The following is a 53,703-nucleotide window of genomic DNA, read 5'->3' on the forward strand; positions in this document are numbered from 1 at the left end:
CGGGCCGAGACATCGATGCGGCAGGCGCCCACGCGAACGCCTGACGGCTTTCGTCAACATTCCAAGCACAGGAGTCCCCACCTCATGCAAGCACAACCCACCGCCGCCACGCGGTTCTTTTCGGGCACGTACGTCGAAGCCCGCGCCAAGTTCCTGGAGGCGGCCGCGCAGCGCGGTGCGGCCGTCGAGTCGTTCGTGCTTGAGGCGCACCGCGGTGCGCTCGGCGAAGAACTGGCCACCGACGTCGCGCTGATCGGCGCCGTCGACGCGAAGAAGGTACTGCTCGTGAGCTCGGGCACGCACGGCCCCGAGGGCTTCTGCGGCTCGGGCACGCAGATCGCCACGCTCAACGATGCCGACCTGCTTTCGCGGCTCGAGCAGGCCGGCGTCTCGCTGCTGCTGGTGCATGCGATCAACCCGCATGGGTTCTCGCACCTGCACCGCACGAACGAGGACAACATCGACCTGAACCGCAACCACATCGACTTCAACGCGCCGCGGCCCGTCAACGCGGAGTACGCAGAGGTCGAGCCGCTGGTGCTGCCCGCAACCTGGCCGCCGACGCCCGCCGACGAAGCGGCCGTGGCCGCCTACGTCGAGAAGCACGGCATGCGCGCCTTCCGCGCCGCCGTGACCAGGGGCCAGTACACATCGCCCGACGGCCTGTTCTACGGCGGCACCGCGCCGTCGTGGAGCAACGGAACGATCCGCAAGATCCTGCGCAAGTACGCCGCCTCGGCCACGCACCTCGGCTGGATCGACGTGCACACGGGCCTGGGCCCCTACGGCCACGGCGAGAAGATCTACCCGGGCCGCAACACACCCGAAGACCTCGCGCGGGCCCACGACTGGTGGGGTGCCGATGTGTTCGCGCCCTTTGCCGGCGACTCGGCCTCGGCCGACGTGTCGGGTCCGGTGATCTCGACCGCCTACGACGAATGCCCCAACGCGAAGATCGCGCCGATGGGCCTCGAATTCGGCACGCTGCCCGACGGCGAAGTGCTGACCCGCCTGCGCGCCGACACCTGGCTGCGCCGCCACCCCGAGGCGCCGGAGGCGCAGAAACGCGAGATCCGTGCGCAGCTGCGCGACGCGTTCTACTGCGACAACGACGAGTGGAAGGGCATGATCCTCGGGCAGACGCGCGTCGTGCTGCTGCAGACGCTGCAGGGGCTGAAAACGAGCTAACCCCCAGTCTTCGCGCACTTCGTGTCGCTTCGCCAACCCCCTTTCAGGGGGCGACACCAGCGGCCCGGCAAAGCCGGCTCCGCGGTGTCCCGCGAATAATCCGAGGCCAATCAGCCGAAGTCGGGGGCCCGCTTCTCGCGCAGCGAGGCGATGCCCTCACGAACGTCGGCGCCCGCGAAGCCCATGAATTCGAGCGCCAGCGAGGCGTCGAAGGTCGGGCCGGCCTGGCGCAGCCAGTTGTTCAGCGCGTACTTGGTGAGGCGGATGGCGCTCTGGCTGCCCGCCGCGAGCCGGTCGGCCACCTCGTAGGCGCGCGGCAGCAGGTCGGCTTCGTCCACCGCAAGCGACACGAGTCCGATGCGCTCGGCCTCCTCGCCGCTCACCGGTTCGCACAGCAGCAGGTGGTACTTGGCCTTGGCCATGCCGCACAGCAGCGGCCAGACGATGGCCGCGTGGTCGCCCGCCGCCACGCCCAGGCGGGTGTGGCCGTCGACGATCTTCGCGTGCTTCGCGGCGATGGAGATATCGGCCAGCAGTCCCGCCACCAGCCCCGCGCCCACGGCCGGGCCGTGCATGGCGCTCACGATGGGCTTGTCGCAGTTGATGATGTTGTAGACGAGGTCGCGCGCCTCGCGCCACACGCGCTGGCGCACCACGTCGTCGGTGGTCATGTCCTGCACCATGGCAAGGTCGCCGCCGCCCGAGAAGCCCTGGCCCTCGCCCCGCAGCACGGCGCAGCGGACCGTGTCGTCGGCCGACACGTCGCGCCAGACCTCGGCGAGTTCGCGATGGCCGTCATGCCCCGCCGTGGGCAGCTTGCCATTGACCGCCAGCATCCGGATGTCGAGCACCGCGCCGTTAGCGCCGCGGCGCTCGATGGCGAGGGTCTTGTAGCGGGCGGCGTAGTCCATGGCGGATGTCTCTTTCAGCTATTTCTTCGCGGCCAGTTCACGGCAGCGCTGCACGTTCGCGTCGAAGCGCGAGGCCAGCCCGGGTTCGCACTCGTCGGAAGGCGCGAGCCGGCACATGCCGACCACAGCGTAGTCCATCACGGCCGCCGTGCACATGGGGTATGCGGCGAGTTCGGGGTTGGCCTTGCTCTTGAAGCCCCAGCGTTCGGAGAACTGCACCGTGCGGACCATCGCGCCATGGAAGAAGCTGCGGTCCTTCGCGGCGATGGCGGCTTCCATGCGGGGCAGTTCCTCGTTCAGGTAGCCGACCGAGTCGAGCGGGAAGCCCGAGGGATCCTGCTGCGCGATGGCGAAGGATGCGGCGAGCACGAAGGGCAAGGCCGCAAGGGCGCGCAGAACGGGAGAAAGCGCGCGGCGATGGGAGGTGCGGTGGAGGTGCATGGCCCCGAATTCTGCAACGTTTTGAAGCATCTTTGAATTCGCCGCGATGCGCCGGCACCACGCCGGCCTGCGGTGCTAGCGGCCTTTCTTCTGCTTGTCGAACTTGCGCCAGTACTGGAACTCGTCCTCGTGCACCTCGAGGTCGATCTCCGAAATGCGCGACTGCAGCCGTTCCTGCACCTCGGCCACCGCCTTGTTGTAGACGAGCGGGCCGATCTCCTCCAGGAAGAAGCCGAGCAACGCACCGGCCCCGATGTTGCCGATCGGCTCTTCCATGTTCTCGCGGAAATAGCGCTCGATGGAGGTGATGGCCTGCTGGCGCGCTTCCTTCGGTATCTCGATGCTCATGGGGGTTCGTTCCTCGGGGCGTTCGGGCCGTCGATTGTGCCGTTCGCTACCATGCGCGCTCACAACAACACCGGAGACAGACACCGTGAAGTTCCGCCTTTTCCCCCTCACAGCGCTAGCGGCCCTCGCGGTCCTCGCCGGCTGCACGAACCTCACCCCCACCGTGCCCCAGCGCCAGCTGATGCTGGTCGCCAACGACGAGAAGCAGTCGTGGAACGACGCCGGTGCCGTGATCCTCGGCCCGATGGGGCGCGACACCGTGCAGGTGCTGGACATCGGCACCAATCCGCTCGTGCCCAAGGTGCTCGGCACGCTGCAGCTGGACAACACCATCGCCGGCCCGCCGACCAACCTCGCGATCACCCCCGGCGAGACGCTGGCGCTGGTCGCCAATTCGCTCAACGTGATCGAGGAGAACGGCGCGCGCAGGCAGGTGCCCGACAACCGGCTCTTCGTGATCGACCTGACCACCACGCCGCCCAAGCTGCTCGACACCCTGCAGGTCGGCAAGCAGCCTTCCGGCCTGTCGATCAACCGCACCGGCGACCTGGCGCTGGTGGCCAACCGCGCCGACAACTCGGTGAGCGTGCTGCGCATCTCGGGCAAGAAGGTGACGCTTGTCGACACCGTGGCCATGGGCGACTCGGTGGCGCACGTGCGCTTCACGCCCGACGGCAAGCGCGCGCTGGCGGCCAAGTTCCCGAGCCACAAGATCGCACTGCTCGACGTGAACGGCGAGAAGGTCAGCTACAACAAGGTCGACCTCGCGGCCGGCCTGTGGCCCTACAACGTCGACGTGACGCCCGACGGCAGGCTCGCGCTCACGGCCGACAACGGCAACTCGGGCGCTTCCGACGGCCAGGTCGACACGGTGAGCGTGATCGACATGGAAGCCGCGCCGCCGCGCGTGATCGACAAGGTGGTGGTCGGCGACGGCCCCGAGGGCCTGGCCGTGAGCCCGACCGGCAGGCACGCGGTGGCGGTGATTCTGCGCGGCAGCAATGCAGCGAAGAGCGCCTACTTCTACAACCGCAACGGCTCGGTGGTGCTGCTGAAGATCGACGGCAAGAAGGTCACGCGCGCCAACGAGGTGGAAGTGCGCGGCCTGCCGGAGGGCGCGGTGTGGAGCGCCGACGGGAAGTACCTGTATGTGGGGAATTTCATCGACCAGGATGTCACGATCCTGCGGCTCGATGGCGATTCGCTGGTGCCGACGGGCAAGTCGTTCCAGCTGCAGGGCCATCCGGCTGCGATGCGCGGGAAAATGACGCACTGACCGATCCGCACTCCCCCGAAAGAACGAAGAAGCCATGGCGCAACCCAAACGACAACTCCGCACGCTCGAACGCGGCATCCTCTGCCTCGTGATCGGCGTCGCAGTCCTGCTGGGGCCGCGCTTCCTGCAGGGCACGCGCTGGTTCGAGATGGTCGCGGGGGCCTATCTGGTCGGCTGGTTTGCAGTGGTGCTGGGCGTGGCGCTGATCGTGGTCGAGCTGGTGAAGCGCGGCAAGACGCGCCAGTAAACCAGCAATAAAGACAGGGCAACGGCCGACCGGCCGTTCCTTCACGCCCGCGGCTTCGACAGCGCGGTGTGGCCCTGCTCCATCAGGAAATCGATGAAGGCCCGCACGCGCGAAGGCAGCAGCCGGCCGTGTGGGTACATCAGGCTGACCGGGCGCGAGCGTCCGCCGAAGGGCTGCAGCACCTCCACCAGTTCCCCGCTGGCCAGCTCCTTCTCGACCACGAAGCGATAGGCCTGGAACAGCCCCGCGCCCGCCCTGGCCAGCGTGACACCCCCAAGCACGTCCTCGGCGCAGCTGTAGTGGCCGGCCGAGACGACTTCCTTGTCGCGTCCGTCTTCCCTGAACAGCCACGCGATCTGCCGGCCGCTGCTGGGCAGGTCGAACTGGATGCACTCGTGCTGCGCCAGGTCGGCCAGCGTGGACGGCCGGCCCGCGCGCCGGAGGTACTGGGGATGCGCGACCACGACCAGTTCGGCATCTTCGAGGTGCCGGGCCACCATTGTGGAATCGGGCTGGGCGCGGAAGCGGATCGCGACGTCGAAGTTCTCCTCGTGGAAGTCGATATTGCGGTTGCTGATATGCGCTTCCACGCGGATCAGCGGATACCGCGAGCGGAATGCCGGCAGCAACGGCAGCAGGCGGTGGTGCGCATAGGGAGTCGGCGCGCTGATCCGGATGGTGCCGCCGGGCTGCACCTGTTCTCCGCTGACCTTGCGCTCGGCTTCCACCAGTTGCTGCAGCGCCGAGCGGCACTGCTCGAAGTATTCCCGGCCGGCCTCGGTGAGGCGGCTGCTGCGCGTGGAGCGCACGAACAGGCGCACGCCCAGGCGTTTTTCCAGGCGCGAGATCGAGCGGCTGACCGCCGCGGGGGTGACGCCCGCGACGTTGGCGGCCGCGGTGAAGTTGCCCGACTCCGCCGCCAGGCAGAACAGCTCGATGCTGCCGAGCAGCACATCGTCGAATTGCCGGTGCATATTCATTACGCCATGTATCGATGGAAGCGCATCGGAGCCTATTTTTTGCACTCCATGCTGTCAATATGGCTCCGCGCAGGCTGCGCCATGAGTCGATCCGGAAAGGGCGCCATGGCCGTCGGCGCGAGCAGTGGCCCGGGGCAGCCGCGCCCCTGCGATCGCTCAGAACTCGATCCGGTGCGCAGGCCCGCCGTCGATCAGGCTTTCTTGCCGCGCAGCTTGCCCACCAGTTCCACCACGGCCAGCACGATGGCGCCGGCCACCAGGCCCACGCCGGCATTCACGCCCATCGAGCCCAGCGTGCCGAACACACCGCCCGTGGTCTTGGCCCAGTCTTCCACCGCGTGGCCCAGCGCGGGCACGCCATGCACCAGGATGCCGCCGCCCACGAGGAACATCGCGGCCGTGCCGGCCACCGACAGCGCCTTCATGAGCCACGGCGCCGCGGCCAGGATGCCGCGGCCCAGGGCCTGCGCGCCCGCGCTGGCGCGCTGGCTCAGGTAGAGGCCCGCGTCGTCGAGCTTCACGATGCCGGCCACGAGGCCGTAGACGCCGATGGTCATGATCAGCGCGATGCCCACCAGCACGCTCAGCTGCGTCGTGAAAGGCTGGCCCTGCACGGTGCCCAGCGTGATGGCGATGATTTCGGCCGAGAGGATGAAGTCGGTGCGCACCGCACCCTTGATCTTGTCTTTCTCGATCGCGACCATGTCGACCGATGCGTCGGCAGCGGCCTTTTCGTGGCGCTGGGTGTCGGCGTCGTGCTCCTTCTTGTGCAGGAACTTGTGGGCGAGCTTCTCGGCCCCTTCGAAGCACAGGAAGGCGCCGCCGATCATCAGCAGCGGCGTCACCAGCCACGGCAGCCAGGTGCCTATGGCCAGCGCCGCGGGCACGAGGATGGCCTTGTTGATGAAGGAGCCCTTGCACACGGCCCACACCACCGGAAGCTCGCGATCGGCCTTGACGCCGGTGACCTGCTGCGCGTTGAGCGCGAGGTCGTCGCCCAGCACGCCGGCTGTTTTCTTGGCGGCTACCTTGGTAAGGACCGAGACGTCGTCGAGGACGGTCGCGATGTCGTCGAGCAGCAGGAGCAGGCTGGAGGCCATTGGCAGGGTTCAGGCTGAAAAAGAAGCGGCGAGCTTATCCGCAGCCGCAACCCGCCCCGCCAATACCCGTACGCAGGCACCCCGGACGGGCGCCTGGGTACGAACAAGGCAGTGGATCAGAGAGCGCCGAGCGCGATGACGAGCACCGCCGCCAGCGAGGCGCCGAACAGCGCCAGGCCCACGCGGCGGCGGCGATGCGTGAGCATCCACAGCGCCACGCCCGAGATCGACAGGAAGATCAGGGCGCCGGCCAGCGTATCGACCAGCAGGATCCAGGGCAGCGGCATGGCACCGCCCTTGTGCATGTTGGTGAGCGTGGCCACGATGCCGTTGTGCGTGGTGGTGACGCCCACCGAGCGGTTGCCCTGCCAGTACTCGGCCTGCACGATCTCGTTGGGGCCGCCGAAGTTGAACACCCAGTGCGCGGGCTGCGTGAGTGCCGGTGCGCTCTTGTCGCCCTTGTCGGCCCACGCGACGGGCTTGGAGGGCTCGATACGGCTGGAGTTGGGCGGGCCGCTCATGCGCAGCGCGTCCTGCAGCCACCGGCTCATGGCCTCGGGCGTTTCCGGCACCGGATCGGGCAGCGCCAGCTGGGCGCGGGTGCGCTCCTGGGCCTGCGGCAGCTTCATCACGTTGCGGTGGTTGAGCCAGATGCCGCTGAAGCCGAACAGCAGCCCCAGCACGGCCCCCCACAGCCCGAACCAGCCGTGGGTACGGCGGATCCACTGCACCGCGACCGTGCGGCGTTGATGCGAACGCACGCGCGCGGCGTGGCCGAGAGTGTTGCTGCCGGCGGCGTCCATGTCAGGCCACGTCGCGCTTCAGGCGGATCTCTTCGACGCGCACGGTGCCGAAGGCGGTGGTCTTGGCGGTCTTCATCTCGCGCTTGAAGCCCGCGAGCTCGTGGAAACGCATGGCGCGCTCGTTGCGGATCGGCACCCAGATGGTGACCGTCGTGCAGCCCTCTTCCTCCAGGCCTTCGCGCGCGGCGTCCCAGAGGGCCACGCCTGCGCCCTTGCTCCAGTGCTCGGGCTTGACGTAGATGGCCCAGATCTCGCCGGTGGTGGGCGGCGTCTTGGGGTCGCGCGAGCGGTCGAAGCCGACGAAGCCGACGATCTCGCTGCCCGACACGGCCACCCACACCTGCGGCTCGCTGTATTCGATGGCCTCGCGCCACTTGGCTTCGCGCGAGGCAGGGGCCAGGGAGCGCAGCTCTTCTTCGGGAAGGATGCCTTCGTAGGCGGCCTTGACGGCCAGGGCGTGGATTTCGGCGACGGCCTTGGCGTCGCGCAGGGTCGCGGGGCGAACTTCGTAATCTGACATGAATGCGGGAAATCGGATGGAACCGCGTATTGTCGCCGCACCGCTAAACTGCGTGCCGCATACGTCGCAACAACAGGAGAAACAGACATGGCCAAGGGTCAGCAACGCAGCACCAAGGAAGCGAAGAAACCGAAGAAGGACACCTCGCCGCCCAAGCCTGTGGGCACTGGCGGCATCGAGCCGGTCCGCACGATCACGACGGCGGTCATTCCCCGCGGCAAGCTCAAGAACAAGTGACGAACGAAGCTCCAGCGCCTGCGCCCGAGGCCCCGAAGAAGGCCCAGCCGCGCAACCCGCTGCACGGGATCACGCTGGAGGCCATCGTCACCGCGCTGGTCGATTACTACGGGTGGGAGCACCTGAGCGAACTGGTGCCGATCCGTTGCTTCACGCTCGACCCGAGCGTGAGTTCGAGCCTCAAGTTCCTGCGCAAGACGCCGTGGGCGCGCGAGAAGGTCGAGAGCCTTTACCTCTTCATGCTGCGCGAGCAACGCCGCGAGCAGCAGCAGCAAGGCCAGCCGCCGCAGCCATGAAGGTCCGACTCGAGCCCTCGGGCCTCGAATTCGAGACCGATGCCGGCACCACCCTCCTGAAAGCCGCCGAGGCAGCCGGCATCGAGCTGCCGAGTTCGTGCCGCAACGGCACCTGCCGCACCTGCATCTGCCAGCGGCTTGCGGGCGAAACCCGCCACATCATCGAATGGCCCGGCCTGAGCGCCGAGGAAAAGACCGAGGGCTGGATCCTGCCCTGCGTGGCGCAGGCGCTGGGCGACATCACGCTCGAAGTGCCGGGCGCCCGCGCCCTCTTCCCGGACTAGGACGCAGCGGGCGGCCTGACCGAGGGCGCAGCCACCACCAGCCGGTCGCGATGCGCCAGCGACGGGAACAGCCTGAACCAGGCCAGCGCGACCACCATCGTGCCCACGCCGCCCACCACCACAGAGCCGACCGGCCCAAGCAGTGCGGCCGTGGCGCCCGACTCGAATTCGCCCAGCTGGTTGCTGGCGCCGATGAAGATCGAGTTGACCGCGCTCACCCGCCCGCGCATGGCATCGGGCGTCTCGAGCTGCACCAGCGTCTGGCGGATCACCACGTTGACCATGTCGGCGCCGCCCGAGACAGCCAGCGCGATCAGCGAGACGACAAAACTCTTCGAGATGCCGAACACCACCATGCACAGCCCGAACAACCCGACGGCCAGCAGCAGCGTGCGCCCCACGTTGCGCTCGACCGGCCGGCGCGTGAGCGCGATGGACATCACCAGCGCGCCCACCGCCGGCGCGCTGCGCAGCAGGCCGAGCCCCCATGGGCCGGTGTGCAGGATGTCCTTGGCGTAGATCGGCAGCAGCGCCACCGCGCCGCCCAGCAGCACCGCGAACAGGTCGAGCGAGACGGCGCCGAGCACCGGCTTGCGCTTCCAGATGAAATCGACGCCCGCGAACACCGTGGACAGCGTGACCGGCTCGCGCGCGGCCGGCGTATAGGCGTAGCGCAGGCGCAGCACCAGCGCGCAGGCCAGGGCGAAGAACAGCACGCTGGCCCCGTACACCACCGCCATGCCCGCCACGAACAGCAGCCCGCCGAGCGCAGGCCCGCCGATGATCGCGCCCTGCATGCCCGCCGAGCTGAAGGCCATCGCGCGCGACAGCATGAAAGGCGGCACCAGCAACGGCGTCAGCGCCTGCTGCGCCGGCATCTGGAAGGCCCGCACCGCGCCCAGCACCAGCGACAGGCCCAGCAGCAGGCCGCGCGTATCGTGCTTTTCGACCACCGCCAGCAGCAGCACGAGTGCCACCAACCCCTGCACCGCGAAACAGGCGGCCACGATGCGCCCGCGGTGATGGCGGTCGACGACGTGCCCGGCCAGCAGTGCCAGCAGCAGCGCGGGCACGAACTGGTAGAGGCCCACCAGCCCCAGGTCCCAGGCACTGCCGGTGAGCTCGTACATGTGCCAGCCGATAGCCACCAGCAGCATCTGCGAGGCGGCCGTGCCGAAGAGGCGCGCCGTCCACATCTGCATGAACGGGCGTTCGCGCGTCAGGTCGGAAAAGCTGGGAGGAGAAACCGGGGCGGCCGGCAGCACGGCCGCGGCGTCGGGGGAAGAAGAGGCGGAGGCTGGGGCGGGGCCGGACATTCGCCCGAGGATAGCCGAGCCCGGATGAGCGGGGCGTGAGGGCCGGCGGCGGCCACCCCCGCGCTGTCTACACTCGGCGGCTCCCATGACCGCGCCACCGCCACCGCTGCAACCCGTTCACGAAGACGCCCACCTGCTGGTGCTCGACAAGCCCGCCGGCCTGCTCTGCGTACCCGGCCGCGGCGAAGACAAGCAGGACTGCCTGAGCGCGCGCGCCATGCGGCAGTGGCCCGACGCGCTGATCGTGCACCGCCTCGACATGGCTACCAGCGGATTGGTGCTGATGGCACGCGGCATCGAGATGCAGCGCGCCCTGAGCACCGAATTCGCCGAGCGCAGGGTGCACAAGCGCTACGAAGCCGTCGTCGATGGCGCGATGCCGCTGCGGGAAGACTGGTCGCTGATCGACGCGCCGCTGATGGCCGACTGGCCGCGGCGGCCACTGCAGAAGATCGACCCGGCCGGCAAGCCCAGCCTCACGCGATGGAAGGCGCTCTCGGTACTGCCCGGAGAACCCGCCGCCACGCACGTGCTGCTGGAGCCCCTGACCGGCCGCTCGCATCAGCTGCGCGTGCACCTGCTGTCGATCGGGCATCCGATCCTGGGCGATGCGCTGTATGGGGATGCGGCCCTGCAGGCAAGAGCGCCGCGCCTGCTGCTGCACGCGAGCGAGCTGGGCTTCGTGCACCCGGTGACGGGGCAGGAGCTCCGCTTCGAGCGGCCTTCAGGTTTCGCCGTCGCCTGATCGATCGACCGGCCCTCGATTCCGCTACATACGCCGCGGTTTGCGTTGTTGCCGCTGCTGTTGTTGCTCAGCCGCCCTTGACCACGAGCACGGGCATGTTCGCGTCCTGCAGCACGCGTTGCGTCACGCTGCCCAGCAGCAGTTTCTCGATGCCGCTGCGGCCGTGGGAGCCCATCACGATCAGGTCGGCCGCGATGGCAATGGCCGTGTCGACGATGCCTTCGTGCACCACGTGGCCGTCGATCACGCGCTGGTCGCTGTGCAGGCCCTCGGCCGCAAGCGCCGCCACGCCGCGCGCAAGCGCCGCATTGGCGCTGGCGGTAGCCGCCGCGAGGTATTCGTTCTGGCCGAGCGCGTAGTCCGCGCCCACGCCGATGAAGGGGTAGTTGTCGATCACGTGGATCAGCGTGATGCGACTGCCGAAGGCCAGCGCGAGGCCGCTGGCCTTGCTGACGGCGAGCATGGAAGTTTCGGAGCCGTCGATCGGAACCAGGATGTGATTGAACATGGCGGGACCTCGCTTTCGTTCGCAGACAGACACACGGCCCACATGGGGCCGGCCCCGAATTTAACCGCTGTTGCGCGCCGCAGGCTGTAGGACTGCCCCGCCGCCGGGTGAGTTCAATCCCCCTGGAAACCCTTGGCCCTGCAGGTGATCACGAGCGTGTCGCGCCAGCCTTCGCCGCCCTCTTCGAGCGGCTGGATGGGAGTCGACTCGTGGATCACGCGCGCGTCGTCGAGCACCAGCAGCGTCCACGGCTCGGTCATCGTGAAGCGTTCGCCGCGTCGGCCGTTGGCTTCGAACACGCGCGTCTCGCCGCCCTTGATGCCATGCCGGCCCACCAGCGCCACCGCCACCAGGTCCACGCCATCGCGGTGCGCGCCCTCGGGCGTCGGGCGGCCGATGCCGCCTGCGGTGTCGATGCGGAACTGGTGCGCTTCCACGTACCAGCGCTGCGCTTCGCCGCGCATCTCGCTGCTGGCCCTGCCGAGCTGCTGGAGCAGCCGCTGCCACACGGGCTGCGCGACGGTGGCCTCCAGCATCGGCGCAAACCAGCGCTGCATACCGCCGTGCAGCGCGTTGTATTCGACCGGCTGCCAGTGTGCGCGATGCGGCACCTGCGCCAGCGTGGCCTGTTCATCGGCATCGACCGTGAAACAGGCATGGCGGCGCGTACGGTAGCGGCCGCCGTCCTTCAGGTAGTCGTCGGGCGGAAGATTGTTCCAGTCGGCGTGCAGCGCTTCGAGCTGCGCGACCGGAACGCCGAGCCATTCGCCGACACCCTGCGGGCTCAGCACTGCATAGCCTTGCTCGCGCAGCGCTGCGGGCAGCTCGGCGGGAGCGATGAACGGGGGGGTGAATGCGGCCGTGGTCACTGGGCGCTGACCTTCACGTCCTTCCAGAACGCGACGCGGTCGCGGACGTCTTCGGCTTCGGGCTTCGGATCGGCGTAGTACCAGGCGGCGTCGGTGTTGAGTTCGCCGTTGACCAGCAGCGAGTAGTAGCTCGCGGTGCCCTTCCAGGGGCAGGTCGTCTTGTGATTGCTGAAGGTGACGACGTCGCGGTTGAGCGAGCTCATCGGGAAATAGTGATTGCCTTCGACGAGGACGGTGTCGTCGCTTTCGGCGATGGTTACGCCGTTCCAGGTTGCTTTCATGGGTTGCTCTCTCCAAGAGGTGCGGGGCGCTGGCGTTGTGGTGCCGCGCGGGGCTTGGGTATTGTGCCGTTGCTTGACCCTGGGGCCTTCTTCGGGGGGATATGAGCCCTATTGGCTGGTTTGTTTTCCGGGGCCGGGTCTCGGCCCGGCGGCCGACCTACTTTTCTTTGCTTCGCCAAAGAAACGTAGGCAAAAGAAAGGCGACCCTACTGTCTGTGTCCCTCCGCTTCGCTGCGGGCAACCTGCGGTGCTCGACGTAGGAGGGAGTCCGCAGAACTCGCTTCGCTCAAACAGCTGCGGCCCTTATCCCTCCTACGTCTGCGCTCCTCGGCGCAGCCAGAAGGGAGTTGGAAACCGAACAGGCCATCGCTGCGCTCGGCCACGCATTGAGGCCCCGCCACTCCAGCAGACCCTACGCTCCATTCCAAGCACAGCAGGCGCAAAGCGCCTGCTGTGCCTTGGTGGCCGAGCAACGCGATGGCCCGGGTGTTCCCCCTCCCCTCTGGCTGCGCCGAGGAGCGCAGCGTTTCGCGGATAAGGGCTCGCAGCTGTTTGAGCGAAGCGAGTTCTGCGAGACCCCGCGAAACGCGAGCACCGCAGGTTGCCCGTAGCGAAGCGGAGGGACGCAGACAGTGGGGTCGCCTTTTCTTTGCCTACTTTCTTTTGGCGAAGCAAAAGAAAGTAGGTCGCCCGCCGGGGCGAGTCCCGGCCCCGGAAAGCAAACAAACCAGCAAGCAGGAAACTAAGCCGCCAGCCAGTGCACGCTGAAGAGCCTCTCCGGATCCACCCAAACCGCCCCAGGCCGAAACCCCGCCCGAACAGCCAACGCCCTCAGCCCCTCGACAGTGAACTTGTGCGAGTACTCGGTATGAATAGTCTCGCCCTCCGCAAACTCAAAAGCCTCCCCGTTCAAGGAAACGCTCTGAGCCCGCCGGCTCACAAGATGCATCTCGATCCGCTGATGAGGCGCGTTGTAGAACGCCGCATGCGAAAAGCCATCAAGGTCGAAGTCCGCCTCCAGCTCCACATTCGCCCTCCGCAGCAGATTGAGATTGAACTCCCCCGTAACCCCTTGCGCATCGTTGTAAGCCGCATGCAGCCGCCCCGGATCCTTCACCAGATCCACGCCGATCAGCAGCCCACCCCCACGCAACATCCGAGCCGCCAGCTGCAAAAAGGCAAGCGCCTCGTCAGGCTCGAAATTCCCGATCGTCGACCCCGGAAAGAACCCCACCCGCCGCCCGGCCCCGGCCACGGGCGCAGGCAGTACCAGAGGCATCGTGTAGTCCGCGGCAATGGGCTGCACCACCAGCTCCGGATAGTCCGCCTTCAACCGCTCGGCAGCCGCTTCGAGATGCTCCCCGGAGATGTCGATGGGCAGATAGCGCTTAGGCGTCTCCAGCGCATCGAGCAGCAGCCGCACCTTGGTCAGCGACCCCGCTCCGAACTCCACGATCTCCGCATTCGGCCCGATCTGCCCGGCGATCTCCCCCGCGCACTCGCCAAGAATGCGCAGCTCGGTGCGCGTCGGGTAGTACTCCGGCAGCTCGCAGATGCGATCGAACAGCTGCGACCCCGCCGCGTCGTAAAAAAATTTCGGCGAAATGCTGCGCGGCGAGCGCGCCAGCCCCGCCTGCATCTCGCGGCCGAACTCCGACAGCGGCGTGCCGGCCGATGAAGAAGAAGCACGTGGCTTCTGCCGATCCTTCGCGGGCACGAAAGACAGCGAGGGCGAAGAAGTTGGATTGCGCATGATCAAAGGTCTTTCGCGAGCCGCAGCCCCGAGAACTGCCAGCGCGCCGCCGGCGGAAAGAAGTTGCGATAGCTGGGCCGCGTGTGCCCTGCCGGCGTGGCGACGCTGCCGCCGCGCAGCACCAGCTGCCCCACCATGAACTTGCCGTTGTATTCGGCCGCGATACCCGGCATCGGGCGAAAGCCCGGGTACGGGTCGTACGACGAGCGCGTCCACTGCCAGACGTGCCCCGTCATCTGCGAGATGCCGGGCGCATCGTGCGCGGCCTCCCATTCGAACTCCGTCGGCAACCGCGCACCGGCCCATTCGGCATACGCTGCGGCCTCATAGAAGCTGAGCTGCGACACCGGCGCCTCGGCCTCCATCGGCCGAACGCCGTGCAGGCCGAACACATGCCAGCCGCCGGCGTTCTGCGACGCGGAAGAGCCCGCGAAGCGCAGCCGCGGATCGTCCTGCGCCAGCCAGTACGCCGGATGCCGCCAGCCGTTCGCCTGCACGGCGGCCCAGCCGTCGGACAGCCACAGCTCGGGCCGCTGGTAGCCGCCATCGGCGATGAACTGCGCATAGTCGCCGCAGTTCACCAGCCGGTCGGCAATGGCGTAGGGCTGCAGCAGCGCGCGGTGCCGCGGCGTCTCGTTGTCGAAGGAAAAGCCTGCGCCGGCATGCCCCACCTCCACCACGCCGCCATGCTGCTCGATCCAGCGCATCGCGGGCGGCACGGCGGCCAGCCGCAGCGCGGGTCCGCTCGCGGACTTGCAGGCGGGCAGCATGGGGTTGCACGACAGCGCGTGCAGGATGTCGGTGAGCAGAAGCTCCTGGTGCTGCTGCTCGTGGTTCAGCCCGAGCGTGACGATGGGCTCGATCACGGACCAATCGGCAGCAGCCCCGCCCTCCTCCAGCAGCGCGACCACGGCCTCGTCCACGTGGCGGCGGTACTCGTGCACCTCGTCCAGCGAGGGCCGCGTCAGCAGGCCGCGCTGCGGGCGCGGATGGCGCGGGCCGAGCGCCTCGTAGTACGAGTTGAAGAGGTAAAGAAAACGCGGATCGAAGGGCTGGTAGCCGCCGGCATGCGGCTGCAGCAGCACGCTCTCGAAGAACCAGGTCGTGTGCGCGAGATGCCATTTGGTCGGGCTCGCGTCGGGCATCGACTGGATGCACTGGTCTTCGGCGGAAAGCGGGGCGGCAAGCGCGAGGCTCGTGGCGCGCACCTCGCGGAACCTGTCGCGCAGTGCGCCCGCCGCCTGAGTGATCGGCCGGGAAAGCGTCATGGGGTCTCCAGTCGGGTCAGCCGCAAGTTGTAGCCCATCCGGGTCGCGGCGGCACGTAGGACAAAACGCCGCGGGCCTGCCGCCGCGACTTCGGCAAAGAGCGCCAACGAGCGCAAAGGGCAGCCACTGTGGCACAAGATGCCGGGGCGTGCAGGGCGGCTGCGTATCATCCGTCGCATGCAAACGACCAACCCCTCGGGCAGGCCCAAAGTCGTCATCGTCGGCTGCGGATTCGGTGGACTCGAAGCCGCACGCAAGCTGCAGAGAGCCGACGTCGACGTGACGGTGATCGACAAGACCAACCACCACCTGTTCCAGCCGCTGCTGTACCAGGTGGCGACCGCCGGGCTCGCAGCTCCGTCGATCGCGGCGCCGGTGCGCTCGCTGTTCCGCAAGCAGCCGAACATCACGACGCTGCTGGGTGAAGTGACCGGCATCGATCCGGGCACCCGGTCGGTGCACCTGGCCAACGGCGACCGCGTGCCCTACGACCACCTGATCGTCGCGGCCGGCGCCACGCACAGCTACTTCGGGCACGATGAATGGTCGACCGTGGCGCCCGGGCTGAAGACGCTGGCGGATGCCTTCGACATCCGCCGCCGCGTGCTGCTGTCGTTCGAGAACGCCGAGATCACGGCCGACCTGGAACACCGCCGCGCCCTGCTCACCTTCGTGGTGATCGGCGCCGGCCCCACGGGCGTCGAGATGGCCGGCACGCTGGCCGAGATCGCCAAGCACACGCTGTCGGGCGAGTTCCGTCATATCGATCCGAGCAGCGCGCAGGTGCTGCTGGTCGAAGGCGGCCCGCGCGTGCTGCAGGCCATGCCCGAGTCGCTGAGCCAGAAGGCGCTGGAGCAGCTGGAAAAGCTGGGTGTCGAAGTGCGCCTGAACGCGCGCGTGACCTCCATCGACGCCGCCGGGCTCGAAGTGCAGACCGGCGGTGGCGCAGACGGTGCACCGGTCACCAGCTACCGAATCGATAGCAGCTGCGTGGTGTGGGCGGCAGGCGTGGCGGCCTCGCCGCTGGGCCGCATGCTGGGCACGGCCACTGGTGTCGAATGCGACCGCGCGGGCCGCATCAAGGTCGAGCCCGACCTGAGCCTGGCGGGCCACCCCGAGATCAGCGTGGTCGGCGACCTCGCCGCCGCCATGAGCCATGCGCCCGGCAAGCCGCCCAAGCCGGTGCCCGGCGTGTCGCCCGGCGCCAAGCAGGCCGGGCGCGCGGCGGCGGCCAACATCCTGCGCCGCATCGCGGGCCAGCCGACCGTGCCGTTCCGCTATGCCGACTACGGCAACCTCGCCACCATCGGACGCAACTCGGCCGTGGTCGACCTCGGCACGCCCTTCGGCCCGCTGCGTTTCAGCGGCCGGCTCGCATGGCTGTTCTGGCTGTTCGCGCATGCGTACTTCCTGATCGGATTTCGCAACCGCATCGTCGTGATGATGGACTGGGCCGGCGCGTACTGGAGCTTCCAGCGCAACGCGCGCGTAGTGGCCGACGTTCAGGGCAAGAGCGAATCCTGAGGGAGGAAGGCTGGCGATGCTGTCCTTCCTCGTGTGGATCGTCGCGCACGCAGCCGAGGCGCTGTTCTGCCTCTGGGTGTTGCGCTGGGGCGGTGCCGAGCGGCTCGAAGGCACTTTCGCCTCAGGCCTCATCAGCACCTTCGCGCCGCGCTGGAGCGTCGAGGGGCTGAAGCTGGCGGCGCTGATCCTGCTGTTCTTCTGTGCCGTCAGCTTCGCGGCGGGGCTTTTCGTGCCCTCGCTGCGATGCTGGGGAACCTGCTGAGGCGCGCGCGCCTTCAGGTTCAGGTCCCGATCACGCCGCCGTCGTTCTTCGTGATGGCGATGGTCGCCGAGCGCGGCCGGCCCGCACCATCGGGCCATTTCGACACGGCGAGCGGACGGTCGGGGTCGCTGCGCTCGTTGGCCGGCTCGCCCGGGTGCTGGATGTTGATGAACAGCGTGCGCAGGTCCGGCGTGGCCGTGAGGCCGGTGATCTCGCAGCCGGCCGGGCCGAGCAGGAAGCGGCGGATCTCGCCCTTGGTCGGGTCGCAGGCCAGCATCTGGTTGTTGGGCATGTTGGCGTACTCGCCCTTGCCCAGCGTGGAGGTCGACACGTCGGTCTCGATCCACAGCACGCCGCGCGCGTCGACCATCAGGCCGTCGGGGCTGCCGAAGGTGTCGCCCTTGATGTTGCCCTGCGCCTCGTAGCGCGTCTGCTTCGGGTCGCCTGCGAGCACGAGGTGGTTCCAGGCGAACTTGGTCGCGTCCAGGTCGCCGGTTTCCTTCCAGCGGATGATCTGGCCCATCGTGTTGTTGGAGCGCGGGTTGGCTGCGTCCATGAAGGGCTGGCCGGCACCGCCGCGGTTGCTGTTGTTGGTCAGCGTGCAGTAGACCTCCTTGGTGAGCGGGTCCACCGTGGTCCATTCGGGGCGGTCCATCTTCGTGGCGCCCAGCAGGTCGCTGGCCTGGCGCGCCTTGATGAGCACGTCGCCCTGCGTGACGAAGCCCTTGTCGGCCACGAGGCCGCCCTTGCCCTGCACCAGCGGCAGCCATTCGCCCGTACCGTCCACGTCGAAACGGGCCACGTACAGCGTGCCGTGGTCGAGCAGGTCGCGGTTGGCGGCGGCGCCGCCTGGCTTGACCGCGTCGCGGCTCACGAACTTGTAGATGTACTCGAAGCGGGAGTCCTCGCCCATGTAGATGACGGCGCGGCCGTCGTTGGTGAGCGCGGTGGCGGCGCCTTCGTGCGCGGCGCGGCCCAGCGCGGTGCGCTTGCGCGGCGTGGAGGTCGGGTCCTGCGGATCGATCTCGACCACCCAGCCGTAGCGGTTCGATTCGTTCGGGTGCTTCGACACGTCGAAGCGCGCCTCGTGCTCGTGCCAGCGGTACTTCGCGCCGTTGCCCTTCTTGATGCCCCAGCGCTTCTGGTGGGCGTCGGGCGTGTCGGTGCCCTCGAAGTAGTCGGCGAAGTTCTCTTCGCAGGTAAGGTAGGTACCCCACGGCGTGTGGCCGTTGGCGCAGTTGTTGAAGGTGCCCAGCACCTGCGTGCCCGAGGGGTCGGCGGCGGTGCGCAGCATGGCGTGGCCGGCGGCGGGGCCGGTCAGCGTCATCGGCGTGAGCGCGGTGACGCGACGGGCGAAACGCGAAGGCGCGAGCTGGGTCCACTTGCCGGCGCCGTCGCGCTGCAGCTCGATGACCGACACGCCGTGCGCGTTCATCGACTTGCGCACCTTCTCGGGCGTCCAGGTCTTCATGCCGTCGGCATGCAGCAGGCCGTCGTCGACGTATTCGTGGTTCAGCACCAGCAGGCCGCGGTTGGAGCCCTCGATCGGGAAGAAGGCCATGCCGTCGTGATGCATGCCGGCCTGCAGCGCCTGCTCTTCGGCGGTGTTGGATCCGTCGGTCTTGAAGGCGGGCATGGCGCCCGCGATGCCGGTCGGGTCGCCCCAACGGTAGAGCACCTGGGTGCTGTAGCCCTCGGGCACGACCACCGTGTCGACGGCCGCCATCGGCACGCTCTTGAAGCCGATGGCACGGCCCAGGCCGCTCACGTTGCCGCTGCTGCCGGTGGTAGCACAACCGGCCAGCGGGCCGAACAACCCGGCGATTGCGGCGGCAAGGCCGCCTTGCACGAGCATGCGCCGCTTCGGGTCGGACACTTCGTGGATCGTGGGGTTGGCGGAGGGGTTGGAGTCCTCCATCCGGGCAAAGTCCTTGGCCATGTTCTTGTCGTCGGGGGTTGGGGGAACCGGGGATGGTGTAGCCGGCCTGTGAACTCCGCGTGACAGGGGCCGCGCCCAACGGGCGGCGAGCGAAAGCTCAGAAGAACCCGCCCCAGTGTGGCTGAGCGTCGCGCTGGCGCTTGCGCCACTCCCAGGGCGGCGTCGGCCTGGGGTCGGCCCAGAGGCCCGCACGCCGGGCCTTGGCGGCGTCCTGCAGCTTGAACAGCCCGCCGCCGCGCTTGGTGGCGAGGCGGTTGTAGTCATACACCCAGGCCCAGCCGTCGGCCACCATGCGGCTGCCGGCGTCCTCGCCGTTGCAGCTCACGTCGGCCACGGTTCGGCCGTAGCGATCGGTGTCGATCTCGGTGATGAGCGCCTGCTCGGCGAAGCAGATGCTGCTGAGCGCCTGCCTGCTGCGCTGGCCGTAGGGCTGGGCTTTTTCCGGCGCGTCGATGGCGGCGATGCGCACCTTCACGCGCTCGTAGGCGCCGATGCGCCCGCAGCGGGCGGTGAGCGTGTCGCCGTCGCTGATGCCGACGACGAGGCAGTTGCGGGGTGCGGCCTGGGAAAGAAGGGGAAAGGCGAGGAGGAGAAGAAAACTGGAAAGCAGCGCGCGAAAGTGCATGAAGGAGCCGGAAAGACCTGGAGATTGGCAGAATCGCCAAACCGATCGAGGCTAAGTGATCCATGCGCCGGAAAGGATCGGGACACAGTTTTTTTCTTTCTTGCCTGCCTTCCCCTGGACGGCGCTTCGAAGGAGACCCCTCACATGCAGGAACCCACCCGGGACGACTGGTTTTTCGCGGCGAACGACGCCTGGGACGCCGGCGCGCACAAGAAGGCGCTGTCGCTGTTCCTCAAGGCCGCCGCCGCCGGCGAGACGCATGCGCTCAACAGCGTCGGCTACTTCCTCGACCACGGCATCGGCGTGAAGCAGGACAGCGCCGCCGCTCGCGTTTGGTACCGCAAGGCGGCAAAGGCCGGCGACGTCGCGGGCTGCGCCAACCTCGCCATCTGCTACCGCGACGAGGGCAACTTCCGCTGGGCCCGCTACTGGTTCGAACGCGCCTACGCCGGGGGCGACGGCGACGCTGCCCTCGAGCTGGGCCGCCTCTTCCTCTGGGAAGGCCCGCACAAGAACCACCGCAAGGTCGTCGACTACCTGACGAAGGCGGTGGCGGCGCAGTACGTCACGCCGAACGGAAGGGAAGAAGCCGGGAAGCTGCTGAAGTCGCTGGGCCGCAAGTGAAGTTTCCACGGTATGCGCTGACGCTCCTGGTGTCGCTCGCGGTTCTGGCTCTGATTGCACTCCAGCTCTGCATCGTCGAGCCCGGCGACCTCGCCCAGCCGGTATCCATCGACGAGGTGTCATTCCTCGCCGATGGCGGAACGCTGGTAGTAGAGCTGAAAGGCGCCAACGGCAAGCGCCTCTTCGCGATCCGCCAGGGGAGCCTTTACGTCGAGTCCGACAGGCAACCCATGGCCATCGGGTGCAGTTGCTTCGGTTTCCCCTACGCCAGGAATGTGGCACCCGGCGACGAACGCGAGCGCGCCGTTCAGACGTTGCTGGAGGGCTGGGTCACAGCCAATACAACCGCCGAAGATCGCGCTCGCATCGAGACCCGTTCGAACCTCGAGCAGATACCCGCCACGGCCTATGGCGTGCTCGAGATGCTGAACTGGATCAGGACGCGCAAATAGAACGAGAAGGACAAGGCAGGCGGGTGGGCGGCCTGCTGCCCGCCGATCTCACTTCGCCTCGCTCTCCGCCTCCTGCAGCAGCCTCCACATCACCTTCCCGCTCCCGCTCTTGGGCAGCGCGTCCACGAACTGCACCTTGCGGGGGATCTTGTAGACCGCCATGTTCTCGCGGCACCAGTCGATGATCTGCTGCTCTGTGGTGTCCTTGTGCGTGGCGCGCAGCACCACCACCGCCTTGACCGATTCGCCGCGGTAGTCGTCCCTGGTCGAGATGACGCAGGCTTCCTGGATCGCGGGGTGGCGGAACATCAGCAGCTCGACCTCGGCCGGCCACACCTTGAAGCCGCTCGCGTTGATCATGCGCTTGAGGCGGTCGGTGATGAAGAAGTAGCCGTCCTCGTCCATGCGGCCCATGTCGCCCGAGCGGAAGAAGCGCTTGCCCTCGAACTCGACGAAGGCTGCCGCCGTGGCGTCGGGGCGCTTCCAGTAGCCCTGGAACACCTCGGGGCCGTGGATGATGATCTCGCCCGATTCGCCGATGGGCATCTCTTTCAGCGTGTCGGGGTCGACCACGCGCGCGTCGGTGCTCATGAACGGAATGCCCAGGCACTGCTGCTTGGGGTGGTCCGACGGGTTGGTGTGCGAGGGCGCGGCGGTCTCGGTGAGGCCGTAGCCCTCCTGGTACTTCAGCCCGTACTGCTCGAAGAGGCGCTGCGCCACGGCCTGCGGCATGGCGGCGCCGCCGCCGCCGATGTAGTTCATGCTCGACAGGTCGTAGCTCGCAAAGTTCGGGCTGGCCATCAGGTCGATGACCATGGTCGGGATGTTGGTCCAGGCCGTGACCTTCCAGCGCGAGATGAGCCGGCCGGCCACGTCGCGGTCCCAGCGCGGCATGATGATCAGCGTGGCCGCCGCGAGGATGGCCGTGTGCATCATGCTCACCACGCCGGTGATGTGGAACATGGGCACCACGGCCAGCACCACCGCCTCCGAAGTCGACCCGCCCCACATCTGGCCGGCAAAGGCGTTGTGCATCAGGCTCGAATGGTGGTGGATGCAGCCCTTGGGCAGGCCGGTGGTGCCGCTGGTGTAAGGCAGCAGCGCCATGTCGTTGGCGCCCACGACGTGCTCGGGCGGCTGGTGGCCAGCCTCGAGCGCATCGGTCCAGGCGGTGACCTTGCCGCCTTCCAGCGCCGGCAGCGGATGGCGGGTGGTGAGCCACTCTTTCCAGGCGGGCGCCGGGGCGTCGTCGCCCGATGCGTCGGCGTCGAAGGCATCGGTGAACTGGGTCACGATCATGTGGGCCAGCCGCTGCTCGGGCGGCAGCGCATTGCTGGCCTTGGCCAGCTCGGGCGCCAGGTCGCCGGTGATGATGGCCACCCTGGCGTCCGGGTCGGTGATGTAGTGCTTGAGCTCCTCGGCCCGGTTCATCGGGTTGACCGGCACCACCACGGCGTTGGCGCGCAGGATCGCGAAATGCGCGATCACCAGCTGCGGGCAGTTCTGCATGTCCAGGATCACGCGGTCGCCGCGCTTCACGCCCAGCGCATGCAGCGCGCCGGCCAGCCGCTCGGCCTGGGCCGCGAACTCGCGGTAGCTGATCACGCGGCCGAAGAACACCAGCGCGGGCTTGTCGGGATAGCGTGCGGCCGAGGTGGCCAGGTTGTGCCAGAGCGAGGTGGCCGGGACGGTGATCGAGTGTGGAAGGCGCTTGGGCCAGAACTTGTGATGCGGGCGTTGTTGCATGGCTTGGACAGGAAGGTCGAACAGGGGCTTGCCCGCCAGCCTAAGCCGCCGCGTCCGCCGCTCCCATCGGGGAAGCCCCCGGGGGCGTCGCCTAGGTGACGCCATTTCTTCTCACATGCCCGGCCTTTTCCGGATGCGCCCTGCGACTACAGACACGGACCGCCTTCCGCGCGATACCTGCAGCCTCCCCCTCCATCCACCCCCTCACCCACCGAAGGAGCTTCCATGGCAGCAGAAAAGCACGCGAGCGTTCACTGGGAAGGCGCCGGCAAGACCGGCAAGGGCCTGGTCAGCACCGAGACCGGCGCCCTGAAGGACTACCCCTACGGCTTCGCCAGCCGCTTCGAGGACGACAAGCGCGGCACCAACCCCGAGGAAATCGTCGGCGCCGCGCATGCCGCCTGTCTCACGATGGCCTTCGCCTTCGCGTTGGAAAGGGAAGGCCTGGCGGCCACCAAGATCGACACCCGGGCGGCCGTGCGGCTGGCCAGGGATGGCGAGGGCTTCAAGATCGACCGCATCGCGCTCGAACTCGACGCCAGCGTGCCGAACCTCGACGAGGCGAAGTTCCAGCAGATCGCAGCCGCCGCCAAGGCCGGCTGCCCGCTGTCGAAGGCGCTGGCGAGCGTGCCCGAGATCACGCTGAAGGCCACGCTGGCCGGCTGAGGGCGCTGCCTATGATCGTCTCCTCACAGAAAAGAGGAGACGGATCATGAACAAGCCCATCCGGACCGCGCTCGCGGTTCTTTCCCTCGGCCTCGGCGCCACGGCGGCAACGGCCGCCTTTCCCGACAAGCCGATCAAGATCGTGATCGGCTTCCCGGCCGGCGGTCCGCTCGACCAGCACGCACGCCTGCTCACCGACAAGCTGCAGGCCGTGCTGGGCCAGCCGCTGATCGTCGACTACAAGCCCGGCGCGGGCGGCTCGGTGGGCGCCGACGCGGTCGCCAAGAGCCCGGCCGACGGCTACACGCTGATGCTGGCGAACACCGGCGTGGCGGTGATCAACGGCGCGCTCTACAGCAAGCTGCCCTACAACACGCAGCGCGACTTCGTGCCTATCGCGCGCACCGCCATGCAGCCGCTGGCGCTGCTGGTCACACCGAAGCTGCCGGTGCAGAACCTGAAGCAGTTCATTGACTACACCAAGGCGCGGCCCGGCCAGGTCAACTACGGCTCGGCGGGCAACGGCGGCATCAGCCACCTGGTGCCCGAGATGTTCAAGACCGCGACCGGCATCTTCATGGTGCACATCCCCTATCGCGGCAGCGCGCCGGCCTTCACCGACCTGATGGGCGGGCAGGTGCAGTTCATGGCCGAGTCGATCCCGCAGGCGGCCAACTATCACAAGCAGGGCAAGGTGCGCGCGCTGGCCGTGACCAGCCGCGAGCGCAACCCCGCCCTGCCCGACATCCCGACCGTGATCGAGTCGGGCGTCAAGGGTTTCGAGGTGGTGGGCTTCTACGGCTTCCTCGCGCCGAAGGACACGCCGAAGGACGTGGTTGCCAAACTGAGCGATGCCTTCAAGCAGGTGCTCAACAGCCCCGAGGTGCGCGAGCGCATGGTGAGCCAGGGCGCCGACCCGGCCTTCCTGGGCAGCGAGGATTTCGCGCGCTTCCTGGCAACGGAAACGCCGCGCTGGGAAAAGGCGGTGAAGGCATCCGGCGCGCGGATGGACTGAGCCACCGGACGGGGTTCAGGGCGGCGTGGCCGCGTGCCGCTCCAGTTGGGCGCGATCCAGCAGCTCGATGCTGCGGTAGCGCACGCGCAGCGTGCCGTCTTCCTCCCACAGCTTGAGCTGCCGGTTCACGCTCTGGCGCGACACGCCGAGCATGAACGACAGGTCTTCCTGCGACACGCCCAGCAGCGTGCCGCCGCCCTCGCCCGTGCCCTCCGCGCGCGCGTCCAGCGTGAGCAGGCGGTGCGCGAGCCGCACCGGCAGCGGCATCAGGATCACGTCGTCGATCCACGCCAGCGCCTGCCGCAGCCGCAGGCACACCAGCCGCGTGAAGGCCATGTGCACGTCGGGATGCTCGGCCACGAGGCGATGGAAATCGGCCGCCGCGACCACCGCCATCTCGGTGGTATCGACCGCGCAGGTGTCGTAGACGCGCTCGCGCCCCACCAGCAGCGACACCTCACCAAACCAGTGGCCGGGCTCGAGCATCGCGATCACCGCCTCGCGCCCGCCCGGCGCCACCACGCTCACGCGCAGCGACCCGGCGACCACGCCGAAGAGTGCATCGGGCGACGAGCCCTTGTGGAAGAGCGATTCGCCGCGCGCCAGCGTGCGCCGGTGCGCCACCGCGAGCAGGCGCTGCTGCACGTCTTCGGCCAGCCGCATGTCGCCGTTGTGCACCGGCGAAGGCTGCGCGTCCGGCGGCGTGTCGGGAGATGAAGGGGGCGTGCGTGGCATCGCGGGTTTGTCCGTAGCGGCGATTGCCAACACCGGACAGTCTTGTTTCAGGGGCGTGCCGATAGTACGCAGCGAGCCCGGGCCGGCGCATTCGCGCCAACCCGATGTCAGCAGCCTTCCTGTCACATGGAGCACACCCCGATGAGCAACGACAACACCCCACGCACCGAACTCCAGGCCCGCCGCGAGCGCCTCGTGCTCGACCACTTCGCCGACGAGACCCGGCAGGACTTCGATGCGGTGCTCGGCACCTTCCCGCATCCGCACTACGAGCTGATTCCCAGCGGTGAAGTGCACGACGGCATGGCCGAGGTACGCCAGTACTACATCGACACGCGCCGCGCCTTTCCGGACCAGCGCCACGAGATCATCCAGCTGCGCCACGCCGACGATTCGGTGGTGGTCGAGTTCTGGCTGCTCGGCACGCACAAGGGGCCGCTCAAGGGCCTGCCTCCCACCGGCAACAGCTTCCGCTGCCGCATGAACGCCTTCTTCATCTTCGAGGGCGACCGGCTGGTGTGCGAGCGCGTGTACTTCGACACGCTGACGATGCTGCGGCAGTTGCTGGCCGGCGTGCCCGCGGAGCACGTCGCCGCGCTGGTCGGCGGGCTGCTGGGCCAGCCGGCCGCCGCGCGCGCACCCGAGACGGCGGCCGCATGAGCGCGCTGCGCGGCGACGCGCTCGCGGGCCGGCATGCCATCGTGACAGGCGGTGCGCGCGGCATCGGGCTGGCGATCGCGCGGCGATACCTCGCGGCCGGCGCGAGCGTCGCGCTGTGGGATCTCGATGCATCGATGCTGGCAAATGAGTTGCAGACGCTCGCGCCACTGGGCACCGCCATCTCGGCGGTCGTCGACGTGCGCGACGAAGAGCAGATCGCCGGCGCGGCTGCCCAGTCGCAGGAGCGCTTCGGCGGCATCGACATCCTCGTCAACAACGCCGGCGTGCTGGGTCCGACGGTTCAGGCCTGGGAGCACACGCCCGCGCAGTGGCGCAACGTGCTCGATGTCAACCTGACTGGTGCGTGGCTGTGCTGCCGCGCAGTCGCGCCGGTGATGCTCGCCCGGCGGCGCGGTCGCATCGTCAACATCGCCTCTGTTGCGGGCAAGGAGGGCAACGGCTTCAACGCCGCGTACTCCGCCTCGAAGGCCGGGCTCATCTCGCTCACCAAGTCGCTCGGCAAGGAGCTGGCTTCTTCGGGTGTGCTGGTGAACTGCATCACGCCCTCGGCCGCCGACACCGAAGTGTTCGCGGCCGTGCCCGCCGAACACCGCGAACAGCTGCGCACCGCCCTGCTCTCGCGCGTGCCCATGGCGCGCTTCGTCGAGGTCGACGAAGTGGCGGCCATGGCCGCGTGGCTCGCGTCGGACGACTGCTCGTTCAGCACCGGTGCCGTGTTCGACATCTCGGGCGGCCGCTCGACGTACTGAGAGCCTGCGCGCCAAAAGCCAAGGAGAACCACCCATGACCCGAGACCCCGAACCCACCGGCTTCGCACAACTGGCGGATTTCGACGACACCCGCGACGCCGCCATGCCGCAAGACCGCCTGCGCGCCATCCGCCGCGCCGCCGAAGCCCTGCGCGAACGCCTGCTCGATGCGCCGCCCGTGCGCTTCGCGCGCAGCTTCAACCTGCTGCGCATTCCGTACCCCGCGTGGTTCGCCTTCACCGGCGTGTACTCGCAGCAGCTGCTCAAGCCGCACATGGTGCACCTGCTGGCGCGCACCGTGCTGATCCAGTACGACGACTTCGAGGGCCGGCTGCGCACGCTGCTGTTCACGCCGGCCGACTTCGAGGCCGGCAACGAGACGCCCTACTTCAAGCGCCTGAGCGAGCAGACGCCGAAATTCCTGCACAAGGCAATCGCGCCGGTCTACCAGACCGTGCCGCAGGCGCTGGCAAGCTGCGGTATCGCGCCGGAGCAAGTCGACTACATCACCTACGACCACCTGCACACGCAGGACATGCGCCGCTGGCTCGGCAATGCCGGCACGCCGGGCATGCTGCCGAACGCGAAGCTGCTGGTACACCGCCAGGAACTCGCCAGCGTGCAGGGCCTGTTGCCGGTGCAGGCCGAGTGGTACTGCCCGCACGGCCTCGACGGCATTCCGGCCGGGCGCATCGTGCCCTTCGACGGCAGCATCCAGCTCGGGCGCGGACTGGCGCTGGTGCACACGCCGGGCCACACCGAGGGCAACCATTCGCTGGTCTACCGCACCGGCGACGGCCTGCGCGTGAGCAGCGAGAACGGCGTGTCGGCCGACAGCTGGGCGCCACTGCAGTCGCGGCACAACGGCATACGCCGCTATGCCAAGGCCACCGGCGCGGAGGTGATCCTCAACGGCAACACGCAGGAGAGCAGCAACGACCAGTACCTGTCGATGGTGCTGGAGAAGACGCTCGCCGGCACCTCGGCCGCGCATGGCTTCAGCAACGTGGTGCCTTCGGCGGAATGCACGCCGCACTGGCTCTTTCCGGGCGCACCCACCAGCCACCTGTGGGGCGAGACCAGCCACGGCACGCCCACCGTCGCCTGACGCCGATCAGAAGAACGAAGGAGACAAATCGATGAACACCGCCGCCCTCGATGCCGCCGACGCGCGCTCGCCGGACACCACGGCCGACGCAAGCTCGCGCGACGACGCCGCCCTCTTCCGCAAGATCACCTGGCGCCTGATGCCGCTGCTGTGCGCCTGCTACGTGCTGAACTACCTGGACCGCACCAACGTCGGCTACGCGCAGCTGCAGATGAAGGACCAGCTGGGCTTCAGCGACGCCGTGTTCGGCCTGGGCGCGGGCATCTTCTTCATCGGCTACGCGGTGTTCGAGATTCCGAGCAACCTGATGCTCGCGAAGATCGGCGTGCGCGCGACGCTGCTGCGCATCATGGGCCTGTGGGGGCTGGCCTCGGCGGCGATGATGTTCGCGACCACGCCCACGCAGTTCTACGTGCTGCGCTTTCTCATCGGCGTGTTCGAGGCGGGCTTCGCGCCGGGCGTGCTGTTCTACCTGACGCTGTGGTTCCCCTCGCACCGCCGCGCGCAGGCCACTGCGCTCTTCTTCATGGCCTTCGGCGCGGCGCCCATCGTGGCCGGGCCGATCGCCGGGCTCACGATGACCTACCTCGACGGCGTGCTGTCGCTGCGCGGCTGGCAGTGGCTGTTCCTGCTCGAAGGGCTGCCGAGCGTGCTGCTGGGCGTGGCGGCCTTCCGCTGGCTGTCGAACAGTCCGGCGCAGGCGGCCTGGCTGTCGGGCGCCGAGAAACAGCGCATCGCGCGCCTGCTGGCCGAGGACCAGGCCGCGCACGGCGCCGCCGGGCGCCACACCTTCGGCGCGGCGATGCGCGACGGCCGGGTCTGGCTGATCGGCTTCATGTCCTTCCTGATCATCCTGGGCATCTACGCGCTGTCGTTCTGGCAGCCCACGATCCTGAAGTCGATGGGGCTGAGCGTGCTGCAGATCGGCTTCTACTCGGTGATTCCGGCGGTGGCGGGCATCGCGGCCAATATCGTCGTGGGACGGCGTTCGGACCGGCGCAAGGAGCGCCGCTGGCACTTCGCGCTGAGCGCCGTCGTCGGCGCGGCCGGACTGGCGCTGACCACGCTCTTCATGCACAACGCCATCGCGGCCGTGCTGTGCCTGTCTCTCGCGGCCATGGGCATCTCGGCGGCGTTCACCGTGCTCTGGTCGGTGCCGGGCAACTTCATGTCGAAGAGCGCGGCCGCGGCGGGCATCGCGCTCATCAGCACCATCGGCGGCAGTGCGGGGCTGGTGGCACCGATGATGGTCGGCTGGCTCAAGACGCTGACGGGCAGCTTCACGCCCAGCCTCCATGTGCTGAGCGGGGCGCTGGTGCTGTCGGCATTGCTCATGCTTGTGGCACTGCCGGCCAGCGCGCTGGGTCGCCCACGGCACTGAAGCGGCGCATTCCGCAGGGGCCCCGCACCGGGGCCGCGCTCCATTCAGGTGCGCAAAGCTTGCATACCAGTTGGCACAGAAGCTGCTGGTATGCAGACCCATGGCCATCTCCGCATCCGAAATCAGTGCACGCATCGTCGAGGCGGTGATGGCGCAGAAGCTCGCGCCGGGTTCGCGCCTGGGTGAGCAGCAGCTGGCGATGCTGTTCGACTGCAGCCGCACCATCGTGCGCGAGGCGCTCACGCGGCTGGCGGCGCGCGGCATCGTCACGGTGAGCGCGCGGCGCGGCTGGTTCGTCATCGAGCCCTCGCAGGACGAGGCGCGCGAGGCCTTCGAGGCGCGGCGCGTGATCGAACTGGGCCTGATCCGCAGCGCGGGCAGCAACGGCAAGATCGAGAAGACCGCCCTGCGCCAGCTGAAGGCGCACCTGCAGCGTGAAAAGGCTGCACTGAAAGAGAGCGACGTCGGCAACCGCAGCTTCCTGCTGGGCGACTTCCACGTGTGCCTGGCCGAATGCCTGGGCAACACGCTGCTGGCCGACACGCTGCGCGACTACACGGCGCGCACCACGCTGATCGCCATGCTCTACCAGTCCACGCACGACGCGGTGCAGTCCTGCGAGGACCACGTGCAGATCGTCGCGGCACTGGAGCGCGGCGACCACGCCGCCGCCGAGGCGCTGATGGCCGAGCATATCGGCACGGTGCAGTCGGCCCTTCGCGTTCAGGCACCCACCGATCCGCTGGCCCAGCTGCGCGACGCGCTGGCGCCGCTGCAGAACACGGCCGCCGCCGCTGCGCCCGCCACACCCAAGGGCAAGCGCCGCAAGCCCGGTGCGCCCCCCGATTCCGATTCTTCGACTTACCTAGGAGCCCTGCTATGACCTTCTCTGCATCCAAACGCCGCGTCGCCCTCGCGCTCGCTTCCGCCGCCATGCTGGCCTCGGCCGGCGCCGCGCACGCCCAGAACGCGCTGGACAACGTGCTCAAGGCCAAGACCATCAAGATCGCCGTGCCCACCGACTACCCGCCCTACGGCTCGGTCGACAAGAACATGAAGCCGCAGGGCCTCGACGTGGAGATGGCCGAGCTCATCGGCGCCAAGCTCGGCGTGAAGGTCGAGCTGGTGCCCGTGACCAGCGCCAACCGCATCCCGTACCTGCAGACCCGGAAGGCCGACCTCGTGATCTCCACGCTGGGCAAGAACGCCGAGCGCGAGAAGGTGATCGATTTCTCGTCGGCCTACGCTCCCTTCTTCCAGGCCGTGTACGCCGCCAAGAGCATGAAGCTCACCAGCTTCGCCGAGATGGCCGGCAAGACCGTTGCCGTGACGCGCGGCGCGATGGAAGACCAGGAACTGAACAAGGTCGCGCCGCCGAACGTCGACTATCGCCGCTTCGAGGACAACAACGCGACCATCGCGGCCTTCGTGGCCGGCCAGACGCAGACCCTCGCGACCAGCGCCGCGGTCGCCGGCGACATGCTCGCCAAGAACCCGAAGGTGAGCGCCGAGTTCAAGCTGCTGCTGAAGGACAGCCCCTGCTTCGTCGGCATCGCCAAGGGCGAGACCGCGCTGAAGACCAAGGTCAACGAGATCATCGCGGCAGCCAAGAAGGACGGCACGCTGGACGCCATGTCGAAGAAGTGGCTGGGCAAGGCCGCCGGCGACCTTCCCGTCTGAACGGGCACTCCCCCATGCTTCGCGCACTTCGTGTCGCTGCGCACACCCCCTCGCCGGGGGCAACGCCTGCGGCCCGGCGAAGCCGGTTCCGCGGCGTTCCACGAACAGACTGACCTATGAACATCGAGTTTGATTTCGGTGCGGTGCTCTCCGAGTGGCCGCTGCTGCTTCGCGGCGTGGCGTGGACCGTCGGCCTGACCGCCGTGGGCACCGTGCTGGGCATGATCGTCGGCACTTTCTGCGCATGGGCGCGGGCCGATGGCCCGAAGTGGCTGCGCGCCATCGTGGGTACGTACGTGGAGCTGATCCGCAACACGCCCTTCATCGTGCAGCTGTTCTTCATCTTCTTCGGGCTGCCGGCGGCGGGTGTCAAGCTCACGCCGGAGGTGGCCTCGGTGATCGCAATGGTGCTGAACCTCGGCGCCTACTCCACCGAGATCATCCGCGCCGGCATCGAGGCCACGCCCAAGGGGCAGATCGAAGCGGCCGTGAGCCTGGCGCTGAGCAAGTCGCAGGTGTTCCTGCGCGTGGTGCTGCCGCCGGCGCTGAAGAAGGTGTGGCCCGCGATGGTGAGCCAGATCGTCATCGTGATGCTGGGCTCTGCCGTGTGCGGGCAGATCTCCACCGAGGAACTGAGCTACGCGGCCAACCTGATCCAGAGTCGCAACTTCCGCGCCTTCGAGGCTTTCATCGTCGCCACGCTGATCTACCTGGCGCTGTCGGTGGCGCTGCGGCGGCTGCTCGACTGGGCGGGACCGAAGTTCTTCTTCGGCCGCTGACCGAACGAACACGGGTTCCCTCACCATGGCTGACTTTTCTCTCTGGGACATCCTGCGCAACCTGTTGCTGGCGCTGCGCTGGACCGTCGTGCTCTCGCTCATCGCCTTCATCGGCGGCGGCATCGTGGGCGCGCTGCTGCTGTTCCTGCGGCTGCGCGGCGGCAAGGCGATCGGCAGGGTCGTGGGCCTGTACGTGCAGCTCTTCCAGGGCACGCCGCTGCTGATGCAGCTGTTCCTGGCCTACTTCGGCATCGCCCTCTTCGGCATCGATGTGTCGGCGTGGACCGCCGCCAGCGTGGCGCTCACGCTCTACACCAGCGCCTTCCTCACCGAGATCTGGCGCGGCTGCGTGGCCTCGATCCCGAAGGGGCAGTGGGAAGCATCGGGCAGCCTCGCGCTGAGCTTCGGCGAGCAGCTTCGCCACGTGATCCTGCCGCAGGCCGTGAAGATCGCCATCGCTCCCACCGTGGGTTTCCTGGTGCAGGTCATCAAGGGCACGGCGCTCGCGTCGGTGATCGGCTTCGTCGAACTCACCAAGGCCGGCAGCATGATTTCGAACGCCACTTTCCAGCCTTTCGTGGTGTTCAGCTGCGTGGCCCTGCTTTATTTCGTGCTGTGCTTCCCCGTGAGCCTGTACGCCAAGAACCTCGAGAGGAAATCCCATGGCCGCCGTACTTGAAACGCAACAACAGCCCGCCACCTCGGTGGGCGCCCCCATCGTGCGCATCACCGCGCTGCGCAAGTCCTACGGCACCAACGAAGTATTGAAGGGCATCGACCTCGACGTGAAGCGCGGCGAGGTGATCGCCATCATCGGCAAGAGCGGCTCGGGAAAGAGCACGCTGCTGCGCTGCGTCAACGGGCTGGAAGTGTTCCAGGAAGGCTCGCTCACGGTCGACGGCAAGCCCCTGCTGCACGAGAGCGCGATGGCCATGCGCGAGTTGCGCCAGCGCGTGGGCATGATCTTCCAGGGCTTCAACCTGTTTCCGCATCTCACGGTCGGCAAGAACGTGATGCTCGCGCCCACGCTGGTGAAGAAGCGCAGCAGCCTGGAGGCCGCCTCGCAGGCGCGCAAGCTGCTCACGCGCGTGGGCCTGGCCGAGAAGTTCGACGCCATGCCCGACCAGCTTTCGGGCGGCCAGCAGCAGCGCGTGGCCATCGCCCGTGCGTTGGCGATGGAGCCGGCCGTGCTGCTGTGCGACGAGATCACATCGGCGCTCGACCCCGAGCTGGTTGGCGAGGTGCTGCGCGTGGTGGAGTCGCTGGCCGACGAGGGCATGACGCTGCTGATGGTGACGCACGAGATGAGCTTTGCGCGCAAGGTCAGCGACCGCGTGATCTTCATGCACCAGGGCCGCGTGCACGAGATGGGGCCGCCGGCGGAGCTGTTCGGCAATCCGCAGACGGCGGAGCTCAAGCAGTTCCTGTCGTCGCTGCATGACTGAGCGGGCCGTCGGCCTGGGCTATCCTCTGCCCGTGGCCTGCCTGTACATCGCGCCGATCATTCGCATCATTCCGAAAGGGATGGTGGGTTAGCGCGCAGCGTCACAAGCACACGCCACACGACCCGCCCCGAGAGGCGGGTTTTTCGTTTCCCGGGGCGCTTCTTCAAGACCGAACCTTCAGGAGAAACGAATTGACTGCCCCATCCACACCCGTGCTTCACATGGTCTGCGGCAAGATCGGCGCCGGCAAGTCCACGCTCACGCGGCAGCTGGCGGCGATGCCCGGCACGGTGCTGATCAGCGAGGACTCGTGGCTCGCCGCGCTCTACCCCGGCGAGATCCGTGAACTGCCCGACTACGTGCGTTGCGCCGGCCGGCTGAAGCAGGCAATGGCGCCCCATGTGGCCGAGCTGCTCGGGGCCGGCGTGTCGGTGGTGCTCGACTTTCCCGCCAACACCGTGGCCAGCCGCCGGTGGATGCGCGGCATCTTCGAGACGGCCGGCGCGGCGCACAGGCTGCACTTCCTCGACGTGCCCGACGCGGTCTGCAAGGAGCGCCTGCGCGCGCGCAACGCGAGCGGCACGCATCCCTTCGAGACGACGGACGAGCAGTTCGACCTGATCACCAGCCACTTCGCCGCGCCCTCGCCGGAAGAGGGCTTCGACGTGATCAGGCATGCCTGAGGCATGGCTATGCTCATGCCCCCATGCAGATCGAACAAGCTAGGCCCTCCGAAGCAACCACCGTCGCGGCCGTGTTGAACGAAGCCGCCCGATGGATCGCCGCCGAGGGCCGTCCGCTGTGGTCGGGAGCGGAGATTGCCCTCGAACGCATCCAGCGCGACACCGACGCCGGCAGCTACTTCATCGCGCGCAGCAATGGCGAGGTGGCCGGCGTCGTGCGGCTCGACCTCGAGGATCCGAACTTCTGGCCCGAGGTCGAAGCCGGTACCTCGCTTTACGTGCACAAGCTCGCCGTCAACCGCGCGCATGCCGGGCAAGGCGTGCCGCTGCAACTGCTGGACTTCGCACGCGAGCGCACCCGCAGCCTGGGGCGCCCCTTCCTGCGGCTGGACTGCATGGCCGACCGCGCGCCGCTGCGCGCGCTGTACGAGCGATTCGGCTTCTCGCTGCACAGCGTGATCCGCAAGGGCGAGTGGTCCTTCGCCCGCTATGAGCTTCCGGTTCAGTCGTCCGGCGACTCGTCTTCCTGAGCCGCGGGCTCGGGCAGTTGCACGGCCCACCAAAGCTTGCCCGTCACCCAGTGCCGCTCGAGGCCGGGCGGTGGCGCGGAGTTCTCGTCGCCCACCCACAGCACGCCGTGCCGCCGGATCTGCGCAACGCTCAGCCATGGGCTGGCCGTCATGTCGCCGTCGAGCAGGACCAGCGGCCGCTCGGGCATGCGCAGCGCGAAGGCGCTCGCGATCCGCGCCGACCCGGCGACGATCCTGACCGGACCGCCGAGCACTGCACGCGCGGGCGGCCCGATGCGCTGCGCGAAATGCTCCGAACGAAAACCGGCGGACCGGCTCTTCGACAGGCCCAGGCCGCTCATCGGCGACATCACCCAGGTCATTGCAAACAGCAGGATCTGGACCGCAAGAAAACCGGTGACGGCGTCGCGCCGCTCGATGCGATGCCACCGGCCCGTGGGAAGAAAGAGCATCAGCGCTGCGCAGGTGAAGGACATGAAGGCCGTCCCCCACTGGAACTGGAGATCGGCGCCGGTCGCGAGGCCGATCACCACGATCGTCAACAGCGGCAACAGGCCCCAGATGAGAAGGAAGACCCGGGCGTCCGGGCCGATGACGGGGACCGGGTCGGACGATGCGGGCATGGTCTCGCGCCTCGTCTTCCACAGCAGCCCGGCCGCCAGCAGCAGCGCGGGACTCAGCCGGTTGCACTGGTCGGCCAGCCAGTGAACCGCGTGGGCCGCGCGCTGCGCGCAGGCCATCGCGGCGCCCAGCGAGGTATGGGCCGCGTAGCGGAACGGAAGGAAATCATTCGCCACCAGCCACCAGAGATGGGGCGCGAAGACCACGGCCGCGACCATCGCGGCGTTCAGCAGGCCGCGCAGGTGCAGCGGGTCACGCCAGCCACGCTGCGCGAGCCAGAAGGCGATGACGCAGAAGGCCGCCAGCACGACCTGGTACTTGGCCAGCGCGCCGAGCCCGAGCATGAGCCCCAGCGCGAGCCAGGCCCTGGGCGAACGGTCCGCGAAGGCGCGCCAGCAGAACCACGCGGCCGCCGCCACGAACAGCAGCAGCACGGTGTTGTGGTTGTAGAAGTTGGTGCGCCCGCTGTAGTAGGTGACGCTCAGCGAGCCGAGCATGGCCAGCGCCGCGAAATGATTGCCGGCCAGCTCGCGCACCAGCCGCCACGAAATCAGCAGCGCCCCCGAGATGACCAGCGCGCCAGCGGCGCTTACCACCCATTCGTGAATGCCGAAGAGCTGGACCAGCGGCCAGATCATCATGGTGGGCAAGGGCGGATGCTTGTGGTAGCCCCACTCGATGGAGCGCACCCAGATGAGCTGCTCGACCGAATCCGTCGGTGGCGACCAACTCAGGGCCATGAGCACCGAGACCCAGGCGACGGCCCAGACCGCCATCCAGGCCACGGCATCGGGCAGGTGGGCGTTGGCGGACCGGCATGGCGACGATGCCGGCGCATCGCGAGATTCCAGGTCCGTCGGGCGACCGAGAGCATCCCCGGAGCTGTCGGGTTGAAGCAGCATGAAAAGCATCCGTGTGAGGAGGGAAACGGGCAGGCGTCGGGGCCGCCCTGTCGCTCGCATGGGTTGCATTTCCGCTGCGCAGGAAATGCTGCCTGGTGCGCACGTCGAATATAAGCAGTATTTACTACAAGTCTTTGCAATTCGACAAAAAACTTTACCTGCCGTTTATAAATCACGCCAATCCTTTCCTGGCGCGAGGGAGCCTGCTGCTCCTGTGGCAAGCTCATGAAAGTATGAACATCCGCACCCCGTCCCCCACCGCCCGCCGCCGGGTGCTCCGCGCGTTGCTGGGCGCTGCGGCCCTGCAGGCGCCCTTCGCGGCGCTGGCCGGCTTCAATTTCTTCACCAGCGAATACACCGCCAGCCGCGACGAGCTGCAGGCGCAGATCGCCAAGCGATTCCCGGTGGCCGAGCGCTACGCCGAAATCTTCATGGTCGGGCTGCGCGATCCGCAGCTCGGCCTGAACGCGCAGGCCAACCGCGCAGCCATCACCGCCACCCTGACCATCGCGAGCCCGCTGCTGGCGGCCTCGCCGGTGCAGGGCGTGGTGTCGGTCAGCAGCGCGTTGCGATACGACGTCACCGCCCGAGCCCTGCGGCTCGACCAGCCCAAGGCCGAGCGGCTGGAACTGCAGGGCATCGAGGGGCGCGACGCCGAGCGGCTGCAGAAGATCGGTGCCGTGGTCGCGCAGGAACTGCTGCAGGGCCAGGTGCTGCGCAGCTTCACGGCCGACGAACTCACGGTCGGACGCAAGACCTACGAGATCGGCGACATCACGGTGCAGGACAACGGGATCAAGGTGCAACTCAAATGAAGAAATACACACTCCTGGCCTCCGCCCTGCTTCTTGCCGGCTGCGCCGCCATCGCGCCCACGGCAAGGCAGCACTTCGACCTGGAGGCCCACCGCGGCGGACGCGGGCTGGCGCCCGAGAACACGCTGGCCGCGTTCTCCAATGCCGTCGACATGGGCGTGACCACGCTGGAGCTCGACATCGGCCTCACGGCCGACGGCGTTGTCGTGATCTCGCACGACACCTCGCTCAACCCCGACCACACGCGCGACGCGGGCGGCGCATGGCTGGCGCCGAAGAGCGGCGCCCCGATCCGCTCGCTCACGCTGGCGCAACTGCAACGCTATGACGTGGGCCGCATCAATCCGGCCAGCAACTACGGCAAGCAGTTCGCGCTGCAGATACCGCGCGACGGCGAGCGCATTCCCACACTGGCGGCGCTCTTCGCGCAGGTGCAGGCGCGTGGCGCCGACGCGGCCACGGTGCGCTTCAACATCGAGACCAAGATCGACCCGTCGAAGCCCGACGAGACCGCCGCGCCCGAGCCGATGGTGCGCGCGCTGCTCGCCGAGATCGACAAGGCGAAGATGGCCGACCGCGTGACCATCCAGAGCTTCGACTGGCGCACGCTGACGCTGGTCGGCAAGCTCGCGCCGCAGCTGCCGCGCGCCTATCTCACAACGCCCCGCACGCTGAAGGACAAGAGCTGGACCGATGGCTTCGACCTGGCCAGCTTCGCCTCGGTGCCGCAGATGGTCAGGGCTGCGTCGGCCAACGCGCCGAGTCCGGTGATCTGGTCGCCGGCCTTCGCCGACCTGACGCCGGAAGTCATCAGGGAAGCGCAGAAGATCGGCATGAAGGTGCTGCCCTGGACCGTGAACCAGCGCGCCGACATGCAGCGCCTGATGGACTGGGGCGCAGACGGGATCATCACCGACTACCCCGACATCCTGCGCGACCTGATGCGCGAGCGCGGGCTGTCGCTGCCGCCGCCCGGCAAGAGCAGCCAGTCATGAGCGCCGCGCTGCAACTCGACGCCATCGCCGCGCGCGTCGCGGCCCTGCGCGACGGCGGCGGATCGATCACCACGCTGTCGAACGAGGCGCGCACCAGCACCGAGCTGCTGGGCGCCCTGCCCCCGCGCTACGGCGAGGTGCTGCTGAACCTGCTCGACCGGCTGGAGTCGGGCGCGCTCTTCAGCGAGGAGAGCTGCTCCTTCAGCCAGAAGGACCTGCTCGACAACCTGCAGGTGTGGGCCGACAAGGCCCGGAGCCAGCTGGTGCCTTGAAGCCCCGGTTTATCATTTCGCCCCATGCGCACCCTGCTGCTCGCCATCATGATCGTCCTGCTGCCCGTTCGCGGCTGGCTCGGCGATGCCATGGCGGTCGAGATGGTGCGGCATTCGCTGCCGGCGGTTGCGGCGGCATCCATGGCGACCGCGGCGGCCGAAGCCCATTGCCACGAGGCGATGGAGGCCGGCGACAGCGGCATGAGCATGGACATGTCCTCGCATGGCGACAGCCATGACGGCAACAGTTCCGATCACTCTGATCACCAAGGCTGCGGCACCTGCACCGCATGCCAGGTCTGTCACACGGTGGCGCTGGGCGGCCTGCCCCTTGCCGACGCCGTGAATGACGCCCCCCGCATGCAGCCCACGGCGCATGCGGCGCGCTTCGTCAGCGCGGAGCCCGTTTCGGGCCTGAAACCACCCATTTCCTGATCTCCCTGCCCGTAGTCCGTCCGCAGTGAGCCCGTTCCGGCTCGCGGCGTCCGTCGTATTGCTCATGGAGATCGAGCGTGAAATCCCTTGTCAGCCGGCAGCCCGCCGGCACCCATCGCTATCGGAGGCGTAGCGAGCTGGCTCCGCCTGCCGGTCGCAGGCCTCCGCTTTCATTTATCAGGTCCGGCGCGGTGCTGGCCGCCGCGCTGGTGCTCGCCGGCTGTGCGAGCCTGTCGCCGGACGGCGGCAGCGCCGACGTGCAGGCGCTGGTCGGCAACAACCCGCTGATGGCCGGTGCCACGGCCCAGCGCGCGCCCGACGAAGCCTCGCAGAAGAGCGTCGACGCGCTGCTGGCCAAACCGCTCGACGTCGAGGCCGCGGTGCGCATCGCGCTCATCAACGGCCCGCGCGTGCAGGACGCCTTCGCCACACTGCAACTCAGCGACGCCAACCGCGTGCAGGCCGCGAGCCTGCCGAATCCGGTGCTCTCGTTCAGCCGACTGGCGCAGGGCAGCGAGCGCGAGTTCGAGCGGATGCTCAGCTTCAATGTGCTGGGCCTCGTCACGCTGCCATGGCAGGCCCGATGGGCCGGCCAGCGGCACGAGGCGGCCAAGCTGCAGGCCGCGCAGAGCGTTCTGATGCTGGCCGCCGACACCCGCCGCGCCTGGGTGCGCGCGGTGGCGGCGCAGCAGAGCGTGGTCTACCTGCGCGATGCGAAGGAGGCGGCCGAAGCCGGTGCCGAGCTCGCGCACCGCATGGCCCAGGTCGGCAACTGGAGCGCGCTGCAGCGCACGCGCGAACAGCTGCTGCTGGCCGACGCGGCCGCGCAGCTGGCGCGCGCCGAGCAGGCCGCCGTGGCTTCGCGCGAGCAGCTCACGCGGCTGATGGGACTGAGCGGCGAGCGCGCCGCCAGCTACACCCTGCCCGACCGCCTGCCGCCGCTGCCGAAGGCGCCGCCCGAGCTCGGCGACGTGCAGGCGCTGGCGCTGCGCGACCGCCTCGACGTGCGCTCGGCTCAGGCCCAGAACGCCGCCGTGGCCGGCTCGCTCGGCCTCACGCACGCCACCAGCATGATCAACGCGATGGAACTAGGCGTGGTGCGCAACACCACCTTCGACAACGACGCCGACCGCACGAAGAAGACCAAGCGCGGCTTCGAGCTGGAGCTGCCCATTCCGATCTTCGACTGGGGCCAGTCGCGCAACGGCCGCGCCGAGGCGCAGTACCTGCAGTCGGCCGCCCGCGTGCGCGACGTGGGCGTGCTCGCCGCAAGCGAGGCACGCGAGGCATGGCAGGGCTGGAACACGGCCTACGCCCTCGCCCGCCGCTACCGCGACGACGTGCTGCCGCTGCGAAAGAAGGTCAACGAGGAAATGGTCCTTCGCTACAACGGCATGCTCGCCAGCGTCTGGGAACTGCTCGGCGAAACGCGCGCCAGCATGCTCGCGGTGAACGCGGGCATCGAGGCGCAGCGCGATTTCTGGCTGGCGGACACCGATCTGCAGCTGGTGCTCACGGGCAGCTCGCCCGGTGCAATGACGGCGCCGCAGACCGCGGCTGCCGGCGATGCCCCCGCAACGGGAGGCCACTGAAATGAACCGTCGAAACTTCTTCGCGGGTGCGGCCACGGCCGTCGCCGCCACCACCGTCAGCCGTGTGTCGATGGCTGCCCTGCCCGAGCCTGTCTCGCAGGCCTCCACCGCCACCGCGCCGCCGCTGGTGCCGCCGAACGGGCGGCCCTACAACCCCGTCGTCACGCTCAACGGCTGGACGCTGCCCTGGCGCATGAACGCGGGCGTCAAGGAATTTCACCTCGTCGCCGAGCCCGTGGTGCGCGAGATGGCGCCGGGCTTCAAGGTCAACATGTGGGGCTACAACGGCCAGTCGCCCGGGCCGACCATCGAGGTGGTGGAAGGCGACAAGGTCCGCATCTTCGTCACCAACAGGCTGCCCGAGCACACCACCGTGCACTGGCACGGCCAGCGCCTGCCCAACGGCATGGACGGCGTGGGCGGCATCACGCAACCGCACATTCCGCCGGGCAAGACCTTCGTCTACGAGTTCACCGCCCGCCGCCCCGGCACCTTCATGTACCACCCGCATGCCGACGAGATGGTGCAGATGGCGATGGGGATGATGGGCTTCTGGGTCACGCACCCGAAGGCCGATCACCCGCTGATCGAGAAGGTCGACCGCGACTTCTGCTTCCTGCTCGGCAGCTTCGACGTGGAGCCCGGCAGCGCCACGCCCAAGGTCAACACCATGACCGACTTCAACATCTGGAGCTTCAACAGCCGCGTGTTCCCGGCCATCGACACGCTCAACGTGCGCAAGGGCGACCGCGTGCGCATCCGCGCGGGCAACCTCACGATGACCAATCACCCCATTCACATCCACGGCCACGAGTTCGAGGTGACCGGCACCGACGGCGGCCCCGTGCCGCGCACCGCGCGCTGGCCCGAGGTGTCGGTGGACGTGGCGGTGGGCCAGATGCGGCAGATGGAATTCATCGCCGACGAGGAAGGCGACTGGGCGCTGCACTGCCACAAGGCGCACCACACCATGGGGCCGATGGGCCACGACGTGCCGACCATGATCGGCGTGGACCACAAGGGCGTGGCCGAGAAGATCCGCAAGCTCGTGCCCGACTACATGGTGATGGGCGACAAGGGCATGGCCGACATGGGCGAGATGGAAATGCCCATTCCCGACAACACCGTGCCGATGATGACCGGCACCGGCCCCTTCGGCTCGGCCGAGATGGGCGGCATGTTCACGCTGCTGAAGGTGCGGCGCGACCAGAAGCCCGGCGACTACCGCGACCCGGGCTGGTTCAGGCATCCGGCCGGCACCGTGGCGCGCGAAGTACCGAACGCCAACGTGCCGCCCGCCACGCGCAAGGAAACACCCGCATCCCCGAAAGGCGGCAAGCCCGACGCGACCGTGCGCAAGCCCTCGGGGCATGACGCGCACAACCACTGATCCCCTCTCCTTGCTTACCGGAGCTCACCTCATGAACAAGACACACCTCAAGTCCATCGCCGCGGGCCTCGCGCTCGCGGCCGCCGCCACTGCGTCGCTGGCGCACGAGGCCCACAACAACCCCAAGCCGAAGGGTGCCGCCGAACTCGCGCCCGAGCAGAAGCCCTGGGGCATCGCGGGCAAGAAGAGCGCGGTGAAGCGGACCATCGACATCGCGATGGCCGACGACATGACCTTCACGCCCTCGGTCATCGAAGTGCGTGAAGGCGACACCATCCGCCTGCGCCTGAAGAACCGCGGCAAGGAACTGCACGAGCTCGTGCTCGGTACCACCGCCGAGATCGAGGCCCACGCGGCCATGATGAAGAAATTCCCGGACATGGAACACGACGACCCGTGGATGGTGCACGTGCCCGCCGGCAAGACCGGCGACATGGTCTGGACTTTCAACCGTGCCGGCGAGTTCGACTTCGCATGCCTCGTGAAGGACCACTACGAGCTCGGCATGGCCGGCCGCATCCGCGTGCTGCCCGCCGCCGGCAAATCCTGAGGGAGAACGCCATGCAGAGAAGAGACATGCTGCTGGCACTGGCCTCCGCCGCCTTGCCGTTCGCCACGACGACCGCGAAGGCCGCTGCGCCGATGGTCGAGATCTGGAAAGACCCGAACTGCGGCTGCTGCCAGGACTGGGTGAAGCACCTGAACAAGAACGGCTTCGCCACGCGCGTGCACGACGAAGGCAACACCGCCGCGCGCAACCGGCTGGGCATTCCTGCCAAGCTGGGCTCGTGCCACACGGGCCTGGTCGGCGGCTACGCCATCGAGGGCCACGTGCCCGCGCGCGAAGTGCAGCGGCTGCTCAAGGAAAAGCCCAAGGCCGTCGGCCTCGCGGTGCCCGGCATGCCGGTGGGCTCGCCGGGCATGGACGGCCCGGCCTACGGCGACCAGCGCGATCCCTACGACGTGCTGCTGGTGCTGGCCGATGGCGGCACGCGCGTCTACCAGAGCTATCGCTGAAACCAATCCGACCATCTCTCAAGGAAAGAAAAACCATCATGAAGAAACTGTTCACCGCCCTCTCCGCCGCCCTGCTCGCCGCTGCCGCCTTCGCGCAGGCTGCCCTGCCCTCCGTCGAAGGCGAGGTCCGCAAGGTCGACGCCGACACGAAGAAGATCACGCTGAAGCACGGCGACATTCCCAACCTCGAGATGCCGGGCATGACGATGGTCTTCCGCGTGAGCGACCCCGCGCTGCTCACCAAGGTGAAGCCCGGCGACAAGGTCCAGTTCACGGCCGACAAGGTCGACGGCGCCCTCACGGTGCTGTCGATCGCGCCGTCGAACTGAGGCTTGCGTTCGTCCTCGATGCCGCCTCGAACAGGGCATTGAGCTCTCGCTGCGGGATCTGGCTGCTCGCGTAGGACACCGTTCCGAGCGCGTGCAGCTCCTGCGCGCTGCGCCTGACCAGCGCCATCACCGAGCGCGCGATCGAGCCTCCCACGCTGATGCGTGTGGCACCGGCCTCGATCAGCTCGAAGGCACCGGCTGTCGCCTCGTTCAGCCCCATCACGATGTTGAGAGGGCCGGCGATCTCGCGCGCCAGCGTGCGTACCAGGGCGAGGTCGGTCACGCCCGGCACGAACACGCAATCCGCGCCCGCCTCGATGAAGCGGTTGGCGCGCCGGATCGCAACGCCCAGCGCGTCGTCGCCGGGAAACCGGAACTGGAACGCGTCGGTGCGCGCATTCAGCACGAAGCCGCCGCCCGCGGCATCGATCGCGCCACGGGCCGCCGCGATGCGTTCGACAGCCGGCTTCTCGTCGAACAGGCGTCCGCGCGCGGCGTCGGTGTCCTCGATGTTGCCGCCCGCCGCGCCGGCCTCGATGGCCATGCGGATGGTGTCGGCCACGTCCCCGGGCTCGTCACCGTAGCCCGCTTCCAGGTCGGCATTCACGGGAGCGTCCACCGCCGCGGCGATCTTCCGCACCACCTCGATCATTTCCTCGCGGCCGACCGAGAGGCTGGCGTCCCTCACGTTGTAGTCCGGCCTTCCCAGCGAGAAGGCGATGCCGGCGCTGGTGGTGCCGATGGCCTTGAAGCCTTCCGACGCAAGCAGGATCGCGCTGCCCGGGTCCCAGGCGTTGGGCATGACGAAACCGCCGCCTTTCCTGTGCAGTTCGAGAAAGGCGCGGCCGCGCGCAGTACGTGTCTTCTGGTCCATTCCAGCTCCGTCGTGATCGATGAAAGGCCCCGATGGTGGAGTTCGCGGCAACGCGCGTCAAACGCATAATATTTCTCCAACCCATCGATTTCTTGCATGCATAGCCTCACATGGATTCGGAAGCACTCGCCACATTCCTGACGGTCCACCGGCAAGGAGGCGTCTCCGCCGCCGCGACCGCCCTCTCGCGCACGCAGTCGGCGATCAGCCGCCGCCTTGCGCTGCTGGAAGAAGAGATCGGCGCCGTGCTGTTCGAGCGCGTCGGCCGCGGGCTGCGGCTGAGCCAGGCGGGCGAGGCGCTGCTGCCGCACGCCGAGAAGGTGGCGGCGGCGCTCGGCGATGCCGTAGCCGCGGTGCAGGCGGCGAAGTCCGACGCGGTGGGCGCCGTGCACATCGCGGCCGTCGGCACGCTGGCGAGTTCGGGCCTCGCGGCGGTGCTCGCGAAGCTGCGGGAATCGCTTCCGGGCCTCGACATACGCCTGCAGACGGCCACCAGCGCGGAGGTCAGCGAGAAGGTGCGCGCTGGCGACATGGCGGTGGGCTTGCGCTACTACGAAGACCCGTCGCCGGACCTGCTGTGCAAGGTCGTTCACCACGAGCAGCTGGTGGTCGCGTGTGCACCCACCCATCCGCTGGCTGGCAAGCGGCTGAAGTCACTGGTGCGGCTCTCGAAGGAGCGGTGGCTGGCCTTTCCGCAGCCGCCACGGCGCGCCGAGCCGCATGCGGAAGCGATCTTTTCGCAGTTCCTCGTGCGGGGCGTGGAAAAGGTCGACTGGAGCGCCGTCGACAGCCTCACGGCGCAGAAGCGGCTGGTCGAGGCCGGGTTCGGCCTGGCCTTCCTGCAGGAGAGCGGCATTGCCGAGGAAGTCGCGCGGGGAAGCCTCGCGCTGATCCACGTCGCGGATCTCGACGTGCGCGTTCCGGTGGCGTGCGTGGTACGCCGCTCGGCCTTTCTCAGCCGCGCGACGCGCGCGCTGCTTGCCGAACTGGAGCGCGGCGGGTTCTAGTCAGAAGCGGGCCGGATCGAAGGGCTTCAGCGGAATCTCCGGCGCAACGCCCGCGAGCAACTGCGCCGCCAGTCGCCCCGTACGCGCCGAGCCGCAGAGTCCGACGTGCCCATGCCCGAAGGCCAGCACGACATCGGCACTGGCGGCTGCCGGGCCGATGCAGGGCAGCCCGTCGGGCAGGCTCGGGCGGTGTCCGAGCCAATGCTTCACCGTCGAAGGCGAGCCCGGCGCGGGTGCGGCAAGCGAGGGAAACATCGATTGCAGGTGCGTGTGCAGGATCTCGGCTCGGCGCCAGTCCGGCGCGGCCTTGAGCCCGGCGATCTCCACCTGCCCCGCCGCGCGCAGGCCGCCGTCCATCCAGTGGGCGATGAGCTTGCCGTCGGACACCGCCGTCGGCGTGCGCGGCCCGACCGTGGCGCCTTCGACAACCACGTGATAGCCGCGCTCCGACTCCAGCGGCACCGGGGAGCCAGCGGCGGCGGCCAGCGGGCCTGAACGGGCTCCGGCGCAGATCGCGGCGGCGTCGCAGGCGATCTCACCGGCTTCGGTGAGCACGGCGCGCAGCCGGCCGCCCTCGATGCGGAAGCCCGTCGCGCGGGCCGCGACGCGTTCGGCGCCCGCACTGAGCGCATGCCTTGCGAGGGCCGCCACGTAGCTGCCCGGGTCGCGGCAATGGCCGGCCTCGGGCACGAAGATGCCGAAGGTGTAGCGAGCATGCAGGTCGGGTTCGCGGCGGCGCAACTCGTCCTCCGGCCATTCCTCCCACTGCACGCCGGTACGCCCGCGCACGCGCCAGCCGAGCGCGTCGCCTTCGAATTCGGCGCGGGACAGGTAGGCGTGCAACAACCCGCGATGTTCGATGAGCTGCGGCACGCCGGCCTCGGCGGCCAGCTGCGCGTGCAGCACGGGCGCATCGGCCAGCAACGTGCGCAATGCATCGGCCGTGCGCTGCACGCGCGCCTCGGTCCAGCCCGAAGCCAGGTAATGCAACAACCATGGCAGGGCGCGTGGCAGATAGCGCCAGCGCACCGCCAGGGGCCCGAGCGGGTCGGCCAGCCAGCCCGGCACCTTGAGCCACGCCCCCGGCAACGCGGGCGGCACCACGGAATGCGACGACAGCCAGCCGGCATTGCCGTAGCTCGTGGCGTGCGGGCCGCCCGGCTCGCCGGGCTCCACCACGGTCACGCGCAGGCCCGCGCGCAATGACTCGATGGCAGTGGCGCTACCCACCGCGCCGGAGCCGATCACGACCACGTGGCGGCGATCGCCCACGCCGGAAGAGAAACTTCTTGCAACCGTCATGCCGGGGATCGTAAGGGGTGCGGTCTCATAATCGGCCGCCATGCCAGCTCCGACTTCTTCACTCTCCCATTCCGCCGGTGCCATCACCGACGTCGCCGGCATCGAGGTCGGCCATTTCTCCGACACCCGCCGCCCCACCGGCTGCACCGTGATCATGGCGCGCGACGGCGCCGTGGCCGGCGTGGACGTGCGCGGCGCCGCCCCCGGCACGCGCGAGACCGACCTGCTCTCGCCCGGCAACCTCGTGCAGCAGGTGCACGCGGTGATGCTCGCGGGCGGCAGCGCCTGGGGCCTTGCGGCGGCCGAAGGCGCGATGCGCTGGATGGAGGAACGCAACATCGGCATGGACGTGCGCTTCGGCACCCTGCCCATCGTGCCGGCCGCCGTGCTGTTCGACCTGCCCATGGGCGACGCGCGCATCCGCCCCGACGCCGCGGCCGGCTATGCGGCCTGCGAGGCCGCCAGCACCGCGGCGCCCGCCGAGGGCAACGTGGGCGCCGGCACCGGCGCGCTGGTGGGCAAGCTCTTCGGCGTGCACCGCGCGATGAAGGGCGGCATCGGCACCGCATCGGTCACGGTCGGCGGCGTCACGGTGGGTGCGCTGATCGCGGTCAACTCGCTGGGCGACGTGATCGACCACGACACCGGCCAGCCCGTGGCCGGCGCGCGCACCGAGGACGGCAAGGCCCTGCTCGACACCCGCCGCGCCTTGCTGCGCGGCCTGAGCCCCAAGCCCCTGCTGGCGGGCACCAACACCACCATCGGCGTGATCGCCACCGACGCGGTGCTGACCAAGGTGCAGGCCAACCGGATCGCCATGGTCTCGCACGACGGGCTGGCGCGCTCCATCAACCCGGTGCACACCATGAGCGACGGCGACACGCTGTTCGCGCTGGCCACCGGCCGCGTTCCGCTGGAGGGCGACGCGCCCGGCATGACAGTGCTCAGCACCATGGCCGCCGAAGCGGTCGCCATTGCCACGCTGCGCGCGGTGCACGCGGCGCGCGCGGTGACGGTGGGCGAGCTGCACATTCCCTGCGCGGCGGATCTCGCCGGGGCGGGCGGCTGAACACGGCAAGGACCACCATGGCGTTCCCCAGAACCCTGAAGCTGATCCTGCTGTCGATCCGCGACCTGATCGCTTCGGCCGGGCCGATCGTGTTCATCGTCATCGGCCTGCTGATCGCCGCCTACTGGTGGCTGCAGCCGCAGCCGCCCAAGCACGTGACGCTGGCCACCGGCCCCACGGGCAGCGCCTACGCGCAGTTCGGCAAGCGCTATGCCGAAGCGCTCAGGCACAGCGGCATCGAGGTGGAACTCAAGGCCACATCGGGCTCGACCGAGAACCTGCAGCTGCTGCGCACCGGCGGCGCCGACGTGGGCTTCGTGCGCGGCGGCAGCGCCGACCCGGTGGCCGACGAAGAGGCCGGCCTCACCTCGCTGGGCAGCCTGTTCTACGAGCCGATCTGGCTCTTCTACCGCACCGACTCGGCGCAGAAGATCGACCGCAAGACCGCCACGCTGACTTCGCTCGCCCAGCTGCGCGGCCTGCGCGTGAACGTCGACCTGCCGGGCAGCGGGCTGCCTGACATCATGGAGCGCATGCTCAAGGCCAACAGGCTCGGCCCCGACGACCTGCTGCTGTCGAACCTCGAACAGGCCTCCGCCGCCGAGGCGCTGGAGGCCGGCATCCTCGATGCCATCGTGCTGTCTTCCGCGCCGCAATCGCCGCAGGTGCAGCGCCTGCTGCGCTCCGGCGACGTGAAGCTCATGGACTTCGGGCAGGCCGATGCCTATTCGCGGCACTTTCCGTTCCTCTCGCCGGTGACGCTGCCGCGCGGCATGATCGATTTGTCGAAAGACCTGCCGCCGCACGACGTGTCGCTGCTCGCGGCCACCACCTCGCTGCTGTCGCGCGACGAAACGCACCCGGCCCTGCGCCAGCTCTTCGCGCAGGCGGCGCAGTCGGTGCACAGCGGCGCCGGCTGGTTCAACCGGGCGCGCGACTTCCCCAACACCCGCACCAGCGAACTGCCGGTGAGCCCCGAGGGCGACCGCGCCATCAACGGCACGCCGCCGGTCTGGCAACGCTACCTGCCCTTCTGGGCCAGCAACCTCGTCGAACGCATGTGGCTGGTGCTGGGCGGCCTGCTGGTGCTGATGCTGCCGCTGAGCCGCGTGGTGCCGCCGCTGTACCAGTTCCGCGTGCGCCGCCGCGTGTTCCGCTGGTATGCACGGCTGCGCGACATCGAGGCGAAGGTCGACGGCGGAACGCTGGCGAAGGAGGACGAGCGGAAGTCCCTGCTCGAAGACCTCGACCAGCTCGACCGCGTGGTCAACAAGGTGGCGGTGCCGCTGTCGTACGCCGACGAGCTCTACGCGCTGCGCAACAACATCTATGCGGTGCGCAAGCGGGTGCTGGCGAAGGCGCCGCAGGGCGGTGCGGGCGGCGGCAGCGCAGCCGGATCGACGGCCGCGGCGAACGATGCGGCCTGACGGAGCGCTGCACCCCACCTCGCGCACGCTGATCGACTTCGCACAGCCGCGCGGCGACGGCACGGCCCGGCTGCGCCTGTGCTTCGGCGCGCCATCGCGCGTGCTGGTGGCACGCACGGCGGCCGAGGTGCGACCCGTGCTCGATGCCGTCGACACACTGGCCCGCGAGGGTCGCTGGTGCGTGGGGTATCTGCGCTACGAAGCCGCGGCGGCCTTCGATGCCGCGTTTGCGGTGCATGCGGACGATGGAGGGCCGCTGGCTTGGTTCGGCGTGCACGACGAAGCACTGCCCTGGCAGGAGGAAGCCCCCGGCACTACGCCACCAGCTCCGCCGATCGATTGGCAAGACGGCCTTTCGCGCGCCGACTTCAACCACCGCATGCAGGCCATCCACCGCGCGATTGCGAACGGCGAGCTCTACCAGCTCAACTACACGGCCGCGCTGCACGCGCGCTTCCACGGCGATGCGCAGGCGTTGTTCCTCGCGCTACGCCAGGCACAGCCCGACGGCTACACCGCCTTCATCGACACCGGCAAGGAACAGGTGCTGTCGGTATCGCCCGAGCTCTTCTTCGACCGGGAGGGCGACCGCATCCTGACGCGCCCCATGAAGGGCACGGCCCCGCGCGGCGCCACGCCAGAAGAAGACGAAGCACTGGCACAACGACTGCGCACCGTGCCCAAGGAGCGGGCCGAGAACGTGATGATCGTGGACCTGATCCGCAACGACCTCTCGCGCGTGGCCCGGCCCTTCTCGGTGCGCGTGCCGCGCCTGTTCCACACCGAGGCGCTGCCGACCGTGTGGCAGATGACGTCGGACGTCGAAGCCCTCGCGCGCGAAGGCACCACGCTGGCGGATGTGTTCGGGGCGCTGTTCCCGTGCGGCTCGATCACCGGCGCGCCCAAGGTCAGCGCGATGCGCATGATCCGGGAGCTGGAGCCCGAGGCGCGCGGCGTTTACTGCGGCGCGGTGGGCGTGGTGCGGCCCGGAGGTCATGCCACCTTCAACGTACCGATCCGCACCGTTACGCTGCGCGACGGCGAGGCGCGCTGCGGCATCGGCAGCGGCATCACGGCCGATGCGCGGGCCGATGCCGAATGGGAGGAATGGCGCCACAAGCGGGCCTTCCTGGACCGGGCAAGCCAGCCCGCAACGCCGTCGTTCGACCTGCTTGAAACCCTCGCGCTGGCGGACGGCGAACTGCGCGACGCACCCGCGCACCTGGCACGCATGGCGGCCGCGGCGGCGCACTTCTGCCGCTCATGGAATGAGGAGTCGGTCGCCTCCTGCCTCGACGGCCTGAAGGCGCGGCATGCTGCCGGCACGTGGCGCGTGCGCCTGCTGCTCGATGCGCAGGGCACGCCGCGCGCCGAAGCCTTCGCGATGGAAGCACCCCCCGCTCGCGTGCGCCTGCAGCTCGCGGAGCGCCCTTTCGAAGAGGCCCACGGCGACTTCACCCGCTTCAAGACCACCCGCCGCGTCCACTACGAAGCCTTCGCGCCCACCGCCCCGGGCGTGTTCGACACCCTGCTGTGGAACCGCGACGGTGAGATCACCGAATGCACGCGCGGCAACATCGCCCTGCTGCTCGACGGCCGCTGGGTCACGCCGCCGCTGCGCTGCGGCCTGCTGAACGGCATCGGCCGCGCCAACCGCGTGCGCAGCGGCCAGCTTGCCGAAGCGGTCGTACGGGTGGACGATCTGCCTCGCGTGCAGGCTCTGGCCTTCGTGAACAGCCTGCGCGGCTGGCTGGATGCCGATCTCGGCGTCCAGCAAAAATAGTTTGTCAATGCGCTTGACTTGGAGCGCGCTCTAATTTCGAGAATCAACGCCATGGAAACCAGCCTGACCATCGCGGAAGTCGCAAAGCGAACCGGCCTCACTGCCTACACGCTGCGGTACTACGAGCGCATCGGGCTGATCGCCGCGGTGTCCCGTGCACCCGGCGGTCAGCGGCGCTATGCGAGCGCCGACATGGACTTGCTGGATTTCCTGTTGCGCCTGCGCGAGACCGGCATGTCCATCCAGGGCATGCAGGCCTTCGTCAGGCTTCGAAGCCAGGGGGACGCCAGCGTCGGCGAACGGCGCGAGATGCTTGAGCAGCACCTCGCCGAAGTTCAGGCCAAGGTGGCGGCGCTGCAGCAATCCATGCAGGCGCTGTCGCTCAAGATCGACCACTACAGCGAGGTCGAGAAAACGCAGAAGCGTCCTCCTCTGTCGGGCAAGGCCCGGGAAGGAAAGACGAGCAATGACGAACACACAACAACAAGACCTGGGCCAGGGCGACAGCCTGCGCTACGTGCGTGGCCTGGCCAAGCTTCATGAGATCGACGGTGAAGGCGGCGTCAAGGTGGTCGAGAGCCTGGCCGGCATCGCGCCGGACTTCGGCCGCCTGGTGATCGAGTTTCCGTTCGGCGACATCTACTCGCGCCCCGGCCTCGACCTGCGCTCCCGCGAGATCGCGACGGTGGCCGCGCTCACCGCCATGGGCAATGCCGCGCCGCAGTTGAAGGTGCACATCCATGCCGCGCTGAACGTCGGCGTGACGCGCGACGAAGTGGTCGAGGTCATGATGCAGATGGCGGTGTACGCGGGCTTTCCGGCGGCGCTGAATGGCCTCTTCGCAGCACGAGAGGTGTTTGCGGCCGAGGATGAAAAAAGCGCGCGGCCCCTTGCGGAACCGCGCGCTCTTGTCGAAGCAATCTGAACCTATTCCAGAAACACCGCGGAACCGGCTTTGCCGGGCCGCAGGTGTTGCCCCCGGTAGGGGGTTGGCGTAGCGACACGAAGTGCGCGCAGCCTGGGGGCGAGCCTTATTTCAGGGCCTTGTAGCGCATGCGCTTGGGCTTGGCACCTTCCTCGCCCAGACGCTTCTTCTTGTCGGCTTCGTACTCCTGGTAGTTGCCGTCGAAGAAGGTCCACTGGCTGTCGCCTTCGGCGGCCAGGATGTGCGTGGCGATGCGGTCGAGGAACCAGCGGTCATGGCTGATCACCATGACCGTGCCGGCGAACTCGAGCAGCGCGTCTTCGAGCGCACGCAGGGTTTCCACGTCCAGGTCGTTCGAGGGTTCGTCGAGCAGCAGCACGTTGCCGCCCGCGATCAGCGTCTTGGCCAGGTGCAGGCGGCCGCGTTCACCGCCCGACAGCGTGCCGACCTTCTTCTGCTGGTCGGCGCCGTTGAAGTTGAAACGGCCCGCATACGCGCGGCTGGCCATCTGGAACTTGCCGACGTTGATGATGTCCAGGCCGTTCGAGATGTCTTCCCACACCGTCTTCTGGTCGCCCAGCGCGTCGCGCGACTGGTCGACGAAGGCCATCTTCACGGTCTGGCCGATCACGACCTCGCCCGAATCCGGCTTTTCCTTGCCCGCGAGCAGCTTGAACAGCGTCGACTTGCCGGCGCCGTTCGGGCCGATGATGCCGACGATGGCGCCGGCCGGGATGTTGAAGCTCAGGTTGTCGATCAGCATGCGGTCGCCGAAGGACTTGCTGACGTTCTTGAACTCGAATACCTGGCTGCCCAGGCGCTCAGCCACAGGAATGAAGATTTCCTGCGTTTCGTTGCGCTTCTGGTATTCGACGTCGCTCAGCTCCTCGAAGCGGGCCAGGCGCGACTTGCTCTTGGCCTGGCGGGCCTTCGGGTTCTGGCGCGACCACTCGAGTTCCTTCTTCAGGGCCTTGGCGTGGGCTTCTTCGCTCTTCTGCTCCTGCGCCAGGCGTTCGCCCTTCTGCTCGAGCCAGGTGCTGTAGTTGCCCTTCCATGGAATACCGCGGCCGCGGTCCAGTTCGAGGATCCACTCGGCGGCGTTGTCCAGGAAGTAGCGATCGTGGGTGATGGCCACCACGGTGCCCGGGAAGCGCTGCAGGAACACTTCGAGCCACTCGACCGATTCGGCGTCAAGGTGGTTGGTCGGTTCGTCGAGCAGGAGCATGTCGGGCTTGCTCAGCAGCAGTCGGCACAGCGCCACGCGGCGCTTTTCACCGCCCGAGAGCACGCCGATCTTGGCGTCCCAGGCCGGCAGGCGCAGGGCGTCGGCGGCGATCTCGAGCTGGTGCTCGGAATCGGTGCCGGCGGTGGCAATGATGGCCTCGAGTTCGGCCTGTTCGGCGGCAAGTGCGTCGAAATCGGCGTCTTCGGCGGCGTACAGCTCGTAGACCTCTTCCAGGCGCTTCTTGGCCGCGTTGACGGCGCCCATCGATTCCTCGACCGATTCGCGCACGGTGTGCTCGGCATTGAGCTTGGGCTCCTGCTCGAGGTAGCCGATCGTCAGACCGGGCATGGGCAGCGCCTCGCCCTCGATTTCCTTGTCGACGCCCGCCATGATCTTGAGCAGCGTGGACTTGCCCGAGCCGTTCAGGCCGAGCACGCCGATCTTGGCGCCGGGGAAGAAGGACAGCGAAATGTCTTTCAAGATCTGCCGCTTGGGCGGCACGGTCTTGCTGACACGGTTCATCGAATAGACGTATTGAGCCATGTGTGGTTGATTACCTTGGGTAGCGGGGATTCGGGGAAAGCGCGGCCGCCGGAACGCAGGCATTCAGGCGCGGCAAACCACTGATTATCGACTCATGCGACAATAGGCCCCGTTGCCGGGTCCAGTTGCCCGAAACACCGGCTCTCTGCCGGGGACGAAGAAAGCTCCATTTCAACCCTTTTGCGAGGGCGGACTTTCCGGCTCCCACCCCTGACCTTCATCTGCCTTGACTGGCTCGGCGTCAACAAGACGCCTGGCGGGCCGATGCCACTGCGCCGTGTATGGCGCTTGTTGTTTCCAATGAATTTTGACGAACTGAAGCTGGCCCCCGCCATCTTGAAGGCTGTGCACGAGCACGGCTACGACTCCCCCACCCCCATCCAGGCGCAAGCCATCCCCGCGGTCCTCGAAGGCCACGACCTTCTGGGCGGAGCCCAGACCGGCACCGGCAAGACCGCCGCCTTCACGCTGCCGATGCTGCACAAGCTCAGCATGAGCCGCAGCGCCACCAACAAGTTCGGCGGCACCGGCGTGCGCGCCCTCGTGCTGACCCCCACGCGCGAACTCGCGGCGCAGGTCGAAGAGTCGGTGCGCACCTACGGCAAGTACCTGCAGCTCGACTCGACCGTGATCTTCGGCGGCGTCGGCATGAACCCGCAGATCAGCAAGCTCAAGAAGGGCGTCGACATCCTCGTGGCCACCCCCGGCCGCCTGCTCGACCTGCAGCAGCAGGGCATGCTCGACCTGGGCCAGGTCCAGATGCTGATCCTCGACGAAGCCGACCGCATGCTCGACATGGGCTTCATCCACGACGTGAAGAAGATCCTGGCGCTGGTGCCCAAGGAAAAGCAGAGCCTGCTGTTCTCGGCCACCTTCAGCGACGACATCCGCGACCTCGCAGCCACGCTGCTGAAGAACCCGCAGAGCATCCAGGTCACGCCGCGCAACACCACGGTGCAGCGCATCACCCAGGTGATCCACCCCGTGGGCCGCGGCAAGAAGAAGGCGCTGCTCGCGCACATCATCAACGAGAACAAGTGGAGCCAGGTGCTCGTGTTCACGCGCACCAAGTTCGGCGCCAACAGCGTGGCGGAGTTCCTGACCAAGAACGGCATCGAGGCCATGGCGCTGCACGGCAACAAGAGCCAGAGCGCGCGTACGCAGGCACTGGCCGGCTTCAAGAGC

The 53,703-nt window shown here is 68.4% G+C and carries 62 protein-coding genes (2 of these 62 only partly in view); 41 read left to right on the top strand and 21 right to left on the bottom strand.

The genetic code is table 11. The features are described 5' to 3' along the window. Both EJO71_RS23525 and EJO71_RS23530 read left to right on the top strand, forming a co-directional pair. Nucleotides 1-44: the final stretch of an MFS transporter gene (locus EJO71_RS23525; protein WP_125951162.1), read on the top strand. 1,288 nt of this gene lie to the left of the window's left edge; only the last 44 of its 1,332 coding nucleotides appear in the window; its start codon lies off the left edge, out of view; its stop codon occupies nt 42-44. Between the two features lie 40 nt (nt 45-84). Continuing rightward, nucleotides 85-1,188, top strand: a complete 1,104-nt coding sequence (locus tag EJO71_RS23530) for a M14 family metallopeptidase (RefSeq protein WP_125951161.1) — start codon at nt 85-87, stop codon at nt 1,186-1,188. 110 nt (nt 1,189-1,298) lie between these two features. Here EJO71_RS23530 and EJO71_RS23540 read toward each other — a convergent pair whose 3' ends face one another. The 3 genes from EJO71_RS23540 to EJO71_RS23550 all read right to left on the bottom strand — a co-directional run bounded on the left by EJO71_RS23540 (nt 1,299) and on the right by EJO71_RS23550 (nt 2,888). Beyond that, nucleotides 1,299-2,099 (bottom strand): enoyl-CoA hydratase/isomerase family protein, encoded by an 801-nt coding sequence (locus EJO71_RS23540; RefSeq protein WP_125951160.1) that lies wholly within the window; start codon nt 2,097-2,099, stop codon nt 1,299-1,301. 18 nt (nt 2,100-2,117) lie between these two features. Continuing rightward, a complete protein-coding gene (locus EJO71_RS23545; protein ID WP_125951159.1) occupies nt 2,118-2,540 on the bottom strand; it encodes a hypothetical protein in 423 nt (140 codons plus the stop codon). 75 nt (nt 2,541-2,615) lie between these two features. Beyond that, nucleotides 2,616-2,888: a DUF2164 domain-containing protein gene (locus tag EJO71_RS23550; protein ID WP_093300867.1), complete on the bottom strand. Its 273-nt coding sequence runs from the start codon at nt 2,886-2,888 to the stop codon at nt 2,616-2,618. Between the two features lie 85 nt (nt 2,889-2,973). On the opposite strand from EJO71_RS23550, the gene EJO71_RS23555 reads away from it, so the two are divergent. Beyond that, nucleotides 2,974-4,164: a YncE family protein gene (locus EJO71_RS23555; protein ID WP_125951158.1), complete on the top strand. Its 1,191-nt coding sequence runs from the start codon at nt 2,974-2,976 to the stop codon at nt 4,162-4,164. A gap of 34 nt (nt 4,165-4,198) precedes the next feature. Then, nucleotides 4,199-4,411: a hypothetical protein gene (locus tag EJO71_RS23560; protein WP_125951157.1), complete on the top strand. Its 213-nt coding sequence runs from the start codon at nt 4,199-4,201 to the stop codon at nt 4,409-4,411. A 41-nt stretch (nt 4,412-4,452) separates the two neighbouring features. Here the strand turns inward: EJO71_RS23560 and EJO71_RS23565 are convergent, their stop codons facing one another. The 4 genes from EJO71_RS23565 to EJO71_RS23580 form a co-directional block, all read right to left on the bottom strand. Beyond that, nucleotides 4,453-5,385 carry a LysR family transcriptional regulator gene (locus EJO71_RS23565; protein ID WP_125951156.1) on the bottom strand — a complete coding sequence of 311 codons (933 nt, stop codon included), beginning with the start codon at nt 5,383-5,385 and terminating at the stop codon, nt 4,453-4,455. Between the two features lie 197 nt (nt 5,386-5,582). Beyond that, the gene (locus EJO71_RS23570; protein WP_125951155.1) at nt 5,583-6,491 is read right to left on the bottom strand and encodes a DUF808 domain-containing protein; all 909 of its coding nucleotides are present in this window, start codon (nt 6,489-6,491) and stop codon (nt 5,583-5,585) included. A gap of 116 nt (nt 6,492-6,607) precedes the next feature. Continuing rightward, nucleotides 6,608-7,294: a PepSY-associated TM helix domain-containing protein gene (locus tag EJO71_RS23575; protein WP_125951154.1), complete on the bottom strand. Its 687-nt coding sequence runs from the start codon at nt 7,292-7,294 to the stop codon at nt 6,608-6,610. A 1-nt stretch (nt 7,295) separates the two neighbouring features. Continuing rightward, nucleotides 7,296-7,814: a GNAT family N-acetyltransferase gene (locus EJO71_RS23580; protein ID WP_125951153.1), complete on the bottom strand. Its 519-nt coding sequence runs from the start codon at nt 7,812-7,814 to the stop codon at nt 7,296-7,298. A gap of 87 nt (nt 7,815-7,901) precedes the next feature. Here EJO71_RS23580 and EJO71_RS34425 point away from each other — a divergent pair, with 87 nt between their 5' ends. From EJO71_RS34425 to EJO71_RS23590, 3 genes are read left to right on the top strand one after another with little or no spacing between them, the layout of a single operon-like run. Beyond that, the gene (locus tag EJO71_RS34425; RefSeq protein ID WP_007833921.1) at nt 7,902-8,051 is read left to right on the top strand and encodes a hypothetical protein; all 150 of its coding nucleotides are present in this window, start codon (nt 7,902-7,904) and stop codon (nt 8,049-8,051) included. Beyond that, nucleotides 8,048-8,347 carry a VF530 family protein gene (locus tag EJO71_RS23585; RefSeq protein WP_125951152.1) on the top strand — a complete coding sequence of 100 codons (300 nt, stop codon included), beginning with the start codon at nt 8,048-8,050 and terminating at the stop codon, nt 8,345-8,347. The genes EJO71_RS34425 and EJO71_RS23585 overlap by 4 nt, the downstream gene beginning before the upstream one ends. Continuing rightward, the gene (locus EJO71_RS23590; protein ID WP_125951151.1) at nt 8,344-8,631 is read left to right on the top strand and encodes a 2Fe-2S iron-sulfur cluster-binding protein; all 288 of its coding nucleotides are present in this window, start codon (nt 8,344-8,346) and stop codon (nt 8,629-8,631) included. Before EJO71_RS23585 ends, EJO71_RS23590 begins: the two co-directional genes overlap by 4 nt. Here EJO71_RS23590 and EJO71_RS23595 read toward each other — a convergent pair. Continuing rightward, a complete protein-coding gene (locus EJO71_RS23595) occupies nt 8,628-9,947 on the bottom strand; it encodes an MFS transporter (protein ID WP_240651496.1) in 1,320 nt (439 codons plus the stop codon). The genes EJO71_RS23590 and EJO71_RS23595 overlap by 4 nt on opposite strands. Before the next feature lie 85 nt (nt 9,948-10,032). Here EJO71_RS23595 and EJO71_RS23600 point away from each other — a divergent pair, with 85 nt between their 5' ends. Further along, on the top strand, nt 10,033-10,692 hold the full coding sequence (locus EJO71_RS23600; protein ID WP_125951150.1) for an RluA family pseudouridine synthase: 660 nt from the start codon (nt 10,033-10,035) through the stop codon (nt 10,690-10,692). 67 nt (nt 10,693-10,759) lie between these two features. On the opposite strand, the gene EJO71_RS23605 is transcribed toward EJO71_RS23600, so the two are convergent. The 5 genes from EJO71_RS23605 to egtB all read right to left on the bottom strand — a co-directional run bounded on the left by EJO71_RS23605 (nt 10,760) and on the right by egtB (nt 15,371). Continuing rightward, nucleotides 10,760-11,200 (bottom strand): universal stress protein, encoded by a 441-nt coding sequence (locus EJO71_RS23605; protein ID WP_007833935.1) that lies wholly within the window; start codon nt 11,198-11,200, stop codon nt 10,760-10,762. Between the two features lie 113 nt (nt 11,201-11,313). After that, complete coding sequence (locus tag EJO71_RS23610; RefSeq protein WP_125951149.1) at nt 11,314-12,069, bottom strand: 2OG-Fe dioxygenase family protein; 756 nt, start codon at nt 12,067-12,069, stop codon at nt 11,314-11,316. Next, complete coding sequence (locus EJO71_RS23615) at nt 12,066-12,350, bottom strand: DUF427 domain-containing protein (RefSeq protein WP_125951148.1); 285 nt, start codon at nt 12,348-12,350, stop codon at nt 12,066-12,068. Before EJO71_RS23615 ends, EJO71_RS23610 begins: the two co-directional genes overlap by 4 nt. A 742-nt stretch (nt 12,351-13,092) precedes the next feature. Continuing rightward, entirely contained in the window at nt 13,093-14,103 is a 1,011-nt protein-coding gene (gene egtD, locus EJO71_RS23625) for an L-histidine N(alpha)-methyltransferase (protein ID WP_125951147.1), read from the bottom strand. Between the two features lie 2 nt (nt 14,104-14,105). Continuing rightward, a complete protein-coding gene (gene egtB, locus EJO71_RS23630; protein WP_125951146.1) occupies nt 14,106-15,371 on the bottom strand; it encodes an ergothioneine biosynthesis protein EgtB in 1,266 nt (421 codons plus the stop codon). Nucleotides 15,372-15,548: 177 nt separating this feature from the next. Here egtB and EJO71_RS23635 point away from each other — a divergent pair, with 177 nt between their 5' ends. Further along, nucleotides 15,549-16,895, top strand: coding sequence for an NAD(P)/FAD-dependent oxidoreductase (locus EJO71_RS23635; protein WP_125951145.1), 1,347 nt, complete (start codon nt 15,549-15,551; stop codon nt 16,893-16,895). Nucleotides 16,896-16,911: 16 nt separating this feature from the next. Continuing rightward, entirely contained in the window at nt 16,912-17,157 is a 246-nt protein-coding gene (locus EJO71_RS23640; RefSeq protein ID WP_125951144.1) for a hypothetical protein, read from the top strand. A 19-nt stretch (nt 17,158-17,176) separates the two neighbouring features. On the opposite strand, the gene EJO71_RS23645 is transcribed toward EJO71_RS23640, so the two are convergent. After that, nucleotides 17,177-19,096 (bottom strand): PhoX family phosphatase, encoded by a 1,920-nt coding sequence (locus EJO71_RS23645; protein ID WP_125951143.1) that lies wholly within the window; start codon nt 19,094-19,096, stop codon nt 17,177-17,179. 97 nt (nt 19,097-19,193) lie between these two features. Beyond that, complete coding sequence (locus EJO71_RS23650; RefSeq protein ID WP_125951142.1) at nt 19,194-19,721, bottom strand: thermonuclease family protein; 528 nt, start codon at nt 19,719-19,721, stop codon at nt 19,194-19,196. A gap of 144 nt (nt 19,722-19,865) precedes the next feature. On the opposite strand from EJO71_RS23650, the gene EJO71_RS23655 reads away from it, so the two are divergent. Together EJO71_RS23655 and EJO71_RS23660 are read left to right on the top strand one after the other, a co-directional pair. Beyond that, nucleotides 19,866-20,345 (top strand): tetratricopeptide repeat protein, encoded by a 480-nt coding sequence (locus EJO71_RS23655; protein WP_125951141.1) that lies wholly within the window; start codon nt 19,866-19,868, stop codon nt 20,343-20,345. Continuing rightward, nucleotides 20,342-20,797: a hypothetical protein gene (locus EJO71_RS23660; protein ID WP_125951140.1), complete on the top strand. Its 456-nt coding sequence runs from the start codon at nt 20,342-20,344 to the stop codon at nt 20,795-20,797. The genes EJO71_RS23655 and EJO71_RS23660 overlap by 4 nt, the downstream gene beginning before the upstream one ends. 48 nt (nt 20,798-20,845) lie before the next feature. Here the strand turns inward: EJO71_RS23660 and EJO71_RS23665 are convergent, their stop codons facing one another. After that, entirely contained in the window at nt 20,846-22,543 is a 1,698-nt protein-coding gene (locus EJO71_RS23665) for a long-chain fatty acid--CoA ligase (protein ID WP_125951139.1), read from the bottom strand. Between the two features lie 225 nt (nt 22,544-22,768). Between EJO71_RS23665 and EJO71_RS23670 the strand changes: the two genes are divergently transcribed. Then, nucleotides 22,769-23,209, top strand: a complete 441-nt coding sequence (locus EJO71_RS23670) for an OsmC family protein (protein ID WP_125951138.1) — start codon at nt 22,769-22,771, stop codon at nt 23,207-23,209. A gap of 46 nt (nt 23,210-23,255) precedes the next feature. Then, entirely contained in the window at nt 23,256-24,224 is a 969-nt protein-coding gene (locus tag EJO71_RS23675) for a tripartite tricarboxylate transporter substrate binding protein (protein ID WP_125951137.1), read from the top strand. A 15-nt stretch (nt 24,225-24,239) separates the two neighbouring features. Here EJO71_RS23675 and EJO71_RS23680 read toward each other — a convergent pair whose 3' ends face one another. Then, entirely contained in the window at nt 24,240-24,959 is a 720-nt protein-coding gene (locus tag EJO71_RS23680) for a Crp/Fnr family transcriptional regulator (protein ID WP_125951136.1), read from the bottom strand. 141 nt (nt 24,960-25,100) lie between these two features. Here EJO71_RS23680 and EJO71_RS23685 point away from each other — a divergent pair, with 141 nt between their 5' ends. The 11 genes from EJO71_RS23685 (at nt 25,101) to EJO71_RS23740 (ending at nt 33,995) form a co-directional block, all read left to right on the top strand. After that, on the top strand, nt 25,101-25,619 hold the full coding sequence (locus tag EJO71_RS23685) for an ester cyclase (protein ID WP_125951135.1): 519 nt from the start codon (nt 25,101-25,103) through the stop codon (nt 25,617-25,619). Beyond that, nucleotides 25,616-26,389, top strand: coding sequence for an SDR family NAD(P)-dependent oxidoreductase (locus EJO71_RS23690; RefSeq protein ID WP_125951134.1), 774 nt, complete (start codon nt 25,616-25,618; stop codon nt 26,387-26,389). The genes EJO71_RS23685 and EJO71_RS23690 overlap by 4 nt, the downstream gene beginning before the upstream one ends. 34 nt (nt 26,390-26,423) lie before the next feature. Beyond that, nucleotides 26,424-27,497, top strand: coding sequence for a hypothetical protein (locus EJO71_RS23695; protein ID WP_125951133.1), 1,074 nt, complete (start codon nt 26,424-26,426; stop codon nt 27,495-27,497). Between the two features lie 31 nt (nt 27,498-27,528). Then, complete coding sequence (locus tag EJO71_RS23700; protein WP_125951132.1) at nt 27,529-28,878, top strand: MFS transporter; 1,350 nt, start codon at nt 27,529-27,531, stop codon at nt 28,876-28,878. Between the two features lie 100 nt (nt 28,879-28,978). After that, complete coding sequence (locus EJO71_RS23705; protein ID WP_125951131.1) at nt 28,979-29,761, top strand: GntR family transcriptional regulator; 783 nt, start codon at nt 28,979-28,981, stop codon at nt 29,759-29,761. Continuing rightward, nucleotides 29,758-30,558, top strand: a complete 801-nt coding sequence (locus EJO71_RS23710; protein ID WP_125951130.1) for a transporter substrate-binding domain-containing protein — start codon at nt 29,758-29,760, stop codon at nt 30,556-30,558. The genes EJO71_RS23705 and EJO71_RS23710 overlap by 4 nt, the downstream gene beginning before the upstream one ends. A 116-nt stretch (nt 30,559-30,674) precedes the next feature. Further along, a complete protein-coding gene (locus EJO71_RS23720) occupies nt 30,675-31,337 on the top strand; it encodes an amino acid ABC transporter permease (RefSeq protein WP_125951129.1) in 663 nt (220 codons plus the stop codon). Between the two features lie 25 nt (nt 31,338-31,362). After that, nucleotides 31,363-32,016, top strand: coding sequence for an amino acid ABC transporter permease (locus tag EJO71_RS23725; RefSeq protein ID WP_125951128.1), 654 nt, complete (start codon nt 31,363-31,365; stop codon nt 32,014-32,016). Beyond that, a complete protein-coding gene (locus tag EJO71_RS23730; protein WP_125951127.1) occupies nt 32,000-32,782 on the top strand; it encodes an amino acid ABC transporter ATP-binding protein in 783 nt (260 codons plus the stop codon). The genes EJO71_RS23725 and EJO71_RS23730 overlap by 17 nt, the downstream gene beginning before the upstream one ends. A gap of 221 nt (nt 32,783-33,003) precedes the next feature. Then, on the top strand, nt 33,004-33,465 hold the full coding sequence (locus tag EJO71_RS23735; RefSeq protein WP_125951262.1) for an ATP-binding protein: 462 nt from the start codon (nt 33,004-33,006) through the stop codon (nt 33,463-33,465). A 23-nt stretch (nt 33,466-33,488) separates the two neighbouring features. Beyond that, nucleotides 33,489-33,995, top strand: coding sequence for a GNAT family N-acetyltransferase (locus EJO71_RS23740; protein ID WP_125951126.1), 507 nt, complete (start codon nt 33,489-33,491; stop codon nt 33,993-33,995). On the opposite strand, the gene EJO71_RS23745 is transcribed toward EJO71_RS23740, so the two are convergent. Next, the gene (locus EJO71_RS23745; protein WP_164546886.1) at nt 33,968-35,518 is read right to left on the bottom strand and encodes a glycosyltransferase family 39 protein; all 1,551 of its coding nucleotides are present in this window, start codon (nt 35,516-35,518) and stop codon (nt 33,968-33,970) included. The two genes, EJO71_RS23740 and EJO71_RS23745, sit on opposite strands and share 28 nt — an antisense overlap. Before the next feature lie 233 nt (nt 35,519-35,751). Here EJO71_RS23745 and EJO71_RS23750 point away from each other — a divergent pair, with 233 nt between their 5' ends. The 9 genes from EJO71_RS23750 (at nt 35,752) to EJO71_RS23790 (ending at nt 42,363) form a co-directional block, all read left to right on the top strand. Further along, complete coding sequence (locus EJO71_RS23750; RefSeq protein WP_125951124.1) at nt 35,752-36,333, top strand: DUF1439 domain-containing protein; 582 nt, start codon at nt 35,752-35,754, stop codon at nt 36,331-36,333. After that, a complete protein-coding gene (locus EJO71_RS23755) occupies nt 36,330-37,328 on the top strand; it encodes a glycerophosphodiester phosphodiesterase (RefSeq protein WP_125951123.1) in 999 nt (332 codons plus the stop codon). Before EJO71_RS23750 ends, EJO71_RS23755 begins: the two co-directional genes overlap by 4 nt. After that, complete coding sequence (locus EJO71_RS23760; protein WP_125951122.1) at nt 37,325-37,600, top strand: hypothetical protein; 276 nt, start codon at nt 37,325-37,327, stop codon at nt 37,598-37,600. The genes EJO71_RS23755 and EJO71_RS23760 overlap by 4 nt, the downstream gene beginning before the upstream one ends. A 24-nt stretch (nt 37,601-37,624) precedes the next feature. After that, the gene (locus EJO71_RS23765) at nt 37,625-38,035 is read left to right on the top strand and encodes a DUF2946 family protein (RefSeq protein ID WP_125951121.1); all 411 of its coding nucleotides are present in this window, start codon (nt 37,625-37,627) and stop codon (nt 38,033-38,035) included. A gap of 77 nt (nt 38,036-38,112) precedes the next feature. After that, nucleotides 38,113-39,627: a TolC family protein gene (locus EJO71_RS23770; RefSeq protein WP_125951120.1), complete on the top strand. Its 1,515-nt coding sequence runs from the start codon at nt 38,113-38,115 to the stop codon at nt 39,625-39,627. A 1-nt stretch (nt 39,628) separates the two neighbouring features. After that, complete coding sequence (locus EJO71_RS23775; protein ID WP_125951119.1) at nt 39,629-41,017, top strand: copper oxidase; 1,389 nt, start codon at nt 39,629-39,631, stop codon at nt 41,015-41,017. Between the two features lie 31 nt (nt 41,018-41,048). Next, a complete protein-coding gene (locus tag EJO71_RS23780; protein WP_125951118.1) occupies nt 41,049-41,567 on the top strand; it encodes a cupredoxin family protein in 519 nt (172 codons plus the stop codon). A gap of 11 nt (nt 41,568-41,578) precedes the next feature. Then, the gene (locus tag EJO71_RS23785; protein ID WP_125951117.1) at nt 41,579-42,034 is read left to right on the top strand and encodes a DUF411 domain-containing protein; all 456 of its coding nucleotides are present in this window, start codon (nt 41,579-41,581) and stop codon (nt 42,032-42,034) included. A 38-nt stretch (nt 42,035-42,072) separates the two neighbouring features. Then, entirely contained in the window at nt 42,073-42,363 is a 291-nt protein-coding gene (locus EJO71_RS23790; protein ID WP_125951116.1) for a copper-binding protein, read from the top strand. Here the strand turns inward: EJO71_RS23790 and EJO71_RS23795 are convergent. Next, nucleotides 42,332-43,237 carry an isocitrate lyase/phosphoenolpyruvate mutase family protein gene (locus EJO71_RS23795; RefSeq protein ID WP_125951115.1) on the bottom strand — a complete coding sequence of 302 codons (906 nt, stop codon included), beginning with the start codon at nt 43,235-43,237 and terminating at the stop codon, nt 42,332-42,334. The genes EJO71_RS23790 and EJO71_RS23795 overlap by 32 nt on opposite strands. Before the next feature lie 110 nt (nt 43,238-43,347). Between EJO71_RS23795 and EJO71_RS23800 the strand changes: the two genes are divergently transcribed. Next, complete coding sequence (locus EJO71_RS23800; protein WP_125951114.1) at nt 43,348-44,244, top strand: LysR family transcriptional regulator; 897 nt, start codon at nt 43,348-43,350, stop codon at nt 44,242-44,244. Here the strand turns inward: EJO71_RS23800 and EJO71_RS23805 are convergent, their stop codons facing one another. Then, nucleotides 44,245-45,546 carry an FAD-dependent oxidoreductase gene (locus EJO71_RS23805; protein WP_125951113.1) on the bottom strand — a complete coding sequence of 434 codons (1,302 nt, stop codon included), beginning with the start codon at nt 45,544-45,546 and terminating at the stop codon, nt 44,245-44,247. A gap of 40 nt (nt 45,547-45,586) precedes the next feature. Here EJO71_RS23805 and EJO71_RS23810 point away from each other — a divergent pair, with 40 nt between their 5' ends. Genes EJO71_RS23810 through EJO71_RS23830 form a run of 5 tightly spaced genes read left to right on the top strand, consistent with a single transcriptional unit; the run spans nt 45,587 to nt 50,750 of the window. Further along, a complete protein-coding gene (locus EJO71_RS23810; protein ID WP_125951112.1) occupies nt 45,587-46,615 on the top strand; it encodes a P1 family peptidase in 1,029 nt (342 codons plus the stop codon). 17 nt (nt 46,616-46,632) lie between these two features. After that, entirely contained in the window at nt 46,633-48,042 is a 1,410-nt protein-coding gene (locus EJO71_RS23815; RefSeq protein ID WP_125951111.1) for a TAXI family TRAP transporter solute-binding subunit, read from the top strand. Then, nucleotides 48,032-49,825 carry an aminodeoxychorismate synthase component I gene (gene pabB, locus EJO71_RS23820; protein WP_125951110.1) on the top strand — a complete coding sequence of 598 codons (1,794 nt, stop codon included), beginning with the start codon at nt 48,032-48,034 and terminating at the stop codon, nt 49,823-49,825. The genes EJO71_RS23815 and pabB overlap by 11 nt, the downstream gene beginning before the upstream one ends. A 51-nt stretch (nt 49,826-49,876) precedes the next feature. Then, nucleotides 49,877-50,368 (top strand): MerR family transcriptional regulator, encoded by a 492-nt coding sequence (locus EJO71_RS23825; protein WP_125951109.1) that lies wholly within the window; start codon nt 49,877-49,879, stop codon nt 50,366-50,368. Beyond that, on the top strand, nt 50,292-50,750 hold the full coding sequence (locus EJO71_RS23830; protein WP_125951108.1) for a carboxymuconolactone decarboxylase family protein: 459 nt from the start codon (nt 50,292-50,294) through the stop codon (nt 50,748-50,750). The genes EJO71_RS23825 and EJO71_RS23830 overlap by 77 nt, the downstream gene beginning before the upstream one ends. A 106-nt stretch (nt 50,751-50,856) precedes the next feature. Here the strand turns inward: EJO71_RS23830 and ettA are convergent, their stop codons facing one another. Continuing rightward, nucleotides 50,857-52,518 carry an energy-dependent translational throttle protein EttA gene (gene ettA, locus EJO71_RS23835; RefSeq protein ID WP_093199490.1) on the bottom strand — a complete coding sequence of 554 codons (1,662 nt, stop codon included), beginning with the start codon at nt 52,516-52,518 and terminating at the stop codon, nt 50,857-50,859. 300 nt (nt 52,519-52,818) lie between these two features. Here ettA and EJO71_RS23840 point away from each other — a divergent pair, with 300 nt between their 5' ends. Beyond that, on the top strand, nt 52,819-53,703 hold the start of the coding sequence (locus EJO71_RS23840) for a DEAD/DEAH box helicase (RefSeq protein WP_125951107.1). 894 nt of this gene lie beyond the right edge of the window; 885 of the gene's 1,779 nt are visible here — the first part of the coding sequence; the start codon lies at nt 52,819-52,821; the stop codon falls past the right edge of the window.

Origin of the sequence: Variovorax sp. 679 (genome assembly GCF_003952185.1) — a bacterium.
In the GTDB taxonomy this organism is placed as follows: domain Bacteria; phylum Pseudomonadota; class Gammaproteobacteria; order Burkholderiales; family Burkholderiaceae_C; genus Variovorax.

Coding starts and splice junctions, on each gene's coding strand:
- EJO71_RS23530 (WP_125951161.1), top strand. CDS start 85: ATGCAAGCACAACCCACCGCCGCCACGCGGTTCTTTTCGGGCACGTAC.
- EJO71_RS23540 (WP_125951160.1), bottom strand. CDS start 2,099: ATGGACTACGCCGCCCGCTACAAGACCCTCGCCATCGAGCGCCGCGGC.
- EJO71_RS23545 (WP_125951159.1), bottom strand. CDS start 2,540: ATGCACCTCCACCGCACCTCCCATCGCCGCGCGCTTTCTCCCGTTCTG.
- EJO71_RS23550 (WP_093300867.1), bottom strand. CDS start 2,888: ATGAGCATCGAGATACCGAAGGAAGCGCGCCAGCAGGCCATCACCTCC.
- EJO71_RS23560 (WP_125951157.1), top strand. CDS start 4,199: ATGGCGCAACCCAAACGACAACTCCGCACGCTCGAACGCGGCATCCTC.
- EJO71_RS23565 (WP_125951156.1), bottom strand. CDS start 5,385: ATGCACCGGCAATTCGACGATGTGCTGCTCGGCAGCATCGAGCTGTTC.
- EJO71_RS23570 (WP_125951155.1), bottom strand. CDS start 6,491: ATGGCCTCCAGCCTGCTCCTGCTGCTCGACGACATCGCGACCGTCCTC.
- EJO71_RS23575 (WP_125951154.1), bottom strand. CDS start 7,294: ATGGACGCCGCCGGCAGCAACACTCTCGGCCACGCCGCGCGCGTGCGT.
- EJO71_RS23580 (WP_125951153.1), bottom strand. CDS start 7,814: ATGTCAGATTACGAAGTTCGCCCCGCGACCCTGCGCGACGCCAAGGCC.
- EJO71_RS34425 (WP_007833921.1), top strand. CDS start 7,902: ATGGCCAAGGGTCAGCAACGCAGCACCAAGGAAGCGAAGAAACCGAAG.
- EJO71_RS23590 (WP_125951151.1), top strand. CDS start 8,344: ATGAAGGTCCGACTCGAGCCCTCGGGCCTCGAATTCGAGACCGATGCC.
- EJO71_RS23595 (WP_240651496.1), bottom strand. CDS start 9,947: ATGTCCGGCCCCGCCCCAGCCTCCGCCTCTTCTTCCCCCGACGCCGCG.
- EJO71_RS23600 (WP_125951150.1), top strand. CDS start 10,033: ATGACCGCGCCACCGCCACCGCTGCAACCCGTTCACGAAGACGCCCAC.
- EJO71_RS23605 (WP_007833935.1), bottom strand. CDS start 11,200: ATGTTCAATCACATCCTGGTTCCGATCGACGGCTCCGAAACTTCCATG.
- EJO71_RS23615 (WP_125951148.1), bottom strand. CDS start 12,350: ATGAAAGCAACCTGGAACGGCGTAACCATCGCCGAAAGCGACGACACC.
- egtD (WP_125951147.1), bottom strand. CDS start 14,103: ATGCGCAATCCAACTTCTTCGCCCTCGCTGTCTTTCGTGCCCGCGAAG.
- egtB (WP_125951146.1), bottom strand. CDS start 15,371: ATGACGCTTTCCCGGCCGATCACTCAGGCGGCGGGCGCACTGCGCGAC.
- EJO71_RS23635 (WP_125951145.1), top strand. CDS start 15,549: ATGCAAACGACCAACCCCTCGGGCAGGCCCAAAGTCGTCATCGTCGGC.
- EJO71_RS23640 (WP_125951144.1), top strand. CDS start 16,912: ATGCTGTCCTTCCTCGTGTGGATCGTCGCGCACGCAGCCGAGGCGCTG.
- EJO71_RS23645 (WP_125951143.1), bottom strand. CDS start 19,096: ATGGCCAAGGACTTTGCCCGGATGGAGGACTCCAACCCCTCCGCCAAC.
- EJO71_RS23650 (WP_125951142.1), bottom strand. CDS start 19,721: ATGCACTTTCGCGCGCTGCTTTCCAGTTTTCTTCTCCTCCTCGCCTTT.
- EJO71_RS23655 (WP_125951141.1), top strand. CDS start 19,866: ATGCAGGAACCCACCCGGGACGACTGGTTTTTCGCGGCGAACGACGCC.
- EJO71_RS23665 (WP_125951139.1), bottom strand. CDS start 22,543: ATGCAACAACGCCCGCATCACAAGTTCTGGCCCAAGCGCCTTCCACAC.
- EJO71_RS23670 (WP_125951138.1), top strand. CDS start 22,769: ATGGCAGCAGAAAAGCACGCGAGCGTTCACTGGGAAGGCGCCGGCAAG.
- EJO71_RS23675 (WP_125951137.1), top strand. CDS start 23,256: ATGAACAAGCCCATCCGGACCGCGCTCGCGGTTCTTTCCCTCGGCCTC.
- EJO71_RS23680 (WP_125951136.1), bottom strand. CDS start 24,959: ATGCCACGCACGCCCCCTTCATCTCCCGACACGCCGCCGGACGCGCAG.
- EJO71_RS23685 (WP_125951135.1), top strand. CDS start 25,101: ATGAGCAACGACAACACCCCACGCACCGAACTCCAGGCCCGCCGCGAG.
- EJO71_RS23690 (WP_125951134.1), top strand. CDS start 25,616: ATGAGCGCGCTGCGCGGCGACGCGCTCGCGGGCCGGCATGCCATCGTG.
- EJO71_RS23695 (WP_125951133.1), top strand. CDS start 26,424: ATGACCCGAGACCCCGAACCCACCGGCTTCGCACAACTGGCGGATTTC.
- EJO71_RS23700 (WP_125951132.1), top strand. CDS start 27,529: ATGAACACCGCCGCCCTCGATGCCGCCGACGCGCGCTCGCCGGACACC.
- EJO71_RS23705 (WP_125951131.1), top strand. CDS start 28,979: ATGGCCATCTCCGCATCCGAAATCAGTGCACGCATCGTCGAGGCGGTG.
- EJO71_RS23710 (WP_125951130.1), top strand. CDS start 29,758: ATGACCTTCTCTGCATCCAAACGCCGCGTCGCCCTCGCGCTCGCTTCC.
- EJO71_RS23720 (WP_125951129.1), top strand. CDS start 30,675: ATGAACATCGAGTTTGATTTCGGTGCGGTGCTCTCCGAGTGGCCGCTG.
- EJO71_RS23725 (WP_125951128.1), top strand. CDS start 31,363: ATGGCTGACTTTTCTCTCTGGGACATCCTGCGCAACCTGTTGCTGGCG.
- EJO71_RS23730 (WP_125951127.1), top strand. CDS start 32,000: ATGGCCGCCGTACTTGAAACGCAACAACAGCCCGCCACCTCGGTGGGC.
- EJO71_RS23735 (WP_125951262.1), top strand. CDS start 33,004: ATGGTCTGCGGCAAGATCGGCGCCGGCAAGTCCACGCTCACGCGGCAG.
- EJO71_RS23740 (WP_125951126.1), top strand. CDS start 33,489: ATGCAGATCGAACAAGCTAGGCCCTCCGAAGCAACCACCGTCGCGGCC.
- EJO71_RS23745 (WP_164546886.1), bottom strand. CDS start 35,518: ATGCTGCTTCAACCCGACAGCTCCGGGGATGCTCTCGGTCGCCCGACG.
- EJO71_RS23750 (WP_125951124.1), top strand. CDS start 35,752: ATGAACATCCGCACCCCGTCCCCCACCGCCCGCCGCCGGGTGCTCCGC.
- EJO71_RS23755 (WP_125951123.1), top strand. CDS start 36,330: ATGAAGAAATACACACTCCTGGCCTCCGCCCTGCTTCTTGCCGGCTGC.
- EJO71_RS23760 (WP_125951122.1), top strand. CDS start 37,325: ATGAGCGCCGCGCTGCAACTCGACGCCATCGCCGCGCGCGTCGCGGCC.
- EJO71_RS23765 (WP_125951121.1), top strand. CDS start 37,625: ATGCGCACCCTGCTGCTCGCCATCATGATCGTCCTGCTGCCCGTTCGC.
- EJO71_RS23775 (WP_125951119.1), top strand. CDS start 39,629: ATGAACCGTCGAAACTTCTTCGCGGGTGCGGCCACGGCCGTCGCCGCC.
- EJO71_RS23780 (WP_125951118.1), top strand. CDS start 41,049: ATGAACAAGACACACCTCAAGTCCATCGCCGCGGGCCTCGCGCTCGCG.
- EJO71_RS23785 (WP_125951117.1), top strand. CDS start 41,579: ATGCAGAGAAGAGACATGCTGCTGGCACTGGCCTCCGCCGCCTTGCCG.
- EJO71_RS23790 (WP_125951116.1), top strand. CDS start 42,073: ATGAAGAAACTGTTCACCGCCCTCTCCGCCGCCCTGCTCGCCGCTGCC.
- EJO71_RS23795 (WP_125951115.1), bottom strand. CDS start 43,237: ATGGACCAGAAGACACGTACTGCGCGCGGCCGCGCCTTTCTCGAACTG.
- EJO71_RS23800 (WP_125951114.1), top strand. CDS start 43,348: ATGGATTCGGAAGCACTCGCCACATTCCTGACGGTCCACCGGCAAGGA.
- EJO71_RS23805 (WP_125951113.1), bottom strand. CDS start 45,546: ATGACGGTTGCAAGAAGTTTCTCTTCCGGCGTGGGCGATCGCCGCCAC.
- EJO71_RS23810 (WP_125951112.1), top strand. CDS start 45,587: ATGCCAGCTCCGACTTCTTCACTCTCCCATTCCGCCGGTGCCATCACC.
- EJO71_RS23815 (WP_125951111.1), top strand. CDS start 46,633: ATGGCGTTCCCCAGAACCCTGAAGCTGATCCTGCTGTCGATCCGCGAC.
- pabB (WP_125951110.1), top strand. CDS start 48,032: ATGCGGCCTGACGGAGCGCTGCACCCCACCTCGCGCACGCTGATCGAC.
- EJO71_RS23825 (WP_125951109.1), top strand. CDS start 49,877: ATGGAAACCAGCCTGACCATCGCGGAAGTCGCAAAGCGAACCGGCCTC.
- EJO71_RS23830 (WP_125951108.1), top strand. CDS start 50,292: ATGACGAACACACAACAACAAGACCTGGGCCAGGGCGACAGCCTGCGC.
- ettA (WP_093199490.1), bottom strand. CDS start 52,518: ATGGCTCAATACGTCTATTCGATGAACCGTGTCAGCAAGACCGTGCCG.